We start from the raw sequence: 54,926 nt of genomic DNA on the forward strand, positions 1-54,926 counted from the left end.
CCCTGCTCACCGTCGGCAACCGGCTGAAGAACATCGACATCAGCAAGGTCGCCTTCGTTGCCACCCCCACAGAACCGGCCGTCTCGGACAGCAACCGCCTGCAACTGGCCGAACCCGCGGCGTCCCAGCTCTTCGCCGCACTCCGCAGCGACGTGGACCTGACCGACCCGAAGGCCCCGGCCTCGGCCGCCCCCACCGCGGGGGCCAGCGACGCGGCGTCGTCCGCTCCCGCACCGGCCGCCACGAGCGCAGCCGCCTACAACAAGGCCGCGCAGCCGGTCACGGTCGCCAACGGCAGCTCCAACGCGGCCAACGCCGCGAAGGCGGTGGCCGCCTTGAACGCCGCCGGTTTCACCCAGACCGCTCAGTTCACCGCGCCCGCCGTCGCGTCCACCGCCGTGTACTACGGCGGGAACTTCGCGGACGTCGCCGCGGACGTCGCCGCCCTGCTGGGCGTCCCGTCCTCCAAGGTCCTCCCCGCGGCGAACGTCACCGGCGTCCAGGCCTACCTCGGGGCCGACTACGCGGCCGGCGCGCAACCGTCCACCTCCGCGTCCGCGCAGCTGCCGCCGGACATCGTGAACCAGACGGCCGGCGACACGGTCTGCCAGCAGGTCAACCCCGCCATGATCGTCCGCTGACCGGACGGTCACGGCAGGTACGCAGGAGGCCCGGGCGTCAAAGCCCGGGCCTCCTCGTGTATCGACGTGCCTGTCAGGTCACCAGATGCTGACGCGCTCCGCGGGGGCGAGCCACATGCCGTCCCGTTCCGTGGTCCCGAACGCCTCGTGGAAGGCGTCCAGGTTCCGGGCGATCTCGTTGGTGCGGAACTCGTTGGGGGAGTGCGGGTCGGTCGCGAGCCGCTTGATGGCCTCCTCGCTGCGGATCACCTGGCGCCAGACCGCCGCCCAGGATGCGAAGAACCGCTGTGCCCCGGTCAGGCCGTCCAGCACGGGGGCCTCCTGACCGTTGAGGCTGATCAGGTAGGCCTTATAGGCGATGGTCAGGCCACCGAGGTCGCCGATGTTCTCGCCGAGGGTCAGCTTGCCGTTGACGTGCCGGCCGGAGGCCTCGGCGGGGGAGAGGGCGTCGAACTGGGCCACCAGCTTCGAGGTGAGGGCCTCGAACGCGCCCCGGTCCGCCTCGGTCCACCAGTTGCGCAGCAGGCCGTCGCCGTCGTACTGGGAGCCCTGGTCGTCGAAGCCGTGGCCGATCTCGTGCCCGATCACCGCGCCGATGCCGCCGTAGTTGACGGCGTCGTCCGCGTCTGCGGTAAAGAACGGCGGCTGCAGGATCGCGGCCGGGAAGACGATCTCGTTCAGCAGCGGGTGGTAGTAGGCGTTGACCGTCTGCGGGGTCATCAGCCACTTCTCCCGGTCCACTGGCTTGCCCACCTCGTCCAGGTGCCGGTCGACGTCGGCGTTGTGTGCGCGCTCCACGTTGCCGAGCAGGTCGTCCTTGTCGATCACGACGGCGGAGTAGTCGATCCACTTCTCCGGGTAGCCGATCTTGGGCCGGAAGGCGTCCAGCTTCTTCAGCGCCTCCTGCTTGGTGTCCTCGCCCATCCAGGACAGGCCGGTGATGGATTCGCGGTACGCCTCGATCAGGTTCCCCACGAGGACCCGCATGCGTTCCTTGTGCGACTCCGGGAAGTGCCGGGCCACGTAGATCTGCCCCACGGCCTCACCAAGGGCGGCCTCGACGACGGCGACGCCGCGCTTCCAGCGGTCACGGTTGCGCGGAGTGCCGCTGAGGGTGGTGCCGTAGAACGCGAAGTTGGCGTCCACGAACGCCGACGACAGATACGGGGCTGCGGCGCTGACGACGCGCATCGCCAGCCACTCCTGCCAGGTGCCCAGCGGCACCGTCTCCAGCAGCGACGCCGCGCCGGTGAAGAAGTCGGGGGTGCTGACCACCAGCTCGGCGCGCTTGTCCTCGTCGATGCCGGCGGCGTCGAACCAGTCGTTCATGAGCGGGAAAAGCCCGGCCACCTCGTCGGCGGTCTTGAGGTTGTAGGTCTTCTGCGGATCGCGCAGGGACACCTTGTCCCAGTGGTGGGACGCCAGGGCCGTTTCCAGTTCCACCACGCGCCCCGCGGCGGCCTCCGCGTCGGCGACGCCGGCCAGTTGCAGCATGGTGCGCACGTGCTCCCGGTAGGAGGTGACCGTGGCGGCGAACTGTTCTTCCCGGTAGTACGACTCATCCGGGAGGCCCAGGCCAGCCTGCCCGGTGTAGAGCAGGATCCGGTCCGGGTTCCCGGCATCGGGAGCCGGGTAGATGTAGAACAGTCCGGACACGTCGGCACGGAACAGGCGGCCGGCCAGCCGCAGCAGCTCGGCGACGGACTCGGTGGCGGCGACTTCGGCCAGCCGCTCCCGGATCGGTTCGGCGCCCTTGGCCTCCGCGGCGTCCTCGTCCATGAAGCTGTTGTAGAGGTCGCCGATCTTGCGTTCGATGCCGCTGGCCTCCGTGCCCCGGCCGCCGGCGGCCAGGATGATCTCCTGCACCGCGAGCTCCGCGCCGTCGCGGAGGGCGGTGAAGGCACCGTCCAGCGGCCGGTCATCGGGGATGGTGGCGGACTTCAGCCAGGCGCCGTTGAAGTGGCGGTACAGGTCATCCTGCGGCCGGACGGCGGCGTCGATGGTGGACTGGTCAATCCCGGAAAGCGGCACTGCGGCTCCTTCTGTTCAGGCGCCGCCGCGGGCGTGATGACCGGGCCGGCGTCTGCATGGTGGACGTTGCTGGGGGTATCGCTCCTTCATCTTACGCACCGTGTTATCGTGAAAATGTGCGTGCAGAACTGCTTCTTCTTAGCTGCCGCGGCGGGGCCTCAGACGCGATCTAGCGCAAGGCCAAACCTCGCTGCGGAGTTTGTGTTGCCCGGCCACCCTTTCATCAGGAATCACAGAAAAGGCCCCGATAAGTAATGCGAAACGCACAGCAGCCCTCAGGTATGCCGGTCCACCGCTACGTCCCGTTTCAGGACCTGATCACGGTCGAACTGCCGGACCGGACCTGGCCGGACAAGGTCATCACCACGGCCCCGCGCTGGTGCGCCGTGGATCTCCGCGACGGCAACCAGGCCCTGATCGATCCCATGAGCCCGGCCCGCAAGATGAAGATGTTCGACCTGCTGGTCCGGATGGGCTACAAGGAAATCGAGGTCGGCTTTCCGTCGGCCTCGCAGACGGACTTCGACTTCGTCCGCCAGCTCATCGAGGGCAACCACATCCCGGACGATGTCACCATCCAGGTCCTGACCCAGGCCCGCGAGCACCTGATCGAGCGGACCTACGAATCCCTGGTCGGCGCCAAGCAGGCGATCGTGCACCTGTACAACTCGACGTCGGTCCTGCAGCGCCGCGTCGTGTTCAACCAGGACGAGGACGGCATCCTGGACATCGCCCTGCAGGGTGCCCGGCTGTGCAAAAAGTACGAGGAAACCCTCGCCGACACGCACATCACCTACGAGTACTCGCCCGAATCGTTCACCGGCACCGAGCTGGAATACGCCGTGCGCGTCTGCAACGCCGTCGCCGACGTCTTCGAAGCCTCCGCGGACCGCCAGGTGATCATCAACCTGCCCGCGACCGTCGAGATGGCCACGCCCAACGTCTTCGCCGACTCGATCGAGTGGATGAGCCGCCACCTGCACCCGCGCGAGGGGATCATCCTCTCCCTGCACCCGCACAACGACCGCGGCACCGGCGTCGCCGCCGCCGAACTGGGCTACCTGGCCGGCGCGGACCGGATTGAGGGCTGCCTGTTCGGCAACGGTGAGCGGACCGGCAACGTTGACCTTGTGACCCTGGGCCTGAACATGTTTGTCCAGGGCATCGACCCGATGATCGACTTCTCCGACATCGACGAGGTCCGCCGCACGGTCGAATACTGCAACCAGCTGCCGGTGGCCGAGCGCACCCCGTACGGCGGAGACCTGGTCTTCACCGCCTTCTCCGGTTCCCACCAGGACGCTATTAAGAAGGGCCTGGAGGCCCTGGAGCGCGACGCCGCCGCCGCCGGCAAGGACGTGGCCGACTACGAATGGCAGGTCCCGTACCTGCCGGTCGACCCGAAGGACCTGGGCCGCAGCTACGAGGCCGTGATCCGGGTGAACTCGCAGTCCGGCAAGGGCGGCGTGGCCTACCTGCTGAAGAACGAGCACAACCTGGACCTGCCGCGCCGGGCCCAGATCGAGTTCTCCGGCGTCATCCAGCGCCGCACCGACGCCGTGGGCGGCGAAGTCAGCGGCGCCCAGCTGTGGCAGGTGTTCCAGGATGAGTACCTGCCCTCCTCGGCCGCCGAGGGCCAGTGGGGCCGCTACGCGCTCGGCGCGGTCAGCACCGAATCCGACGAGGACGGCACCATGACCCTCACCGCCGCGCTGAAGGTCGACGGGAAGCCCCTGCGGCGCACCGGCACCGGCAACGGCCCGATCGCCGCGCTGCTGAGCATCCTCCGCGAAGACGGCGTCGACGTCCGCGTCCTGGACTACAGCGAGCACGCCCTGTCCGAGGGCGGCAGCGCCCAAGCCGCCGCGTATGTCGAATGCGCCGTCGGCGAGCGGGTCCTCTGGGGCGTGGGCATCGATGCCAACACCTCGATGGCCTCGCTGAAGGCCGTCATCTCCGCCGTCAACCGCGCCATCCGGGACGCCCGCGGCTAACTGCACCAGCCCGCCAGCCCTGCGGCTGCGCCGTCGGAAACTCTCCGGCGGCGCAGCGCTGTTTCCGCGGGCGGACGGCCCGTGGCGGCGATTACGCGAAGTCAGTGCGAAGATAAAACTGTGGCTCAACCATCCTCCTACGCCGCGCGCGCCTACCGGGACGACGCCGTCGTCCTGCGCACCCATAAGCTCGGCGAGGCCGACCGCATCATCACGCTGCTGACCAAGCACCACGGCCAGGTCCGCGCCGTCGCCAAGGGGGTCCGCCGCACCAGCAGCCGGTTCGGGGCCCGGCTGGAACCCTTCATGGTCGCGGACCTGCAGCTGATCTCGGGCCGCACCCTGGACGTGGTCACCCAGGCCGTCGCGAAGGGCGCCTACGGGACCGGCATCGCGGCCGACTACGGCCGCTATACGGTGGCCGCGGCGATGACGGAAACGGCCGAGAAGCTCACCGACGTCGACGGCGAGGCCGGCACCGCGCAGTACAACCTGCTGGTCGGGGCGCTGGCGTCGCTGAGCCGCGGCGACCACGCCTCGGAACTGATCCTCGATTCCTACCTGCTCCGCGCGCTATCCACCGGCGGCTGGGCCCCCAGCTTCACCGACTGCGCCCGCTGCGGGGCGCCGGGCCCGCACACGGCCTTCTCGGCACCCCTGGGCGGGATGGTCTGCCCGGCCTGCCGCCCGCCCGGATCGCCCGCGCCGGCGCCGGAAACCGTCGTCCTCCTCGGCGCCCTGCTGACCGGAAACTGGACTGCCGCGGACGCGTCCGTGGCCGTCCACCGCCGTGAGGCGGCCGGCCTGGTGGCCAGTTACCTGCAGTGGCACCTGGAGCGTGTCCTCAAATCCCTCAAGCATGTGGAGCGAACCTGACCGTGGCCCTCGGCAAGAAGAAAACCCCCACCCCGCAGCGCACCACCCCCGTGGTGGCCCCTTACCCGCACCCCTCCGGCGCGGTGCCGCCGGCCATTCCGGCCGAGCTGGTGCCGCAGCACGTCGCGATCGTCATGGACGGCAACGGCCGTTGGGCCAACCAGCGCGGACTGCCGCGGATCGAGGGGCACAAGGCGGGGGAGCCGGCGCTGCTGGACGTGGTGGCCGGGGCGATCGAGCTCGGCATCAAGCACCTGAGCGTGTACGCCTTCTCCACCGAGAACTGGCGGCGTTCCCCGGAAGAGGTGCGCTTCCTGATGGGATTTAACAAGGATGTGCTGCGTCGCCAGCGCAACCAGATGAATGAGTGGGGCGTGCGGATCCGCTGGTCCGGCCGGCGGCCGCGCCTGTGGGGCTCGGTCATCAAGGAGCTGGAGGAGGCCGAGGAGTTCACCCGCGGTAACAGCACCTGCACCCTGAACATGTGTGTTAACTACGGCGGCCGCGCGGAGATCGCCGACGCCGTCTCGGCGATCGCCGAGGAGGTGGCCGCCGGCCGGCTGAAGCCCTCGGCTATCTCCGAGAAGACCATCCAGAAGTACCTCGACGAGCCCGACCTGCCGGACGTTGACCTGTTCCTTCGCAGCTCCGGCGAGCAGCGCCTGTCCAACTTCCTGCTCTGGCAGTCCGCCTACGCCGAGTTCGTCTTCCTGGACACGCTCTGGCCGGACGTGGACCGCCGGACCCTGTGGGAGGCCGTGGAGATCTACGCCCGGCGTGACCGTCGCTACGGCGGTGCCGTGGACGCCGCGGCTCAGCCGGCGCCGCCCTCCTCAGGGGCGTAGGCCGTCATCCAGCGGGCCAGCCGGGCGTAGGCGTCCGCCCGGACGCCGGGGGCGGAGAGGAAGACGTCGTGCAGTGCGCCGTCGATCCTCTCCAGCGTGACGGTCCGCCCGAGGCTCAGGGCGCGCAGGGCGATGGTGTTCACGTCCAGCACGGCGTCGGTGCGGCGCATGGATTCCTTCCAGAACATGCCGTTGGCGCTCGCCCCGGAGATCAGGACCAGGATGGGCACGTCGATGTTCAGGCCCCGTGCCACCCGGGTCTGCCCGGACAGGACGGCGCTGAGCCAGCCGGCCCGCACTGGAAAGGCATGCGGCGGCCGGTAGGCGTCGTCGAGCAGCCACTCGCCCTCGGCGGCGCTGCTGATGCTGCGCCAGTAGAACGGCCGCGCCGGCAGCCGGATCACGGACTCGGGCCGGAACCGGGCGAGGGGTTCCACCATGGTTCGGGCCGCGCGGCGGAGGGCGGGGGTGCCGTGCATCTCCAGCCACGGGCTGTCCAACACCAGCTGCGCGGCGTTTCCCGGGTGGCGGCTGGCCCACAGCGCCGCGATCAGGCCGCCGGTGGAGTGGCCCATCAGCGTGACCGGGTACCGGCCGCCCGCCCCCATCGACCGGACGATCGCGATGGCCGTCGTGATCTCGGCGTCGTAGTCGGCCAGGTCCGCCACGTAGCCGCCGTGGGTGCCCGGCCGCAGGCTGCGTCCGTGGTTGTGCATGTCCAGGGCGAAAAAGTCGAAACCGTGCCCGGTCCAGAATTCCGCGAGCTCCTCGTTGAAGAAGTAGTCGCTCCAGCCGTGTAGGAACAGTACCGCCCGGCGCGGCCGCCGGCCTGCGCCCAGGGAGGGGACGTGACGGACCAGCGTGGCTTCGCGTTCGACGCCGTCCGGGCCGGCCGCGGTGAAAGTGCACGCGGCGAAATCCTCGCCCAGGATGTCCTGCTGCCACTGCAGCCCCTCGTCGGCCACCGTCCGTCCTCCCTGCGCTGGATGTCTGCCTAGGCCACGGCCGCCGCGGCGGCGCGCCCGGCGGCCCGCCCGGAGAACAGGCACCCGCCCAGGAACGTCCCCTCCAGGGCGCGGTAGCCGTGAATGCCGCCGCCGCCGAAACCGGCCGCCTCGCCGGCGGCGTACAGCCCGTCCACCGGGGCGCCGGACGCGTCCAGGACCCGGGACTGCAGGTCGGTCCGGATCCCGCCCAGGCTCTTGCGGGTCAGGACCGAGAGCCGGACGGCCAGCAGCGGGCCGTGCCGCGGATCGAGCAACGGGTGCGGCGGTGCCACGCGCATGAGCTTGTCCGTGGCGAAGCGGCGGGCGGCGCGGATGGCGGCCAGCTGCGGGTCCTTGCCCAATCCGCTGGCGAACTGGCGGTCGCGGGCCCGGATGGTGCGCTCGAGTCCATCCGCGTCGATCAGTCCGCCGCCGGCCAGCTCATTCATCCGCCCGGCCAGTTCCCGCGGGGTGCCGGCCTGCAGGAAGTCGACCCCGCGGTCCAGGAACCGCTGCAGGGGGTTGTCCGGGGAGGGCCGCCGCCGGGTGGCCAGCAGGCGCAGGTCCTTGCCGGTGAGGTCAGGGTTTTGTTCCGAGCCGGAGAGGGCGAATTCCTTCAGCGCGATGCTGCGGTTCAGCACGAACCAGGAGTGGGCGTACCCGGTGCCCAGGATGTGCCGGAGCGCGCCCAAGGAGTCGAAACCCGGGAACAGCGGAGCCGGCAGCGTCCGTCCGGTCGCATCAAGCCAGAGCGCGGACGGGCCGGGCAGGATGCGGATGCCGTGCCGGGGCCAGACGGGAGAGTGGTTGTGGATGCCCTCGGGGTAGTGCCACATCCGGTCGCCGTTGACCAGGGTTCCGCCGGCCCGGGACACTGCCCCCAGGAACTCTCCATCCACGGAGGCCGGCACCCCGGAGAGCATCTCCGCCGGGGCGTTTCCGCCCGGCCACTGGGCGCGTACGGCCGAGTGGTTGCCGCCGGTTCCGCCGCTCGTGACGATCACCGCCGCCGCGGAGGCCTCGAAGCTGCCCGCCTCTTCCCGGGAGGACTGTTCGCCGCGGGCGGCGGTGCTCGGTGCGAGCACGGAGCCGTGCACCCCGGTGACCCGGCCCGCCGTCGTCGTCAGCCCGGTGGCACGGTGCCGGAAATGGAAGCTCACCCGCCCGGCGGCCTGGCCCTCCCGGAGCTTGGCCAGGAATGGTGCCACGATTGCGGGGCCGGTACCCCAGGCGACGTGGAAGCGGGGCACCGTGTTGCCGTGGCCGTCAGGTCCGTAGCCGCCGCGTTCGGCCCACTGCACGAGCGGGAACAGTCCGACGCCGAGGGCGGCCAGCCAGGAGCGCTTCTCACCGGCGGCGAAGTCCACGTACGCCTCGGCCCACTGCCGGGCGGAGGCGTCCTCCTCGCGGTCGAAGCCGGCCGACGCTAACCAGTCGGCGAGGGCCAGCTCGGCGCTGTCCCGGACGCCCAGGCGGCGTTGTTCCGGGGTGTTGACCAGGAAAAGCCCGCCGAAGGACCAATGGGCCTGGCCGCCCGCGGAGGCCTCGGGTTCCTGGTCCAGCACCGCCACCCGGCGTCCCGCCGCGTACGCCTGGGACGCGGCGACCAGCCCGGCCAGGCCGGCGCCCACCACCAGCACGTCCGCCTCAATCCGGGCGGGGGAGGGGGAGCCCGGGGAGCGGGCGGGGACTGCTTCATCGCGGGTCATGGCATCATGCTAGCGCCCGGCCCGGGACACCCGCCCGCGCCGGTTGGCTTTGTCGCGCCGGACCCGGAAAACTAGGACCATGCGCCTTTACCCCACCTTCTTCCGGCTTGCCTTCTCCTGGATGGACGCCGAGCGTGCCCACAAGATCGGCTTTCAGGGCATCCGCCTCGCCCACCGCTGCGGTGCGGGCCGGCTGCTGCAGCGGCTCACGGCACCGGCGCCGTCGCTGCGGACCGAGGCGTTCGGCCTGACCTTCCCTTCACCGTTCGGCCTGGCCGCCGGCTTCGACAAGGAGGGCCACGGCATCGAGGCCCTCACGGACCTGGGCTTCGGCCACATCGAGGTGGGCACCATCACCGGCCAGGCCCAGCCCGGGAACCCGTCGCCGCGGCTGTTCCGCCTGATCGAGGACCGCGCCGTGATCAACCGGATGGGCTTCAACAACGACGGCGCCGCCGCCGTCGCTCCCCGTCTCCGTGCCGCACGCGCCGCGCTGCAGCGCCGCTACCGGACCGTGCGGCCGGTGATCGGCATCAACATCGGCAAGAGCAAGGTGGTGGAGCTCGAGGACGCTGTCGCGGACTACCTCATCAGCGCGCGCAGCCTGGCGCCGGCCGCGGACTACCTGGTGGTCAACGTCAGTTCCCCCAACACCCCCGGCCTGCGGCTGCTGCAGGACGTCGGGACCCTGCGCCCGCTGCTGACCGCCGTGGGGGAAGCGGCCGACGCCGCCGCCGGACGGCACGTTCCGCTGCTGGTCAAGATCGCCCCGGACCTCAGCGACGAGGACATCGACGACGTTGCCCGGCTGGCGCTGGACCTGAAGCTCGACGGCATCATCGCCACCAACACCACCATCGGGCGGACGGGGCTGGCCTCCGACCCGGATGCCGTGGAGTCCTGCGGGGCCGGGGGTCTCTCCGGCGCGCCGCTGAAGAAGCGGTCCCTGGAGGTCCTGGCCCGGCTGAAGGCGGCGACCGGCGGCGCGCTGACCCTTGTCTCGGTGGGCGGGGTGGAATCGGGCGAGGACGTGCGCGCCCGGCTCGAGGCCGGCGCCACCCTGGTCCAGGGGTACACCGCGTTCCTCTATGAGGGGCCGTTCTGGGCGGCGCGGATCAACCGGTATCTGGCCAAGCACCCCGTCCGTCGCTAGGCGAAGAGCCCCCGCGGGACACGCGACGCCCACCCGGGCGGCAGCACCCACAGATGCGAAAGACCCCCGGCAGCGAGGCTGCCGGGGGTTTTTAGTGGGCGGGTGGTGGGGTCAGGCCGGGTACTCGCCGCGGCCGACCTGGGGCTTGGGCATGCGCAGGCGGCGGAACTGCAGCGAACGCATCGAGCCGTACCAGACCGTGCCGCGTTCGACGTCGCCGAACTTCTCCGTCAGGCGCTTCTTCAGCTTCCGCGACAGGAAGAAGACGTCGACGAAGACGGCCAGGAACATCACCCAGAAGGCACCCAGGACGTAGATCATCTGCTCGCTGCTGGCGGGCACCAGCAGGGAAATAACCACGAAGACCAGCGCACCGAACATCAGGTATTCGCCCAGGCTGTAGCGGGCGTCCACGTAGTCACGGGCGAAGCGCTTCTGCGGGCCCTTGTCCCGGAGCGGGAGGAACTTCTCGTCGCCGGTATCCATGGCCTGGCGCATCTTCAGCCGCTGCTCGGCCACCGCGGTGCGCTCCGCCGCTCGCGAGGCCTTGCGGTCCTGCGGCACCAGGGGCCGCTTGCGGGCCGCTTCCTGCGCGCTGCGCTTCGGGGTGGGCGCGCCCTTGCCGGCGGTGGGGGTTCGAGCCGCGGCCACCCGCTGGTCAACTACATCCTGCGCCGAGGGCGCTTCCTTTTTCCGTCCAAACACCCCTACAGACTACCCTGCAGGGGTGCCGTTCCCGGCCCGATGACGCGGCGGCGGACGCGGGCACCGGGACGCGTGCCGGCGCCCGCACCGTGCCTACGGTGGGGCCTGTGGTGCTGTTTGAGGTGATCGGGGACACGGGTAGTGTTTTGGCCATGACTTCATCACCCGCGGGCACCCCGCAGCATTCAGCAGGCGGCAACACCCAGACCGTCGATACCGCAGCCCTCCGCCAGGCCGTCACCGAGGCCTTTGACGCCACCGTCGAGCAGCTCAAGGCACTCGTCGCGATCCCCGGCATCGCCTGGCCCAGCTTTGATCCCGCTCCCTTGAATGCCAGCGCCGACGCGGTGGCCGAGCTGGTCCGCGGCAGCGGCTTCGATGATGTGCGCATCCTGCGCTGCGACAAGGAGGACGGCACCCCGGGCGGACCCGCCGTCGTCGCACGCCGTCCCGCCGCGGCCGGCAAGCCAACCATCCTGCTTTATGCCCACCACGACGTCCAGCCCACCGGCGACCTCTCGCTCTGGGAGACCGAACCGTTCACCGCCGTCGAGCGGGACGGCCGGCTCTACGGCCGCGGCGCCGCGGACGACAAGGCCGGCATCCTGGCGCACGTCGCCGCCTATTCCGCGGTCAGCCGGGTGCTGGGGGAGGAGCTGGGCCTCGGCGTCACGTTCTTCTTCGAGGGGGAGGAGGAGGCCGGCTCGCCGACCTTCCGCGCATTCCTGGAAACCCACCAGGAACTGCTGCGCTCCGACGTGATCGTCGTTGCCGACTCCTCTAACTGGAAGGTCGGCATCCCCGCCCTGACCACCAGCCTCCGCGGCCTCGTGGATGGCACCATCGAGGTCAAGGTCCTGGACCACGCGGTGCACTCGGGCATGTTCGGCGGCCCCGTGCTCGACGCCCCCACCCTGCTCTCCCGCCTGATCGCCACCCTGCACGACGACGACGGCAGCGTCGCCATCGAGGGGCTGGTGGGCCGGGATGACGCCGCCGTGGACCTGACAGAGGAGGAATACCGCAAGGACGCGTCCGTGCTCGACGGCGTCAAGCTCGCCGGCACCGGCAGCATCGCCTCGCGCATGTGGACGAAACCCGCGCTGTCCATCATCGGCATCGACGCCCCCGCTGTGAACGTCGCCTCCAACACCCTGCTGCCGCGCGCCAAGGCCAAGTTCAGCCTCCGCCTGGCCCCGGGCCAGAACCCGGACGAGGCCATGGACGCGGTCCGCCGCCACGTGGAGGCCAACGCCCCGTTCGGCGCCCAGGTGGTCTTCACCCCGGGGGAGACCGGCAGCGCCTTCATGACCGACACCTCTTCCCCGGCGGCCCGGCTGGCGATGTGGGCCCTCGGCGAGGCCTGGGGCGTGCCGGCCGTCGAGACCGGCATCGGCGGGTCCATCCCGTTCATCGCGGACCTCACCGAGCTGTATCCGGACGTCCAGATCCTGGTTACCGGCGTCGAGGACCCGGACTCCCGCGCCCACAGCGCCAACGAGTCCCTTCACCTGGAGGACTTCCGGAACGCGATCATCGCCGAGGCGCTGCTCCTGGCCCGGCTGAACGCCGAGGGACTGGCCTGATACCGGCCCTTCGGGGAACATCCGGCGGACGCAGACGGTTATCCCAGGAGTTAGAGCTACAGCACTGATCGACGTAGCATGTAGCTATAGCCCATACCGTTAAAGCAGGGGCTGGCGCCGCCCGGGCGGCGCCGCTCCGACCGTCGTCAGAAGGTAGGCCATGAGCACTACAACCAATGAAACCAGCACCGACACCGCAGTCCAGGAGAGCCAGGAACTGGCCAGCCACGAGGTGCAGCTGACCGACGTCGCTGCCGGCAAGGTCCGCAGCCTGCTGGAACAGGAAGGCCGCACCGACCTGCGCCTCCGCGTCGCCGTGCAGCCGGGCGGCTGCTCCGGCCTGATCTACCAGCTCTACTTCGACGAGCGCCTCCTCGAGGGCGACGCCGTCCGCGACTACGACGGCGTCGAGGTCGTCGTAGACAAGATGAGCGTGCCGTACCTCAGCGGCGCGAGCATCGACTTCGAAGACACCATCTCGAAGCAGGGCTTCACGATCGATAACCCCAACGCCGGCGGCTCCTGCGCCTGCGGAGACTCCTTCCACTAAGGTCAATGGCCGGGCTTTCAGCCCGGCCATTGTTCCGTCCGGGGACCCTAACGCGGAAACCCCGAAAAAGGTGCCGGACCACGGCGCGGACATGTGGGCGAAAACTCCCAGGGAGCGGTAAGCTCTACACCGAGTAGTAAAACTTTTAGTGTGCCCGGATCGTTGTATGCGGCCGGGCGACAGCAACAAGTAGGAAGGGCCGTCTGTGAGTTCGCAGAACCGAACCGGCAGCCGACGCAAACAGATCACTTCGATCACTGGCTTGGCACTAGCCGGCGCGTTGGCTTTGACTGGATGTTCACCAGAGGTACAGAAAGGGTGGCTGCCGACCGAGCGCGGCACCACCAACCACACTGACCGCATCATGGACCTCTGGGTCAACTCATGGATTGCAGCCCTGGTCGTTGGCATCATCACCTGGGGCCTGATGATCTGGTGCATAGTCGCCTACCGGCGCCGCAAGGGCACCGTCGGGTTCCCCCGCCAGAACAGCTTCAACCTCCCGCTCGAGGTCTTCTACCTGACGATCCCGCTCTTCATGGTCCTGGTGTTCTTCTATTTCACCGACAGCGACCAGAAGGCAATCGACGACCGCAGCCAGCCTGCCGACGTCGTCGTCGACGTCCGCGGCAAGCAGTGGGCCTGGGACTTCAACTACAAGAAGGGTGACGTCGTCACCGAGGACGTCCACGAGGCCGGCGTCCAGGCGCACCTGACCGGCACCGACGTCGACAAGGAAAAGCTGCCGACGCTGTACCTGCCCGTCAACAAGTCCGTGGACCTGGAGCTGAACTCCCGCGACGTCATCCACTCCTTCTGGGTTCCCGCCTTCCTGCAGAAGCGCGACATGATCCCCGGCAAGACCAACTACATCCGGTTCACTCCCACCAAAGAGGGAACCTACGACGGCAAGTGTGCCGAGCTCTGTGGTGAGTACCACTCCGAAATGCTGTTCCGCGTGAAGGTCGTCTCCGAGTCGGAGTTCGCCGCCCACATGAACCAGCTCCGCCAGGACGGCAACACCGGCCTGCTCGGCGAAGAGTACGACCGCAACCCGGCCCCGACCGAGAACAAGTAAGGGGAGCGCGAAGTGGCAACAACCTACTCTCAGCCCTCCGGGATCCTTGAGGCTCCCGTAGTACCCAAATCCAAGGGGCGCATCGTCGTCAACTGGATCACCTCCACGGACCACAAGACCATCGGGTACATGTACCTGATCGCGTCCTTCGTGTTCTTCTGCTTCGGCGGCGTCATGGCGCTGCTGATCCGCGCCGAACTGTTCGAACCCGGCATGCAGATCCTGCAGACCAAGGAACAGTACAACCAGCTCTTCACCATGCACGGCACGGTGATGCTCCTGATGTTCGCGACCCCGCTGTTCGCGGGCTTCGCCAACGTCATCATGCCGCTGCAGATCGGTGCCCCCGACGTCGCCTTCCCGCGACTGAACGCGCTGGCCTTCTGGTTCTTCCTCTTCGGTTCCACGATCGCCGTCTCCGGTTTCATCACCCCGCAGGGTGCCGCCTCCTTCGGCTGGTTCGCCTACGCGCCGCTGTCCAACACCACCTTCAGCCCCGGCGTCGGCGGTGACCTCTGGGTCTTCGGCCTGGCCCTCTCCGGCTTCGGTACCATCCTGGGTGCGGTCAACTTCATCACCACGATCATCTGCATGCGCGCCCCGGGCATGACCATGTGGCGCATGCCGATCTTCACCTGGAACACCCTTGTCACCGCCATCCTGGTGCTCATGGCCTTCCCGCCGCTGGCCGCGGCCCTCTTCGCCCTCGGCGCTGACCGCCGCTTCGGTGCGCACATCTTCGACCCGGAGAACGGCGGCGCCGTCCTCTGGCAGCACCTGTTCTGGTTCTTCGGCCACCCCGAGGTCTACATCATCGCTCTGCCGTTCTTCGGCATCGTCTCGGAGATCTTCCCGGTCTTCAGCCGCAAGCCGATCTTCGGCTACAAGGGCCTGGTCTACGCCACCATCTCCATCGCCGCGCTGTCCGTCACCGTGTGGGCCCACCACATGTACGTCACGGGCTCGGTCCTGCTGCCGTTCTTCTCCTTCATGACGATGCTGATCGCGGTTCCCACCGGCGTGAAGTTCTTCAACTGGATCGGCACCATGTGGCGGGGTTCCATCACGTTCGAAACCCCCATGCTGTGGAGCATCGGCTTCCTGGCCACCTTCCTCTTCGGCGGCCTGACCGGCATCATCCTGGCCTCCCCGCCGCTGGACTTCCACGTCTCCGATACGTACTTCGTCGTGGCGCACTTCCACTACGTGGTGTTCGGTACCGTCGTGTTTGCCATGTTCGCCGGCTTCTACTTCTGGTGGCCGAAGTGGACGGGCAAGATGCTCAACGAGCGCCTCGGCAAGATCCACTTCTGGATGCTGTTCCTCGGCTTCCACGGCACCTTCCTCATCCAGCATTGGCTCGGCGTCATGGGCATGCCCCGCCGCTACGCCGACTACATGCCCGAAGACGGCTTCACCTGGATGAACCAGTTCTCCACGTACTCCTCCTTCCTGCTGGGCGCCTCGCTAATCCCGTTCTTCTGGAACGTTTACATCACCTGGCGGAGCAACGAGAAGGTCATGGTCGACGATCCGTGGGGCTTCGGTGCCTCGCTGGAATGGGCAACCTCCTGCCCGCCGCCGCGCCACAACTTCACCTCGCTGCCCCGGATCCGGTCCGAGCGTCCCGCCCTGGACCTGCACCACCCGGAGCTCGCCCAGAGCTACACCATCGACTCCCCGGCGCCGGCTGCTGCGACGCTCGGTAACGCCGACCAGAAGGACGCCTAACTGTGAAAATCGAATCTAGAATTTTTGGACTCGGTGTCTTCTTCTTCATCCCGGTCGCGATCGTCTATGGCTTCATGACGAACTGGAGCGAGTGGGTCGGCATCCTGGGCATCCTGCTGGTCGCCGGCCTGGCCGGCATGATCGGCGCCTACCTGGGCTTCACCGGCAAGCGCGTCGGCCTGCGTCCCGAGGACCGCAGCGACGCCGAGATCCACGAGGGTTCCGGCGAGCAGGGCCACTTCAGCCCCTGGAGCTGGTGGCCGCTGGTCCTGGGCCTCGCCTGCGCAGGAGGCTTCCTGGGCATCGCGGTCGGCTTCTGGATCACCTTCATCGCCGGTGGCCTGGCAATCGTGGCGCTGATCGGCTGGGTCTACGAGTACAGCCGCGGAGACCACGCCCACTAGGCACCGCACGGGCCTTCGCCCGGCACCGCTAACGACGACGGGGACCCCACCATCCGGTGGGGTCCCCGTCGTTTTTGTTTGTTACTGCTCCGCCAGCAGGGTGCCAAGGTCGCTGAGGGCGGCCTCCGCGTCCTCGGCGCTGCGGCCTTCCGGAATCCTGGCGGCGTCGATGGCCAGCTCCACCTCGCAGCCGCGTTCGAAGTCCTCCGTCATGACTTCGAGCAGGGACCGGGCGTCCACGCCGCGCTGGCCGGGCCGGGCGATTGTGACGGGCAGGCCGGTGGCGGTGACGGCGCGGACAAACTCTGCCGCCGGCCGGGCGTGCAATCCGATTTCGGCGTGGATGACGGCCTTGTGTACGGGCAAGGGAGGCTCCTGATGGGGTCAAGCGAAAGATGCAGCCTCCAGCGTAGCCGGGGGAGCGGAGAGCCGGGAAACCGCGAGCCCGGATTGGTCTAGACCTGTGGCGCGGGTGCCCTACGCTTAATTCATGACAGCTTGCACGAGGCCCGGCCGTGGGAAGTAACGCCGCCCGGATGGCCGGCGAGATCGACCGTTCCAGCGGGGTTCCCATCTACGTCCAGCTGCGCGAGATCCTGCGCACCCACATCGCCACCTCCTGCCCGCCGGGCTCGGCCCTGCCGTCGGAGCGGGAGCTCTCAGAGCGGTTCGGGCTGGCCCGCATGACCGTCCGCCAGGCCATCGACGCCCTCGTCGGTGAGGAGGTCATCGAACGGGTCGTGGGGCTAGGGACGTTCGTCAGGAAACCAAAGCTGGACCTCCAGGTGAAGCTGACCTCCTACAGCGAGGAAATGCAGCGCCGCGGCATGGTCCCTGCGGCCAAGGTCCTCAGCTTCGAACAGATTGGCGCCAGCGCGTTCCTGGCCCGCGAACTCCAACTGGAGGAGGGAACGCCCGTGGTCCGCTTCCGGCGGCTCCTGCTGGCCGACAACGAACCCATGAGCGTGGACGAGAACTTCATTCCCGCACACCGGGTGCCGGGCCTGCTCGACGGTGAGCCGCCGACGTCGCTCTACAACGTCCTCAGCGAACGCTACGGCCTGCTGATGGAGTGGGGCGAGGACATGATCGAGGCGACCGCCGCCTCGCCGTCGACCGCCAGGCTGCTCAATGTCGAGGTAGGTTCGCCGCTGCTGAAGATCCAGCGGCACGCCTTCGTGGCCCGCGCCATGGTGGACTACTCGGTCTCCTATTACCGGGCCGACCGGTACAAGCTCTGGGTCCCGTTGCAGCGGCCCGGCGTCCGTCCAACCAGGAACTACGCCAGCGGCTACCGGCCCTAGGCGCCGCAAGTACCAGCCGAGTGCTTCGGACGCCCCGGCAGACACAGAAGAGGCCCGATCCTGATGGACCGGGCCTCTTCTGTGTCTTACAAGGGGAGACTAGTGGCTGAGCGTCTTCTGCTCGGCGTTTGCCTCGACCGCCTCGTGGGCGCCGTGGTGGCTGTGGGCCGCCGCCAGCTCCGTGGGCGTGACCGGTGCAACCCGGTCCTCGAAGAACCAGCGGGAGAGCTTGGCGCGGCGGTTTTCCTTGCGGTCCACCACACCCTTCTCGTTCGGCTGGGCCGGGAGCGGCTTCGGGGACTCGAAGCCGACCAGCTTGTAGCGCTTGTACTCGTCCAGCGGGGCGTGGACCTCGATGAACTCACCGTGCGGCAGGCGCACGATGCGGCCGGTTTCGCGGCCATGCAGGGCGATCTCGCGGTCCTTGCGCTGCAGCGCCAGGGCGACGCGCTTGGTCACGATGAACGCGATGACCGGGCCGATGAAGAACAGCGCCCGCAGCCAGTAGGTCACGTCGTTCAGGGCCACGTGGAAGTGCGTGGCGATGAGGTCGGAACCAGCCGCCGCCCACATCACGCAGTACCACACGAAGCCGGCCATGCCGATGGCGGTACGGGTCGGGGCGTTGCGCGGACGGTCCAGGACGTGGTGCTCGCGGTCATCCTTGGTGATCCAGCGTTCGATCCACGGGTAAGTGAACATCACGGTGAAGAGGATGCCCGCCGGGACCAGGGCCGGCAGCAGGACGTTGAAGGTGAAGACGTGGCCGAAGAAGATCTGCTCCACGTGCCAGTTGCCGAACGTGCCGGGCATCAGGCGGAGGGCGCCGTCGACGAATCCGATGTACCAGTCAGGCTGGGTGCCTGCGGAGACGGGGGAGGGGTCGTAGGGACCGTAGTTCCAGATCGGGTTGATGGTGAAGAAACCGGCCATGAGGGCGATGACACCGAACACGATGAAGAAGAAGCCGCCGGCCTTGGCCGCGTAGACCGGGCCGAGGGGGTAGCCGACGACGTTGCCGTCGTTGCGTCCCGGGCCGGGGTACTGGGTGTGCTTGTGCACGACGACCATGAACAGGTGCGCGGCGATCATCAGGAGGATCAGGGCCGGAACCAGCAGGATGTGCAGCACATACAGGCGGCCGATGATGGCCGTGCCCGGGAACTCGCCGCCGAAGAGGAAGAACGAGATGTAGGTGCCGATCACGGGGATGGATTTGATCACGCCGTCGATGATGCGCAGGCCGTTACCGGAGAGCAGGTCATCGGGGAGGGAGTAACCGGTGAAGCCGGCGGCCATGGCCAGGATCAGCAGGACGGAGCCGATGACCCAGTTCATCTCGCGGGGCTTGCGGAACGCGCCGGTGAAGAACACGCGGAGCATGTGCACGGCCACGGAGGCCACGAACAGCAGTGCCGACCAGTGGTGCACCTGGCGCATGAACAGGCCGCCGCGGACATCGAAGGAGATGTTCAGCGAGGAGTTGTATGCCACGGACATCTCGACGTTCTTCAGCGGCATGTAGGAACCCTGGTAGTGGGTCTCAGCCATGGACGGATCGAAGAAGAAGGTCAGGAAGGTGCCGGAGAGCAGCAGGATGACGAAGGAGTACAGCGCCACCTCGCCGAACATGAAGGACCAGTGGTCGGGGAAGACCTTCCGGCCGAATTCGCGGAGGATGCCCGATCCGCCGACACGCTGGTCGACGAAGTCGGTGATGCGGCCGCCCTTGGTCTTGGCGACGAAGGTGGGGGTGTCAGCTGTTGATGTTGCGCTCATGCTCATCACGCTCCCAGTAGCTAGGTCCAACAGGTTCTTTGAAGTCGCTCGTCGCGTAGAGGTAACCCTCATCGTCAACGGCGATGGGCAGCTGCGGGAGCGGCCGGCTGGCGGGGCCGAAGATGACCTTGCATTCCTGGGTCAGGTCGAAGGTCGACTGGTGGCACGGGCACAGCAGGTGGTGCGTCTGCTGCTCGTAGAGAGCGACAGGGCAACCGACGTGGGTGCAGATCTTGGAGTAGGCAACGATGCCGTTGTAGCCCCAGTCCTCGCGCCCCGGGGAGGGGTTGAGCGATTCCGGGTTCAGGCGCATGAGCAGGACGACCGACTTGGCCTTCTCGTTCAGCTTGCCCGACTCCAGCTCGTTCAGGCCTTCCGGGATGACGTGGAAGGCGGAGCCGATGGTGACGTCCGAGGCCTTGATGGGGGTGCCATCAGGGTCGCGGGTGAGGCGCTTGGTCTTGCCGTTGACCGGTGCCCACATGGTGTGGGCCAGCTTGTCGTCCGGACGGGGACCGAGGTCGCCGAAGACGGCCAGGGCCGGCAGCGGGGCGAGGGCGACGGCACCGAGCAGGGTGTTGCGGATCAGCGGGCGGCGCTTGATGCCGGTTTCCTCGACGATGTCGTCGACGATCCGGACGGCGGCCTGGCGGTCCTCTTCGGTGCGGATGGCGTGACGCTCTTCCGACACTTCGTGGTCCGGCATGAGGGCCTTCGCCCAGTGCACGATGCCCGTGCCGATGCCCAGCATCGCGAACGCGGTGCCGATGCCCAGCAGGGTGTTCTGCAGCCGGATGGTGGCGATCGAGGAGTCGTTTCCAAGATCGATGGCGAAGTACGCCACCAGGAATATCAGGGTACCAACGACGGATACGCCGAACAGGAGGGCCACCTGCCGTTCCGCTCGCTTTGCGGCCTTCGGGTCCGTGTCAGCCAGGCGCAAACGGTGCGGGGGAATTCCAGGATCCTGGAACTTCTCCACCTCGCTCTGACCAGCCGTAGCTACGGTGCCCGAGTGGTTCGGACTGCCGTCACTATGGTTGCCCATAATTCGCCTCATCCTTCTCTCGTCCCGGCTCTCGCCGGGTTAGTTTTCAATTCAACCTGCCGGCGGGCCGGCAGAAATTCTTACGGGGTGCGGAGCCTAGGAGGTCCGCGAGGTCAGCCAGATGGTGAAGGCGATGATGACGCCCAGGCCGGCGATCCAGACAAACAGGCCTTCGGAGACCGGGCCGAGGGCGCCGAGGTCGTTGCCGCCCGGGGAGCCGTTGGATTCAATCTGCTTGAGGAAGGTGATGATGTCGCGCTTGCCCTCGGGGGAGACGTTGGCGTCGGAGAAGACCGGCATGTTCTGCGGGCCGGTGACCATGGCCTCGTAGATGTGCTTGCCGGACACGTCGGCCAGGGCCGGGGCGAACTTGCCCTTGGTCAGCGCGCCACCGGCAGCGGCGGCGTTGTGGCACATGGCGCAGTTGGTGCGGAACAGCTCGCCACCCTTGGCGGCGTCGCCCTTCTCGTCGAGGACTCCGGCTTCCGGGATGGAGGGGCCGGGGCCCAGGGAGGCTACATAGGCAGCCAGCTGGTGGGTCTGCTCCTCGTTGAACTGGGCGGGCTTCTTGTAGGCCTGCGGACCGTTCATCTGCATGGGCATACGGCCGGTTCCCACCTGGAAGTCAACCGCGGCGGCGCCGACGCCGACGAGCGACGGGCCCGCCTGCGATCCGCTGGCACCCATGCCATGGCAGGTGGCGCAGTTGGCGGCGAACAGCTTGCCGCCTTCCTCCGCGTCGCTTGCGCTGAAGCTCGTGGTGTCGGCCTTGGCCTGGTTGACGGTGGTGGCGACGGCGTACAGCCCACCAGTGATGAGGAGGCCCATCAGCAACAGTGCAACTGCTGCCAGTGGGTGACGTCGCTTCTGCGAGAGTGCCTTCACGTGGTGGTTCCTTTTTTCGATGCTGCGTTGGCTCCGGGAGCCGCTTCTTGAAATTCTATCTCTTGTAGAAAGAGAGACAAGGGGTGGCTACTTGAGGACGTAGATGACCAGGAAGAGGCCGATCCACACGACGTCGACGAAGTGCCAGTAGTACGAGGTGACGATCGCGGACGTTGCCTCGAAGTGTCCGAACTTCTTGGCCGCGAAGGAGCGTCCCATGATGAGCAGGAACGCGATGAGGCCGCCGATGACGTGGAGGCCGTGGAAGCCGGTGGTCATGTAGAACGCCGAGCCGTAAGCGTTGGAGGAGAGCGAGACGTGCTCGGAGACGAGCATGGCGTACTCGGTCGACTGGCCGGCCACGAAGAACGCACCCATGATGAATGTGAGCGTGAACCACTCATTCATTCCCCAGCGGGAGAAGCTCAGCGGACCGCCAAGGCGGCGCGGCTGAAGCCGTTCCGCGGCGAAGACGCCCATCTGGCAAGTGAAGGAACTGGCCACGAGGACGATCGTGTTAACGAGCGCAAAGGGGAAGTTGAGCTTGGCCGTCTCTTCAGCCCACATCTGTCCGGACGTCGAACGGAGTGTGAAGTACATGGCAAAGAGACCGGCGAAGAACATCAACTCACTGGAGAGCCAGACAACGGTTCCAACGGAAACCATGTTCGGGCGGTTCAGCGTGGGGTGCGCCGGGGTACTGGGGGCATGGGTCGCAGATGTCACATAGACATTATGTCTGTAAAAGTCCTGTGTGCCCAACGCGAACCGCCTTTTGAGGGCACTTTTTCTACAAAGACGCGAAATCGCGGGGAAAAGTTCCGCGGGCCTTCGCATTGGGCATTGCGGCTCCCGGCTCGATAGCATCGGACCGTGACTTCCCAGGCATCTACACCGGCTGCAAGCAGGACCTGGCCGCGCCTTATCGGCGCCCTGATCAAGGGTGAGGACCTCACCGCCGGCGACACCGCCTGGGCCATGGCCTCGATCATGTCCGGTGAGGCCTCGCCGGCACAGGTGGCCGGGTTCCTTGTATCGCTGCGCGCCAAGGGCGAGACGGTGGCCGAACTCACAGGCCTGGTCGAGTCGATGATCAACTCCGCCAACCCGCTGGAGATCGCCGGGGAGAAGCTGGACATCGTCGGCACCGGCGGGGACCAGCTGAACACCGTGAACATCTCCACCATGGCCGCGCTCATCTCCGCCGGCGCCGGCGCCAAAGTGGTCAAGCACGGCGGTCGGGCGGCGTCGTCGGCGTCCGGCTCCGCCGACGTTCTCGAGGCGCTCGGCGTCCGGTTGGACCTGCCGATCCCGCGGGTGGCCCGCAACGCCGAAGAAGCGGGCATCACCTTCTGCTTCGCCCAGGTCTTCCACCCCTCCATGCGGCATGCCGCCGTCGCCCGGCGCGACCTTGGTGTTCCGACGGCCTTCAACTTCCTGGGGCCAATGACCAACCCGGCGCACGTCCAGGCATCCGCGGTGGGTGTGGCCAACGAGCGGATGGCGCCGCTGGTGGCCGGGGTGCTGGCCCGGCGCGGCAGCCGCGGCCTGGTGTTCCGCGGCGACGACGGCCTCGATGAACTGACCACCACCGGCCCCTCCCGCATCTGGGAGATCCGGAACGGCGACGTCGCCGAGCAGACCTTCGACCCGCGCGAGCTGGGCATCCGTCAGGCGACGGTGGCGGAACTGCGCGGAGGCGACGCCGCGGCGAACGCCGCCGTCGTTCGGTCCGTGCTGGCCGGAGATCCCGGGCCGGCGCTGGACGCGGCCCTGCTTAATGCCGCGGCGGGCCTGGTGGCCTTCGACCTGGATGCCGCCGGGCCGCTGACCGAGCGGATGGCCGCGGCGATGAAGCGGGCCGAGGAAGCTGTGCACTCGGGTGCCGCCGCCGCCGTCCTGGACCGCTGGGTGGCGCTGTCCCGCGACTAAACAGTCGCCGGCCGCGCGTGGCTGTGAGCGCTCGGGTGTCTACTGCCTGAGCCTTTGTTGCGCGAGGCGCTTACTGCTCGAAGCCGAGGGCGAAGGCCGCGTCGAGGTCGTGCTGGGAGTAGGCGCGGAAGGCGATGTGCGTGGTGGTGTGCACCACAGCTGGAACTTTGGAGAGCTTGTCCGCGATGACATCCGCCAGGTCCTCGTGCTTGGCCACCCGGGCGATGGCGATCAGATCCCACTCGCCGGTGACGGAGTAGACCTCGCTGATGCCCGGGATCGACGAAATTTTCTCGGCCGTCTCCGGGATGGCGGAAGCGTCAGTCTTGATCAGGACGAAAGCGGTGATCACGTGGGGACCTTTCGGAGCGGGTGCATCATTGCCGGGGTGCCGCAGCAGGGCCGAAGCCGCCGGTGCGGGCAGGCCCGGATGGTTGCAAGCCTAGTCCATCAGCTCCCGCTGCGGCGGGAGCGCAGCCGCCTCACGCCCGCGGCCAGGAGGCGCCAGCCGAGCAGGAAAACGGCGACGGCAATCAGGGCGACAATCACGAACGGAAGTACCACTACCTGGCCGGTGAGGGCCCGAAGCAGCATGCCCACCGCCACCGTGGCGAGCCAGATGACGACGCCGGTCGGCCACACCGCCAGCGGACGGCGCCAGAGACGGAAGACCAGCCAGCCAGCCGCGGCTCCGGCCAGGAACGGCCACGCGGTGGCCAGCACGCCGGTGACGATTTCGCCGCGCTGGTGGGCGTCGCGCCCGATGGCGGCGAAGAGCAAGATCAGGAGCGCGTCCGCGGCAGCCGCCAGGATCGCGGTGCGCGGCGCGGGGCGGCGCCCGTCTAGGGGCTGGTTCTGGTGCGGTGCTGGGGCGCTAAGGGGCATGCCCCAAGTTTAACCGGGATCGGCAGGACCGGATTCCTGTGCCCGGAAGCTCGACCGATCCCCGGCCGGTTCCCCGGACCGTGGATTTCGTCGCCCCGCGCGGCTAGCATGGGCGCGACTCATTACACCGGCAGAAACAGCACGAAGGGGTGCGCAATGACAACACTCGCCGATCGGCCGACAACGGGCCTGGACGTGATCGACGTCCAGAATGGCGTCGTCGAGGGAGCCTACGAGCGGGACCGGGTGGTCCGGAACATCGGTGGGCTGGTCGAGAGGGCCCGCGAGGCGGGGGTTCCGGTGGTCTGGGTGCAGCACTCTTCCGAGCACCTGGCACGCGGCAGCGAAGAGTGGGGAATCGTGCCCGAGCTCTCCCCGCACGACTCCGAGCCGGTGGTCCACAAGAAGTACGCCGACTCGTTCGAGGACACCGACCTGGAGGAGGTCCTCGCGTCGGCCGGGATCGGCAGGCTGGTGGTGTCGGGCGCCCAGACGGACGAATGCATCCGGTCCACCATCCACGGCGCGTTCGTCCGCGGCTACGACGTGACGCTGGTGGGTGACGCGCACACCACCGAGGACCAGTCCGAGTGGGGTGCCCCCAGCCCGGACCTGGTCATTGCGCACACCAATCTCTACTGGCAGTTCCACACCGCCCCGGGCCGCACCGCGGCGGTGCAGGACGCCGCCGCGGTGGACTTTGCCGGGGACAGTACGGGGGAGGAAGCCTAAAGCTCCCCGGTGAGGAACTGGGCGGTGCCGTTGCCGAAGGACCAGTCGGCGGCGTCGTTCTCGGTGATGGTGACGATCAGGTCCTGGGGGCTGATGCCGCACTTCGCCTCGAGTCCCGTGGCCAGGAGCCGGTAGAGCTTCTGCTTCGCGTCTTCCGCCCGGCGCCGGCTGGTGAAGCGCAGGACGACGAGGTCGTTGCTGCGGGTCATCCCCAGCCCGGTGTCCAGGGCGACCATCTCGTGCGGCTTGTGCTGGGTCAGGATCTGGTATCGGTCGGTGGGCGGCACCTCGAAGGCGTCCACCATGGACTCGTGAACCGTGTCCAGCAACGCCTGCAGCTGGTCCTCGGTGCGTCCTTCGACGACGTCGATGTTGATCAGTGGCATGGTGCCTCCCGGGTCTGTGCAGTGCGGGACTGCGTTGAGTGCTGTCACTTATGGGCAAGTCACCGGAGCGGGCCAAAATTCCGCCAATACCTCTGTGTCATAATATTCGCATGAATGCAGATAAGCCGTGCGGCCTGGACGTCGACGGCGAGTACGTCGAGTTGGCCGTCGAGGTCTTCGCGATGTTGGCGGACGCCACCCGGGTCCGGATCATCCTGGCGTTGCGCGAGGGCGAGCTGTCCGTCAACGAGCTGGCCGAGACCGTGGGGAAGCCCCAGTCCGCGGTCTCCCAGCATCTCGCCAAACTCCGCATGGCGCGGATCGTCTCCACCCGGCACGAGGGCACGCGGGTGTACTACCGGCTCGAGAACGAACACGCCCGCCAGCTCGTGGCGGATGCGATCTACCAAGCCGAACACACCTTGGGCGGCACCCCCCGGCACCACCACGCAGACCAAGAGAGCGGAACGGCATGAAAGACATCACCGACGGCAGCGTGCCGCAGGCCGCCGCCCACCAGCACGACCACGACGACGCGAACGACCACGATCACGACCATGCGCACAGTCACGACCACGACCACTCGCACGACCACGGGCACGGGCACGACCACTCGCACGACCACTCGCACGACCATGGCCACGAACACCCGGGTGGACTTCGTGGGTTCCTGCACGGATTGTTCGTCCCGCACAGCCACGACGCCGCGGACTCCGTCGATGAGGCCATGGAATCCTCGGCCAAGGGCATCCGGGCGCTGAAGATTTCGCTGGTGGTCCTGGCCGTTACGTCGCTCCTGCAGCTGGTGGTCTTCCTCTTCAGCGGCTCGGTGGCGCTTCTGGCAGACACCATCCACAACTTTTCGGACGCCCTGACTGCGGTGCCGCTCTGGATCGCCTTCATCCTCAGCCGCCGCGCCGCCACCAGGACCTACAACTTCGGCTACGGCCGGGCCGAGGACCTCGCCGGCCTGTTCATCGTTGCCATGGTGGCGCTGTCCGCCGTCGTCGCCGCCGTCGAATCGGTCATCCGCATCTTCCAGCCCGAGCCCCTCACCAACCTCGGCTGGGTGCTGGCGGCCGGTCTCATCGGCTTCGCCGGCAACGAGATCGTAGCCGTCTATCGCATCCGGGTCGGCAAGGAAATCGGCTCCGCGGCCCTCGTGGCGGACGGCGTGCATGCCCGCACCGACGGGTTCACCTCCCTGGCCGTGGTGGCAGGCGTCATCGGCGTCTGGCTCGGCTTCCCGCTGGCGGACCCGCTGATCGGCATCCTGATCTCGATCACCATCTTTGTGCTGCTCTGGGGAACGGTGCGGGATATCGGTCGGCGCCTGCTCGACGGCGTCGACCCCGCCCTGGTGGACCGGACCGAGGCGGCCATCGAACCCGTGGCACCCGGATCCACCGTCCGGCTCCGCTGGTCCGGGCACCGGCTCCACGTCGAGGTCACCACCCCGGCGCACGCCCACTGGACCATGGCCGAGCTGTCGGAAGCCACCCGGTCCATTGAGCAGGCGGTGCGGGGCGGAGTCCGCAACGTCGGAACGGTCGTCGTCGTTGCCGGCTAGGCAACGGACCGGCCGGGTATCAGTGCATCCGGAGGAGGGGAGCCCCGCGAGAACCGGGGCGGCCATCCCCGGCCATGGACGCTTTTTCGTCACAGACGCCGCGCTGGAGATGATCGGCGTGTTCGGTGGCACCCTGCACTGCTACCTGGCCGACGGCGGATGCCGGAAGCAGGGCCTCTATTTTTCCAGGACCCTGCCGCGGAAACCGCTGCGGTGCCAGCTGGAACAGGCGGGGGAGGACGCCGTGGAGCTAAGCGTCAGCGCGGACCTTGCTCCCAGGCTGGACGGGGCGGTACTCGACTTCGGGCTCTACAACAAGATGAAGCGGTTCGTCTGGACGTCGCTGCCGGGGACCAAGGGGCCGCAGTGCACCTGCCTGCGCTCCACCGGGGCGCCCGCCGGTAAGCGTTCGCCGTGTCTCGACGATCAGGGCACGGGCCGGACCGATCTCCGCTAAGAGCCAGGACGCAGGCCACAGCGGCCTGGGCATGACTGTGGGGCGGGACCGAATGGTCCCGCCCCACAGTCACTTCAGGGTGTGATCAGGCCCGCGAACGAAGAACCGTGACCGAGCGGTCACGCACGATCAGGGTCTCGACCGGGGCCTGAACCTGCTGCTCCGGGTCGGTGGAGAGCGCCAGCTCCCATTCCTGACCGGGTGCCGACGGGATGGTGAACTCCACCCCGTTTTCGGCCGCATTGAAGAGCACCGCGAACGCGTCGGCGCTCTCGTGCTCGAGCACGAAGGCGATGGCGCGGTGGTCCTCGGTCCAGTTCTCGTCGCCGAAGCCCTCGGCGTCGGCCCGCAGCACCCGGACGGTGTCCGCGCTGCCGGCCTCGGGAGCGTGGCGGTACCAGGTGGGGCGCAGCGCCGGGTTCTCACGCCGCAGCGTGATCAGCTGGGTGGTGAACTCCAGCAGGTCGCCGTCCACCTTGTTCCAGTCGAACCAGGAAATCTCGTCATCCTGGCAGTAGGCGTTGTTGTTGCCGCCCTGGCTGCGCCCCATTTCGTCGCCGCCGAGGATCATCGGGACGCCGGCGGAGAGCAGCAGGGTGGAGAGGAAGTTACGGCGCTGGCGGTCCCGAAGCTCGTTGACCGCCGGATCGTCGGTCTGTCCCTCCACGCCGTGGTTGGCCGAGCGGTTGTCGCTCTCGCCGTCGTTGTTGTCCTCGCCGTTGGCCTCGTTGTGCTTCTCGTCGTAGGCGGTCAGGTCGGCCAGGGTGAACCCGTCGTGCGCGGTGATGAAGTTGACGCTGGAGAGCGGGGCGCGGCGGCTGCCCTCGTAGACGTCCGGGCTGCCGAGGAAGCGCTGGGCGAAGTCGCCCAGGATGTTCTCGCCGCCGTGCCAGAAGTCACGGGCGTCGTCGCGGTATTTGCCGTTCCATTCGGACCAGTCGGCCGGGAAGCCGCCCACCTGGTAGCCGGCGGTGTCCCACGGCTCGGCGATCATCTTCACCGGAGCGAGGACCGGATCCTGCTCGATCAGGGTGAGGAAGGCGCTGTGTAGTTCGGCGCTGCCGTCCTGGCGGGTCAGCGTGGTGGCCAGGTCGAAGCGGAAGCCGTCGACGTGCATCTCCGTTACCCAGTAGCGGAGCGAGTCCATGATCAGGCCCAGGGCGGCGGGGTGGCCGACGTTGAGGCTGTTGCCCGTGCCGGTGGTGTCGAAGTAAGCCGACTCCTCGCCCTCGACGAGGCGGTAGTAGGCCGCGTTGTCGATGCCCTTGAAGGACAGGGTGGGGCCCATGTGGTTGCCCTCGGCCGTGTGGTTGTAGACGACGTCGAGGATGACCTCGAGGCCGGCCGCGTGAAGCGCCTTGACCATGGCCTTGAACTCGGCGACCTGGCCGCCGCCGTCGCCCGCGGAGCTGTAGTCGCCGTGCGGGGCGAAGAAGCCGATGCTGTTGTAGCCCCAGTAGTTCCGGAGGCCCTTCTCCTCGAGGTGGCTGTCTTGGACGAACTGGTTGACGGGGAGCAGTTCGACGGCGGTCACGCCCAGGTCCGTCAGGTGCTTGATCGCCGCCGGGTGCGCCAGGCCGGCGTAGGTGCCGCGGATGTCCTCGGGGACGTCCGGGTGCTGCTGGGTGAAGCCCTTGACATGGACCTCGTAGACCACAGTCTCGGCGAGGGGAGTGCGGGGCGCGATGTCGGGGGAGCCCGCGTCCCAGTCGAAGGACGGGTCGGTCACGACGCAGCGGGGCGTCGAATCGGCGGAATCGGACTCGTCGAAGACGGTCGGATCGTTCAGGTCGTGCGAGAAGACGGCCTGGCCCCAGTCGTAGCCGCCCTCGACGGCGGTGGCGTGCGGGTCCAGCAGCAGCTTGTTCACGTTGTGCCGCAGGCCGGCGTCCGGGTTCCAGGCCCCGTCGACGCGGATCCCGTAGCGGGTGCCCACCTCGACGCCGGGGACCACGGCGTGGAAGACGTGGCCGGTGCGTTCGGCGAGCGCGGTCCGGGTCTCGTTGCCGTCTCCGTCGAAGACGCAGAAGTCGACGGCGTCGGCAGTCTGCGAGTAGATCGCCACGTTGGCGCCGTCTTCACGCAGCGTGACGCCCAGGGGATAGGGGAGGGAACGCGTGGCGGATGCCGAAGTCATGCGATGCTCGTTTCTCTACGGAAGTGTTAGCCCTCAGTATAGTAAGCATGCTGACGAAAGCTTGAACCGCGACGGCGGGATGTCGACGGAATCATGTCACAGTTCGGTTGGGGATCGCTCCGGACTCCGCCGGGGCGGGTCCATGCCGGGCGTTGATGCCTGCGCTGGTCAGTGCGTGGGCTGCTGGAGATAGAGCGGGTGCAGTTGCTGCCAGAGCAGCCGGGCGTCGCAGCGTCCCTTGCCCGCGAGGTGGGACCGCAGGTCCTCGACGTGGATCTGGTCCCCGGCGGCGTAGGCGGCCAGGTTCGTCAGTGGCAGGCCATGGTCCTCGAACACCAGCAGGGTCCCGGTGCCGTGAGGTGCCAGCGTGATCTTCATCAGCCCCTCGGGTTCATCCCCGGACGAGGTGGCGATCCGGATGGCCCTGCCCTTTTCGCACGCCTCGATGCGGCAGGTACCCTCCCAGCCGCTCGCAAAGTAGCGCGCCCGGTACTCGCTCCCCACGGTGGGGGCTGCCGCAAGCTGCTCTCCCGACATCCCTGCCAGCTCGCCGAGCCAGGCGCCCAGCTCGCTTAGCCCGGTCAGCGCCCTCCATACGGTACCGACGGGCGCGTCCAGGTATTCCTCGAGGCGGACGAACCCCGACGTGCCTGCGGTGTGCAGGGTCCCCAGCAGCCGCGGGGCGTCAGTTTCGGCGTCGGTCATGGGGCCGAGCCTAGCCCGCTTCCGGCCTACAGTCGACGAACCAGGCGGAACCGTTCGAGGACCAGCAGGGTGTCGTCGCGGACCGTGAAGCGGGCCTCGTCGAGTGCCTCCCGCATCTGGTCGCTGTGCCAGAAGTTCTCATGTCCGGCGCGCCACTCGGCCACTGTTTCGTAGCCTTCGCCCTCGTCCCGGGCGTGGTCCAGGTCCACCTCGGCCAGCGGCACCCGGCGCACACCCGTGGTCTCGATGACCGCAACGGCACGGCCTGCCGAATCCAGGACCTGCTGCCGCGCCCCGACCATCGGTAATGGCTCGTCGGCGAGCGCGTACTCCACGGCGAGCGACGTCGTCGACGTCTTTCGGCCATCCAGAATGGCACCCACGAGTGCGTCCCTCAAGGTTCCGGGGAAGGCGAACTCGGCGTGTGGCAGGTCCTCATCGGTACTCATAGCTCCCTATCCTCCATGGGCTGGACGCTTCAGGCGAAATGGCGAAGATGGTTGCCTGCGGGAGCTTCCCCCGACGCGCCTGATCGGGTTGACTGTCAGTAGGGTCCGTCCGTGGACCTCTAGGGGGGAGATTGTGGGATCAAAAGGAACGTTGTTCATCGGGTCCGGAGTGGCCCTTCTGGCGGCGGCGCTCATCGTGATGCCACTGCCCCTGTTCGACGCGCTCTCGGGCCGGGGTGCGCCGGGGGTGGCCCTCGCCGCCGGTATCGCGTTCCTGCTCGCGGGGCTGGGGCTCCTCGTGGTGGGACTTCGACGTCGTTCCCGCAACCTGCGTACGGCGCGCACCTACGCGACGAAGGAGCCGACATCGCTCGACGAGGATCGGCCGGTCAACCCCTATGCCCTGCCGAAGTCCTACGGAGCCATTCCGCCTCTGCACTGACGCGTCCGGGCGCGGGCGTGGGATGCCCCTCCGCAGGCACCCCACACCCCGGGCTCACCGGACGGTGACGCTGACAAGCAAGTCCTTGAGGCGGTCATAGTCTTGAGTCTTCATCCACGCCTTGGCAGCCCCTTGGCTGGGAAACGCCGGGTCGGCGAAAATCACCCGCGTAAAAAGCCCGTCCCCGCCGGAACCTACCAGACCGCACCAGGAGGAGACGCCGTCGCCCTCCTGCAGGGAGCGGGGATCCGTGAGGCCCATGGAGTAGGTCTCGCCGCCGGGGGAGACTTCGCTGACAAAGCCGAACGCTGCCTGTCCGCCGTCGGCTGTGGGAATGCCGGGAGCGGCGGCGCGGTCCAAGACCGTGCGGGAGACGGGGCCGCCGGCGCAACCGGCCGTAACACCCCGGGCCAGTAGGACCCGTTCCTTGCCGTTCTGGTCCGTGACCAGGGCCTCCACGCCGGGCAGCCCTGCTGGGGGCGTCGAGGTTTGCACGGTCCAGTCGGCAGGGTAGGCGAAGCTCATTCCGCCGTCCGTAAAGGTGTAGACCTTCGTGTCGCCGGCGTCGCGGCCCTTCGCAGTGTGCGGAGGGACGGAGGCCTTGGTCGTTGCTTTAACGGACGACGTCGACGTCAACTCGGCGGTGTCCCGCACCACCGGAGACCCGGCGGAGCTCATGCCGGCGTTACCCGGGTAGGGTCCGCACGCTGTGAGCGCGAACCCAAGGCCCAGACCGGCGGCCATGACAACGGGCAGCAGCCCTTTTCGGTGATTCAACATCTTCGTCCCCATTTCAGTTGCGTCGGACATTTGTCCGTGTGAAATGAAGGTTTCCGGGGGACGCCGGATGTTTACGGCGTTGGTACATTCGACCGCGCCCGGTTACCAGCCGCCGGTGCCGGGTGCGCCCTTGAACGGGCCCACGATGTTGGCGGTGATCCAGCCGCCGTAGAAGCCGCCCTCCTGCGGGGTGACCCGTTCGCCGTCGATCTCGCAGGCGTCCATCAGGCCGGGATAGAGCGCCACCCGGCCACGCAGGGATTCGAAGCCCTTAGCCGGCTCCGGGTACGTCCAGCCGGCCCGATGTGCCGTCGCTGACCCGGAGACGACGTCGAAGTACCGGGCCTCGCCCTTGAATTCGCAGAAGCTGGAGCCCTCCGCCGGCCGCAGCGCCCCGGCCGGGAAGGCCTCGATAGGCAGGTAGTAGACCGGGGGATGGCTGGTTTCCAGGACGCGGACCGAATCGGTGGTGTCGGCGATGACCTGCCCCCCGAAGCGCACCACCACGCGTTCGCTGCGGTGTTCGACGCGAGGGGGCCGGGGATAGTCCCAGACGGATTCCTGCCCGGGGGCCGGGGGAACGGGACGGGGATGCCGGGAGAAGAGATTCATGGATCGTTGCCGGGGCCGGGGCCGGGGTCAGGCGCAGGCCGCGTTGATGCCGCGACCCGTGCGCGCCTGCATCGCGTGCCCGTAGGCGAGGGAAAGGGCCCAGGCGAGCGGGGCCCCGTCGCTTGGCCGGTACGTTCGTGCCCGATTCCAGACGGAGGCGTAGACGGCCTCCAGGACTGCCTGCGCGGCGCGTGCCTCCGGGACGATCTGCCGGATGAGGCCATAGCATCGGGCCGAGGTAAGGGCGTAAAAGCCCTCCAACGACGGCTTGTCGGCGGCAGCCACCCCGGCGATGAGGCGGATAAGGTCAGCATTGCGAACATCGACCTCGGGCGCCCCAGGCCCGGCAGAGATGGTAGCCGTCACGGTCACTCCAGACTCTCAAACGTCTTTACTAGTTTGTCTAGTATTACGCCTACTTAGCATCTTGTCCATAACGAGGCCGCGCGAATGGCGGGCGGCCTGGTGCCGGGCGGGGAACCGGGGGAGAACCCCATCCGCTATTCATCCTCGCTCGTGTTGTGGCCGGGAAGGCATGCCCGTCGCCTCACCCGATGGGTGTCACTACGATGAAGGCATCTCACCGCCGGAACGAGGAGCGAGGGTGCGAAGAATTTGGAGTCACCTGCGCAGAGCATCGCGCTTCCCTAAGCGGTCCACCGAAACTCTTCGCTCGATGAAAATCAGCACCCATGTCTTAGGAGTCTCCTGGTTGGCGCTTTCACTGCTGTGGGGAGGGGCTTGGCAAATGTATCTGTGGGCAATAGTTGGCCTTGTGGGTCTTGCTGAGTCCGCACTCGTTGAGAAGGAGATCGCCCGCAGGGCACTTGGTGGCGGGAAGTGGGACTGACTCTTAGCATCGAATTCGGCAACTGGCCAAGCCTCTTCGCTCGAGGACCACAGGGTGAACAGGCCCAGGTTGGCCTTGGCTTCGGGTGATCGAACGGCGCGGCTAAACGGTGCGGAGCTTGTAGCGGGTGAGCCGGCGGCCACGCTGACGGGCACTGGCAATTGCCTCCTTGGCGGTGAGAATCTTCCTGGGGCTCATCCAGCCCTGTGATGGTTTGTGAAGAACGTATCCGCCCCCGATCGTCACAGCAGCGTGCTGCACCAATCCGTCCGGCGAGCGCCAGACGAGCACCGTTCCGGCGTCGTCGTCGGAGCCACCCGGGGCGGCGGTCGAAGACAGCCACTCCTCGAAGGGCTCCCGCAGCATCCACCTCCCGGCGGCGTCGGACCGGCCCGCTGCCGCCATGACGGTCCCAAAACAGTTAGGGCCGCTGGCATGGGGAAAGGTGCCCGCGAGTGCCCTAGCCCCGGGAAGAGCCGCACGAGAGTTCTCCCAGATATGTTCGGGAACCTCCAGATGCCTGCTAGGTCTGCGACCGTGGCGAAGATATTCATCGAGGACCGGTATCTCATGTCCTTCCAGCAGCGAGGGCCACCACACGAAGCGATGTCCGTCAGCCTGGGCAGCTGCCTGGGCGCGAACTTCAGCAGGGGCGCTTCGGACGGAGGGGATAACTTGCCTCGCGAACGTGATCTGGTTGTGCAGGAGAACTGCCCGCGCCATTCGTCCGAGATCATTGAACTCTTCTTCGCTCACCAGAACGCAGACCAGGTAATCCGGGACGTTGTAAATCTCGAAGGTATCCCGCAGTTCAGCGTCGAGTTCTCCTCGTGGGGGTTCGATACCGATGCGACTCGAGCCTTCTCTGGGAATGAGGAAAGGCTGATGCGTAGGAGCGAACCACGCGGCTTGGCGGGCCATCAGTTCGGGCCCTAGTTCAATCCCGAGCGAGAACATCGTCTGTCACCTTCCCGCCTTAGTTTCCCGTCAGCTCCCCGTTGCTGCCTGACATTCAGGACATCCTATGGCTTCAGGCGGTCGGGCATCGCCGTTTTACTGCCCTCTGAGAAACCGCTTCGGAGATCAGGGTCTTAGGCCGAACACCGGCAGAGAATCCTCAGCAGGTGGCGATTTGTCGAGACGCCGAACAAAAAGTCTTACAGTTACCGCATGTCGGTCATCCTGGAAGTTATTGCGGCCGTGGTTCAAGGGCTCACTGAAGCCGCTGTGGATCTTTTCTTGCACCGCGGCTCAGCCCATCATGCGGACGACAGCTGATCTGCACCGGTCGACTTCTGCCGCCCGGCGCGTCCGGCCTTCGGTAGAGGCTAATCCGCCCACATGACCGGGTGGCAAACTGTTTGTATTCGGTCTGGTCGACGACAATTTCACGCCATCGTTTGGTCGGGATGGGGGTGCTGCATGGATGATGAAAGGTCTTCTTTCACGGTTGCCTTTCCCGAGGCAAGGAAGGCCCGGGCGGCCTCCACTATGGCTACCGTATTTTTCCTGATCTTTTGGATCCTCTGGGGCATTGACCTGTTCGGGGCACAAGGGGTCCCGGACTTTCCGTGGCTGATATTTGCGATGATCTCATTTCTACTGTTTGCGGCCACGTCCATTTATTCAGGGCGGCTCGACCGAGAGCTGACACTTCTCATCAACCGGCGGGTCGCCGAGGAATTCGCCCTTCACACTCAAGAGGACTATCCGAGAGATGTGGACATCCTGAAGGTCAGGCGGTCTCTAGCGGTCAAGAGAGCTGACGGGACTGTGAGTCTGTGGGGAGTGCAGCGCAAGCGCGACGTTTTCATGCTGTATCCGATTTCCTGAAATCCGTCCGTCCCAAAATCTCGTAGCAACGCGTTGCCGTCGTCGGCGTCATCGATGGTGGATGAGTCGTTTCGTAGGTAGCAATTTTCGGGCTTAGCAAATATCAATCGAGTAGGCTCGGCTGATGGTTTCCCTGCCAGTTCGCGTTCAGGTTGAGGCTTGGTGCTTTCGGGCGCTGGGCCCGGGCACACTTACGTCGTTGCACCCCGATGCAGGCGGTCAGATGTCGCAACTTTTCCGCTTCGACTCTGAGAGTTCGGGACCTCTGGCGTTGAAAGTCCGCCCGGGAGCCGCTGGCAGAATTCGTCGGTGCCAGCAATTGCAGTCTGCCGTAGCAGCCTCAGGGTTTCCTTGTCCCCGCCCGGCCAGCGGCCTCGGTGTGCTCGATTCCGGCTTGGTAGTATCCGCCGAAACCTGGCTACCCGGTGGCGAGATGAATGCCGAGCCGAACGCGGCCTATGCAAGCCGTTCCGCGGCGCTACTGGCAGACCTCATGATGCTTCTCGAGAGGGAGACTTCCATAGGACTTTCACCGCCGCCACCATGGATGCATTGGAATCCACCGACCGGTGACTTGTGGCCGCGGAATCCAGTGGTGGACTCCATGGACCAGAGCCGAGTACCCGAGCAGGTGACCTTCACGGCGCGCGCCGTTGCCAAGCGATTGGCAATCGCCCCGCTGCCAGTCGTGATTGGGCATGGAGACTGGGAAAGCCAGAATCTTCGATGGAAAGCCGACCGCCCGTGGGCAGTCCACGATTGGGACAGCCTCGTTGCTCTCCCGGCCGCCGCCATTGTCGGGGCAGCTTCGGGAGCTTTCGGGAGCACGGCCACCCCGACGCTCGCTTCTGTGGAAGCCTCTCAACAGTTCATCGAAGCCTATGAACATGCAAGGGGTATCGAGTTCAGCATCGAGGAACGTGAAGTTGCCTGGGCCGCTAGCCTTTGGCCGGCACTCCATAACGCCAGGGGCGAAAGCTTATTCGAATCACCGCCAACCGCAGTCCGGGCACTGAGCGAACAGTCACGCCACCGACTCGAGCGCGCCGGCGTCAGGTGAGGAGTCCGCGTTAGGGCCTAACGAGGACTCCACTCGTCAACACAGGAACAACCGGAGGCTACGATGTGGCCATGCCCGCGTCGCCCGACCGTCGCATCATCCGCCTATTTCCCGACTACGGGCACCGGTGGCCGCTCTGGGAAAACGACCGACCCGGGCATCCCAGCAAATACACCATGGTTCCCTCCGACTATGGGCTTTCAAAGGAACTGACCGCCAGACTTCGTGCCTGGTACGACGCCTGGGATGCCGAAAACCTGTACGAGAACGGTTGGAGCTCGCAAGCCAAAGAGCTGGCCTGGAAGTACGACCTTGCGGAGCAACTCCGCGACGAAGTGAAAGCCTTCGCCGACGTCGAATATCACCAGTAGCAGGCGGCCGTGACCCTCTGTCGCCGGGCGCGGAAGTCGCCTATTGCGCCGGCGCGGACGAGCGGACTTCCCCCTCCCGCGTGTGGACGTCCAGTTCCACAGGGAAGTCCATCCAAGACCGAAGAGGGGACAAGACGATTGGGAACGCGGCCGCGACGGCCAACAAGGCCCAAACCCAGAGAGCCGCTGTAACCCCCAGGTACGTGGCAAGGGCGCCTCCCGCAAGGCCGGCTACGGGCATGACGCCCAACGTGACCAGCCGGTACGTCGCCATGACCCTGCCCATGAGGCGGTGTGAAGCGAGCCGCGGAATGATGCCGGCCCCCGCCAGGCCCGACACCACGACAAAGTAAGACCAACCCAATCCCGAGATGCCCACCCAGACGACCGGCGAGAGACCCAGCAGTGGTGCAACCGGCAGGAGAAGGACAAAACAAGCGCTGGCCAGGCTCGCCGTGATTTTCGTTTTACCGATGCCCAGCGCACCGGTGATACGCGTGGCCGACAGCGAGGCGGCCAAACCTCCCAGGGCCGAGACGCTGCCGATACCGACGAGCTGATCGATGGGGATGTCCAGGACCTCCAATGCATAGACGACTTTGGCCGCGGCGCCGGCCATTCCCGCGGCATTGACCAAAGCGACGGAGATCATCAGGGGGCGGATAAGAGGGTGGCACCACGTGAAGCCGAGGCCGGCACGGGCCTCGACCCAAAACTTTCCGGGCCTTGCCGGGTGCGAAGACACGGCCAGGGGAAGACGGCTGGTCACGAACGCCGATGCGAGGTAGGCCGTGGCAGCGACTACCAGTACGGCAGGTGCTGCCACTGCCCTGGCTACGAGCCCGACGACCCCCGGCGTGGCGATGGCGATGCCGCTCTGCATCGACTGAATCTTTGCGTAGCCGCGGCTCAACTCATCTCCCTTGAGTAACAGGGGGATCGCTGCGGACTGCGCCGTTGTGAAGAAGACATCGGAGACGCTGACGACGGCGGCGACCAGGAGTAGGTGCCATAGGGTCAGCCCGCCGAGGAAACATGCGATCGGCACGGACAAGGCGGCGCAAGCCCGGACAATATTGGAAAGCACCAGGACCGATTTTCTGGGCCACCTGTCGACGAGGACACCGGCCGGCACACCCAACAGCAGGAAAGCGGCCGTACCCAGGGCGTTCACGACACTTGTCTGGAAAGCGCTGGCGCCGGTGGCTGCTACGGCGATGAGCGGCAACATCGAGCGCAGGACGTCGTCGCCAATCCCATCGCCGATGCTCGCGACGAAGATCCGCCGAAAGTATCCCGTACGCCTAGTACGCTGAGAGATGTGTAAGGGCATACCTGACTTTAGTCAGGCTAAGCCTGACATTGAAGGTCGGCTCGCCACTCTTTGGGAGGATTTATGCCGGTTAAGTCGCACCCGGAATTTTGTGCTTTCTGCGGGACCACACCAGGGGGCCGGCGCCTCGTTGCCGGGCCGGGTGTAGCCATTTGCGAAACCTGTGTCGCTACGGCGGCGGACATTCTGCAGAATGCCGGCGGGGGAGTAGGCCCCGGTGCCTTCGGACCCGCCTGGGACCACATGTCGGACGAGGAGGTTCTGTCGCACTTACCGGAGGTCTCCCGGGTGGTTCTCAGCGTCGAAGATCAGCTCCGCACCTGGGTCGGCGTTGCCCGGGAGCGGAAAATCTCCTGGGCCGCGATAGGTGCGGCCCTCGGCATTACCCGGCAGTCCGCGTGGGAGCGTTTCAAGGAACACCTCTGACAGAGGCACCTGCTTGACGGCATGGTGAGACTCAGCGGGCGCGCGCGATGAACACCATGAAGGGTGCGTCGGTGGTGAAGGGAGCGCGGGCCCAATCGCCGTAGACCGCATCCACCTCGAGGCCCGCGGTGGCCAGCTGCCGCCCGAGCGTGTCATGGTCCCGGAACGCGAAGCGCACTGTCTCCACTACGCTATCGCCGGTGCTCGGGAATAAGTTGTGGAAGGTGGCCGTGACGACCCCTTCCTTAGGCACGGACACTTCCGCCCATTCGACGAGCGGCCCGAGCGGCGTGTTGCGGGACAAAGGCTCCTGGGATGCCCAGGTCTCCCACGCTCGGGCCTGTGGGTTTCTGCTGTCGAAGGCCAGAACTCCGCCTTCCCCCAGTTGCCGATGAAGGTCCCGTAGGGTGCGTTGCCACTCCGGGTCGAGGATGTGCTGTGATACGTTGCCTGTCAGCACCGCCAGATCGAACTGTCCCGGAGGAAGGGCTCTGGTATCACCGTGGATCCATTCGATTCGTTGGCCTCCGGGCCGGCGCCGGGCGAAATCCAGCATCGTCTCCGACGGGTCCAGTCCTACGACGTGCCGGCCCGCTCGAGCGAAAGTCGTCGTCAGAAGGCCGGTCCCGCATCCCACGTCGAGGACAGACCGCGCCCCATGCTCGTCGGCGAGGGACCGGTAGAAGTCGTGATCCGGTCCGTCCGGGTTGTCCAGGTCGTAGAGGCCAACCAGCCTGGTGTCATAGTCGCTCACCGGACCGCGTCAGCTCCCGGCAGGACGACGGCGAGCCGCTGTTCGGGAGGCCACCTATAGGTGTCATCGCAGCGGTAACCCCTGAGCCACGCCCGCCCGTCCACGACCCGGAGATAGAAGCCCTTGGGATAGGCAACGTCGTCGAGCAGCGGCTCGGAGACCACATGGATGGCGCCGCTGGGCGCGTGGCCGGCTGAGAGGACCGAATCCGGCGCGTTCGCCTGATCCGTCGTCGCTAACCGGAGAAAGGGTCCGGTTACCGCGGGGCAGGCCTCGAGGCCGCGTTCGCTCAAAGCCGCGAATACCTGCGCGTGGGTGGCGCCCAGCTCGAAGCCAAGATCGGCGACGGTGCATTCCACGATGCGGAGAATCCGGGCCTCCGGAGCGTCGAATGCGGGATGGGCCAGGAGGGTTTCTGCGTGAGCGTTCAGCAGGACCCCGGCGCCGGTCAGCATGCGTTTGATCTCGGACCGCGTGCGGCCGCCCACTCGAACCAGGATCCCGTCACCGGACAATCTGTTGGGCATTCGTTGCACCTCCTCGGTCTGTCGGCGGCCGGACGATGTCGTCGCGGGTCGCGGCGTAAAGGACCATGTCACACCGTTTCCCGGCAATTTCCTGGTGACTGCGGAGTAGTCCCTCGCGGCGGTAGCCGCATCGTTCTGCGGTTCGCATGGACCCCACATTCCAAGGCTCGATAAACAGCTCGACCGGTGCAGCTGTTCGATGGACCAGGCGAAAGCGGTGAGGGCTCCGAGGGCTGCCGCCGCGATCCCGGCGCCCCTGGCGCTGGGGACGACCGCGTAGCCTGCTTGCGCGCGTCCTTGGCCCAGATCCCTGGTCCAGAGCCCGATGTTCCCCACGGCCCGGTCACTCGTCAGCTCGGCGATCGAAAAGGAGAACCCCGAGCCATTGGTGAAACGCTGCCGCTGCCGCGCGATCCACGCAAGAGCCTCCTCCAGGGTGGCGTTCGCGGGGAGGCTTCCCACCGTCCGGACGTACGGATCCCGCGATAGGGCCATGGCCATGGCCGCGTCCGCATCCGTGAACCTGCGCAGACGGATGGGGCCCTGTTCCGGGTGGGTCGCTGGCCAGGGTGGCACGTCGCCGCGGGTGTTCATTGCGCCAGTCTGCCATCGCCCGGGTTGGCGATCGGGGACGCCCCCTCGACGTCAACGGCGGTGTCGGCTCCCTCCGCGGATGGTGCCTCGCCGGGGGATGATAGGAATGCGGGCAAATGTAGGGGAGCGGCGTCGACGTCGGCGCAGACAGGTGAGGAGTGCAGGTGTCCGGAGCATCCAGTGAGAATGGTCCCTTCTTCCACGGCACGGTCGCGGACCTGCGGGTGGGGGACCGGCTGACTGCGGGCCGACAGTCGAATTACCGTCCCGAGGTCGTGATGAACCACATCTACTTCACGGCCCTTGTCGATGGCGCCGGGTTGGCGGCGGAAATCGCTGCAGAGTTGTCCGACGGCGCGTTGCGCCCCCGTGTTTACGTCGTCGAACCCATCGGGGCGTTTGAGGACGACCCGAACGTGACGGACAAGAAGTTTCCGGGCAACCCCACCCGGTCGTATCGGAGCGCTGAGCCGCTGCTGATCACCGGGGAGATCTTTGAGTGGACCCGGCTTACGCCCGAGCAGCTGCAGATGTGGCGCGAACGGCTTTCGGTCCTGTTATCCGACGGCCACGGCGAGATCATCAACTAGCAGCTCTTTCTTGTGAGGAACCTGTCCCACGCCGAGCAGCGCAACCGCCGGCAGCACGACTTTTCCGTTCGTGGTGATGCGGGAGACCAGCCTCAGGTACTCCAGGTGCATGGCGGCCTGAAGGGACGGGGCCTGGCTCCGAACGATCTTGCCGATTCCCCCGACGCCACCGACCGGACCGGCCCACAGGTCTTCGGCATCGATCATGAAGTCCCAGGAGAGGGTTCTCGTCTGCACGGTTTCCAGGCCCGCGCGTTGGAGCAGCTCCCGCAGGCCCGGCTCGGTCCGATCAAAATCCTTGTCCACCGGAAGTCTCTCCTGGCCGGCTGCCGTTACCCCGCTGGCATTCACCACGTCCGCCCACAGGGTGTTGATGGCCGAAAGCTCGGACGGCCAGATGGTGACGCCGACCGCGCCCTGCGGGCGGCATATCCGGATGAGTTCGGCGACGGCGGCGCGGGGATCCCCGACATGGTTGACGACGAAATTGGCGAGGACGGCGTCGAACTCGGACGAGGGGAGTGGCAGGTCAGGCAGACCGCCCGGAAGCAGGTCGGCCTGAGGTGCCGCGGCGCGGGCCATGGAGAGCATCCCGGCATCCGGGTCTACGCCGGTGACGTCGGCGCCCAGTTCGATCGCCACGGCGGCGAGGTTCCCATTTCCGCACCCGACGTCGGCCAGCCTGCGACCGGACAACGGGCCAATGATCCCGGCTGTTGCCTCAAGCAGCGGCGCGATGGTGCCCGCGCACAGGTGGGCGAAACTCTGCGCGTACGAAGGCCCGACGCCGGACCAGGCATCTGCGCTATTTTGATCGGTTCCTGCTGCTGCCACGATTTCCCCCTGGTCGATGATGTCTTCCCGGCATCCAGTGTGGTCCACGTGCGGGGAGAAACGGCGACGACGCGGTACGCGGAGCCCGGGAAGGCGCGTGGGCGGAGAGGGGTAATTCAGCTTTACTTTACATAATGTTGATTATCGGCGTTACGGCCAGGAACCCGGGAGGGGCTTAGCGCAGTGCCGCTGTCAGTTCGATTTCCACGCGCGCGTTGAGCGGAAGTTCAGCGACAGCCACCGTGGTGCGCGCCGGGAACGGCTCATTGAAGATGTCACGGTACACCGAGTTCATCGCCGCAAAGTCAGCCATCGACGTCAGGTACACGTTGACCTTGACGACGTCGTCCCAGCCCAGGCCGACTTCGGTCAGAACCTGCTCCAGATTGTGAAAAACCCGCCGGGTCTGTGCTTCAGCGTCGCCGTCCACCAGTTCGCCGGTGGACGCATCGATGGGCGTCTGACCGGACAGGAACAGCACACCCAGTCCGGGTGCCGTGGCGGCCTGTGAATACGGTCCAATGAGCTTCGGTGCCGTCGATGCGAGAACACTCTGGCGGGTCATGGACACCAATTCCTTTCCTACGGTTGAACTTTCAAGGGTTTAGTTGTCAGCGGTCTAGTGGCCCACATAGGTGGCCAGATGTTGGCCCGTCAGCGTGGACCGTGCGGCTACCAGCTCAGCCGGTGTGCCCTCGAAAACGATTCTGCCGCCGTCGTGCCCGGCACCCGGACCCAGGTCGACGATCCAGTCCGCGTGCGCCATGACCGCCTGATGGTGCTCGATGACGATCACCGACTTGCCCGAGTCCACCAGCCGGTCCAGCAGCGCCAGAAGGTTCGCGACGTCGGCCAGGTGCAGTCCGGTGGTCGGCTCGTCGAGGATGTAAATGTCGCCCTTTTCGGCCATTTGGGCCGCCAGTTTGAGCCGCTGACGCTCGCCGCCGGACAGGGTCGTCAGCGGCTGGCCCAGGCTCAGGTAACCCAATCCCACGTCGGCGAGCCGGTCCAGGACCTTATGGGCGGCCGGGGTGGCTGCCTCTCCCCCGCCGAAAAAGTCCTTCGCCTCGGCCACGGACATCGCCAGCACCTCGGCGATATTCCGGCCGCCCAGCGTGTACTCCAGGACGGAGGCCTGGAAGCGTTTGCCGTCGCACTCCTCGCACGTCGATTCCACCGTGGCCATGACACCCAGGTCCGTGTAGATCACGCCCGCGCCGTTGCAGGCCGGGCAGGCGCCCTCCGAATTGGAGCTGAAAAGCGCCGGCTTGACGCCGTTGGCCTTGGCGAACGCCTTCCGGATGGGCTCCAGCAGCCCGCTGTAGGTCGCCGGGTTGCTGCGCCGCGAACCCTTGATGGCGGCCTGGTCGATCACCACCACGCCGTCGCGCCCGGCCACCGATCCGTTAACCAGCGAACTCTTCCCGGAGCCGGCGACACCGGTCAACACGCACAGAACGCCCAACGGCAGGTCGACGTCGACGTCCTTGAGGTTGTGCGTGGACGCGCCGCGGACCTCCAATACCCCCACCGGTGTCCGCACCGGGTCCTTGACCGCGGCCCGGTCATCCAGGTGCCGGCCGGTAACGGTGCCGCTCCCCCGCAGCCCCGCCACGGTGCCCTGGTAGACCACCTCACCGCCGCCCGCTCCGGCGCCGGGCCCCAGGTCGATGACGTGGTCCGCGATGCCGATGGTCTCGGGTTTGTGCTCTACCACCAGCACCGTGTTGCCCTTGTCCCGCAGCTGCAGCAGGAGCCCGTTCATTCGTTCGATGTCGTGCGGGTGCAGGCCGATCGAGGGCTCATCGAAGACGTAGGTGATGTCCGTCAGCGAGGATCCCAGGTGGCGGATCATCTTGGTCCGCTGCGCCTCTCCCCCGGACAGCGTCCCGGCCGGCCGGTCCAGGGACAAGTACCCCAGGCCGATCTCAGCGAAGGAATCCAGCAGGTGCTGCAGGCCGCCCAGCAGCGGCGCCACGGACGGTTCCCGGAGCTCCCGGATCCAGCCGGCCAGGTCGGTGATCTGCATGGCGCAGAGTTCGGCGATGTTCTTGCCGTTGATCCGCGCGGACCGGGCCTCCTTGCTGAGCCGGGTCCCGTCGCACTCCGGGCAGGACTGGAATGTGACCGCCCGCTCCACGAAGGCGCGGATGTGCGGCTGCATCGCCTCCGGATCCTTGGACAGCATGGACTTCTGCATCCTGGGGATCAGGCCCTCGTAGGTGAGGTTGATACCCTCGACCTTGATCTTGGTCGGTTCGCGGTACAGCAGGTCATCCAGCTGCTTCTTGGTGAACTTGTTGATCGGCTTGTCCATGTCGAAGAACCCGGAGCCGCTGAAGATCCGGCCGTACCAGCCGTCCATGCTGTAGCCGGGAATGGTCAGCGCCCCGCCGGCCAGCGACTTGGTCTCGTCATACAGGGCGGTCAGGTCGATGTCGGACACGGACCCCATGCCCTCGCACCGAGGGCACATGCCGCCCAGGTAGACGACGTTCTGCACCACATTCTTCTCCACCCGGCCGGACTTCTCGGTGCTCATGACACCGCTGGCCTTGCGGGTGGGGACGTTGAAGGAGAATGCCGTGGGCGGCCCGACGTGAGGGGTGCCGATCCGGCTGAAGAGGATCCGGAGCATCGCGTTCGCGTCCGTGGCGGTGCCCACCGTGGACCGGGGGTTGGCGCCCATCCGCTCCTGGTCCACGATGATCGCCGTCGTCAGCCCCTCGAGGAGGTCGACGTCGGGGCGCGCCAGGGTGGGCATGAACCCCTGCACGAAGGCGCTGTAGGTCTCGTTGATCATCCGCTGGGACTCGGCCGCGATGGTGGCGAACACCAGCGAGCTCTTGCCGGAGCCGGAGACGCCAGTGAACGCGGTCAGGCGGCGCTTGGGGATCTCAACGCTGACGTCCTTGAGGTTGTTCTCCCGTGCTCCCTGCACCCGGATCAGGTCATGGGTGTCCGCGACGTGGACCGCCGCCAGGGCCGGCTCCCCTGCTGGTGTCATGCTGCCGCGTCTCCTTCCATTGGGCGTGCAGGGCCAGCTTAGAACAGTCGGTGGCGTTAGCGGGCGGGAACGACGACGACGGGCGCCGGCCGCGACCCGGACGCCATTGTCTAATCCGCCGGGCTCCCACAGAATGAACCATGACGGTCTACCTGAGGTCCCTGGAAACTGCTGTCCCGCCCACTGTCCTGATCCAGTCTGAAGCCCGCGACGTTTTCGCCGCCCAGCCGGGCCTCAGCAGGCTCGGCTCCCGCCTGGTGGCCACGTGCTTCGACGGCGCCGCGATCGACACGCGCTACACCGCCGTCGACGAACTGACCACGCGCAGCGCAGCCCCAGACCCGCAGTTCTTCGACGCCGCGACCGGGCTGCTGCTGAGCCCGGGCACCAAGGCCCGTAACGACATCTTCGCCGTCGAGGCCAGCAAACTCTTCATCGAGGCCGCGGAGAAGGCCGTCGACGCCTGCCCCGGCATCGCCCGGGAGGACATCACCCACTTGGTCACCGTCTCCTGCACCGGATTCTTCAACCCCGGACCCGACTACAAGATCGTCCGTGGCCTGGGCCTCAACCCCTCCGTCCGGCGGTACCACCTCGGGTTCATGGGGTGTTACGCCGCGTTCCCGGCGCTCCGGGCCGCCGCGTCCTTCTGCGAGGCGGACCCGGACGCCGTGGTGATGGTGGTCTGCGCCGAGCTTTGTTCGCTGCACGTGCGCACCTCGAACGACCCGGACACCATCATGGGCTCTGCCCTCTTCGCCGACGGGGCGGCCGCCGCCGTCATTACGGCCCGGGACGTCCCGGACGCGCCGGCACTGATGACCCTGGACCACTTCGAAACCGTGCTCACCCCCGTGGGCGAAGAAGCCATGGCCTGGAACATCGGCGACGCCGGCTTCGAGATGGTGCTGGGCACCTACGTCCCGCACATCATCGACGAACACATCGTCGGCGCCCTGGAACCCCTCCTGGCCCGCGACCCCTCCCTGGCCGGGGCCACGTACGGTGACATCCGGCACTGGGCCATCCACCCGGGCGGCCGCAGCATCCTGGACAAGGTCGAAACCCGGCTGGGCCTCAGCGAGGAGCAGCTGCGGCCGGCCCGGGAAACGCTGCGCAACTACGGGAACATGAGCAGCGCCACGGTGCTCTTCGTCCTCAGGCACATCCTGGACCTCCCCGTCGATCCGGGAGCGGACGACGGCGACGGGCGCGGCGAGCAGATCTGCTCCATGGCGTTCGGCCCCGGACTGACCGTAGAGACCGCGCTGTTCACCAAGGTCATCGGGGCAAGGGAGGATTCGCCACGCGGATCGGAGCCGGCCGCCGCCGCAGTCCCAGCCTCCGCCCTGGCCTGAGAGCTTCCGTGCTGCTCAGAGACCGGGCGGCCGATGCCGTCGAGGAAATGGACCGGGATGACTGCGACCCCGACAGGCTGGAGCGCACCTACGCGCAGTTTGACCTGGTAAACCGCGCCGTCTCGGGCTGGCGGGGGATCTACCGGCAGCACCTCAGGCCGCTGCTGGCGGCAGGGGCCCCGGTGTCCCTGCTGGACGTCGGCTGTGGCGGCGGAGACGTCGCCGTCCGGCTGGCCCGCTGGGCCGCCCGAGACCGGCTTCCGCTGCGGGTCACGGCCGTGGACCCGGACCCGCGGGCCGCCGCCTTCGCCGAGGCCCGGGCTGCCGCGGGGAAGGCTCCAGGAGTCAGCTTCCGGAGGCAGGACACCACCGGGCTCCTGGCCGCCGGGGAGCGGTTCGACGTCGTGGTCTCCAACCACCTCCTTCACCACCTCCCGGACGACCATCTGCCCGGGTTCCTGGCCGAGTCGGCGGCGCTGGCCGGCCGGCTGGTCCTGCACAACGACCTGCGGCGCAGCGCACTGGCCTACGGGCTGTTCTCCGGCGCCGCCCTGCCATTCCGGGGATCCTTCATCCGGGCCGACGGGCTGACGTCCATCCGCCGCAGCTACACGCCCGCCGAACTGCGCGCCGCCGCTCCCCCGGGCTGGACGGTGCGGCCCGGCTTCCCGTTCCGCAACCTCCTGCTGCTGGAGCGCCCCGCCAGTGAGGTCCCTCCCGGCACCGGTGACCGTCAGGGCGCGTCCGACGATTCCGCGACGCCGGGCCGTCGCCCGTGAGCGACGTCGCTATTGTCGGCTGCGGGCCCGTCGGCCTGTTCCTGGCCACGCTGCTTCTGCAGCGCGGGATATCCGTCACCGTCCTGGAACGCCGGACCGCCGGGACCGGCGGGCACTCCCGCGCCATCGGCATCCACCCGCCGGCCCTGAACGCACTGTCCCGCGCCGGCGTGGACCAGGAGCTGATCCGCCGGGGCGTCCCGATCCGGCGCGGCGTGGCGGTCAACGCGGGCCGCACCCTGGCGGAGATGAGTTTCAATGCAGTGCCCGGGCCCTACCCGTTCGTGTTGTCCCTACCGCAAAACACCACGGAAGAGGTCCTGGCGGCCAGGCTGCGCGGCTTGGACCCCGGGGCGGTCCGCTGCGGGGTACGGGTGACGGGGCTTGCGGGTAGGGGTCGGGAGGGCGGCCCGGTGCGGGTGCGCACCGACAGCGCCGGGCTCGTGGACTACCTGGAGGCGTCGTTGGTGATCGGCGCCGACGGCGTCCGTTCCACGGTGCGCTCCGCCGCGGGCCTCGGGACACACGGCCGGGACTACCCGGACCGGTACCTGATGGGCGACTTCGACGACGGCACCCACCTCGGCCCGGACGCGGCACTCTTCCTCGCCGCCGGAGGGATCGTGGAGTCCTTCCCGTTGCCGGGCCCGCAGCGGCGCTGGGTAGTGCGCCTCAACGGCGGCACGCCCGCGGGCGACGGGGCTCACGGGCTGGCCGGGGAGATACGACGGCGCACCGGCGTCAGTATCGACGCCGGCAGCAACACCATGCTGAGCACCTTCGGCGTGCGCTCGCGGCTGGTCCGGCGAATGGCCGCGGGGCGCTGCGTCCTTATCGGGGACGCCGCCCACGAGATCAGCCCGATCGGCGGCCAGGGAATGAACCTCGGCTGGCTGGACGCCGTCGAGTTGGCCGGCCTCATCCCCTCGTTACTGGCCACCGGGCGGTCCACTGACCTGTCCACGGTGCCCGGGGTGCGGGCGTTCGAGCACCGCAGGCTCAGGGCCGCGGCCCGGGCCGTGCGGCAATCCGAGATCAATATGGCGTTGGGACGGCCGTTGCCGGCGGGTGTCCTCGCGGCCCGGAACGGGGCAATCGCGGCGGCTGCGTCAATTTCGGCGCTGAACCGGTGGACGGCCCGCCGCTTCACCATGCACTGAGCCTCTTCACTGGGCGCTGACGTGCGGGCGGCGCCTACTCGGGGGTGTAGTAGCAGTCGTAGCTGTGCTGGCTGATGATCAGGCCGTCGCGGAGTTCGAAGACCGAGGCGGTCCGGGCGCGGATGGTCTCACCCCTGTCCCACAGTGGCAGGTCCAGCTGCAGGACGGCCGACCATTCCGCCTCCACCACCACGCGGTTCTCCTGGCAGGTGGTCCGGCGGACGTCGAAGTGCTGCCCGGTCACGACCTCTCCGCTGCGTTCCGCGGCGGCGAGCACCTGCTCCCGGGTCCGGGTGCTCCCGGCGGGGTCCAACAGGTGGGGCGCTTCCGTCAGGACATAGTCCTCGGCGAGAAATGGCTCCAATGCGGCGGACCCGGCACCGGACTCGATGGCACGGAGCAGGCCCAGCACACGGTCCAGGGGCGCTGCGTCAGTCATGCCTTGAGACTAACCGATCCGGACCTCGCACCTCCCCGTGCAGGCAACTGGAGGTGCCGGCGCCTGCCCTGGTGCGGCACCCGCGCCTACACTGGCCGCATGGGCAGCCCTCCGACCCGCCGCAGGCCACCGCCGGAAAGGCGGACGGCGCAGATCCCGCCACGTCGGGCCCGCGCCGCGCTGACGATCGTGCCGCTGCTGGTGTCCGTGTTGCTGGCCGTGGCCTGCACCGTCCCCGCCGGCCCCGCCGCCACGGGGACATCGCCGCCGGCCGCACCAACGCCCGGGTCCTCCGTCCCCGCCACCGCGTCTGCCCCGACCGGCAACCCGTCCGCTGCACCCGTGACCGTGGCGATGAACCAGTTCCGGGACAACTACAGCAAGCAGATCGTGGAGATCCAGCTGACCAACACCACCTCCGCCGTCCTCACCGTCGAGGCGGCCGACGTGACCACCGGCCTGTTCGCCGGCGCCATCGGCTGGGCGGCCCCGGGCGGCGGGACCGAGCTGCCGCCGGGCCAGGCCAAGAGCCTCCCGGCCCCGCTTCCAGCCGCAGCGTGCCCGGCGGCCGGCGAAGCGTCCGGCGCTGTCGGCACCAACTCCGCGGGGCCGACATCCGGCGGCGAAGCGGCGGCCGGCGGGGCAACCCTGCGGCTCCGCGACGCCACAGGGGCGGTCAGCCAGGTCACTGTTCCCGTCACCGACCCTTTCGGGGTGCTGACCCGGAACCACGACGAACAGTGCGTGGCGCAGGCGGCGAATGCCATCGTGGGTTTCCGGTTCGCCCCGGATCTGCGGCCCACCGCGGACGGCCGCGCCGCCGTCGTCGACCTCGTCATCACCCCGCGACACGCTGGAGATTCGACGTCGAAGCAAGCGCTCACCATCGATGGCGTCGGCGGCACCACGCTGCTGGCCGAAGACGCCGCGGCGCCGTGGCCGCACGCGCTGGAGATCACCGCCGACCAGCCCGAACGCGTGGTCCCGTTGGGCCTGCGGCCGGCGCGGTGCGACCCGCACGCCGTGGCCGAGGACAAGGTGGGCACGCTGATACCGCTGCACGTCACCGTGGCAGGCCGGGCAGGCACACTCAAGATCGACGCCGGGCCGGCGCTGCGCGGCAGGATCTACGATTTCGTCACCGCCGCGTGCGGTCGCCAGTAGTCTGGTGCCATGCCAGCAGACGCCAGCGACCTCAGCCCAGACACCGATCCCACCAGCGCGGACACCGATTCCGCGGGCACTCATTCCCTCGACGACAAGATCCGGGAAACCGTCCACCGGATCCTTGAGGCCGGGGTGCTGCCGCCGATCGTGCAGGCCGGCCACCCGGTGCTCCGGCAGAGCGCGGCCCCGTTTACCGGGCAGCTGGACGCCCCCACCCTGTCCGCCCTGATTGACATGATGCGCCGGGCAATGCACAAGGCGCCGGGGGTGGGTTTGGCCGCCCCGCAGCTGGGCATCCCGCTGCGGCTGGCCGTGCTGGAGGACACGTTCGACGTCGACCCGGAGGTCGCTGCCGTCCGGGGTCGGCAACCGCTGGAGTTCTTCGCCATGCTCAACCCCAGCTACGAACCCCTCGGCACAGAGCGAAAGGCTTTCTACGAGGGGTGCCTGTCCGTCAACGGACTGCAGGCCGCCGTACTGCGCCCCGAATCGGTGCGCCTGACCTTTACCCGCCCGGACGGCGAGGTGACAACGCGGGAGTTCACCGGCTGGCAGGCCCGGATCGTCCAGCACGAGACGGACCACGTCAACGGCGTGCTGTACCTGGACAAGGCAGAACTGCGGTCCCTGACCACCAACACCGAATACGCCGCCCGCTGGGCCCAGCCGGACATCACAAAGGCCCGGCAGGAACTGGGATTCCTGCCGGGCCTTGGGTGACTCGCGGGCCTAGGGCCCGGGGCTTAGGACACTGCGTTAGTGGCCGTCGGCAGATACCGGCCCCACCACTGCAGGATCTGCTCGAACCGCTGCCGGCGGTGGTGCGGCGTGCCCGAGCGGGACAGCTCGTGGTTCTCGCCCGGGAAGACCAGGAAGGCCGTCTCCACGCCCTGCTGCTTCAGCGCCGTGAAGTAGCGCTGGCCCTGTTCCACCGGGCAGCGCAGGTCCTCCTCGCTGTGGATCACCAGGGTGGGAGTGCGCACCTCGCCGATCCGGGCCATAGGGCTCTGGGCTTCCATCTGCTCCGCCGAGCGGCCGGTGTACTCGCCGCCGAAGAACCAGCCGATGTCGGCCGAGCCGGTGAAGCTGACCGGGTCCAGGAAGCCGCGTTCGACGATTGCGCCCTTGAAGCGGTGGTCGTGGCTGATGGTCCAGGCCGTCAGGTAGCCGCCGTAGGAGCCACCCATGATGCCCAGCGCGCCGCCGTCGAGCTCCGCGAACTTCTCCAACGCACCGTCCAGGAAGGCCAGGACGTCCTGCATGTCCACAGTGCCCATCCGCTCCTTGATGCTGCGCCCGTGCTCCTGGCCGTAGCCGGCAGAGCCGCGCGGGTTGCACATCAGCACCGCGTACCCGGCACCGGCGTAGACCTGCGCCTCGTCGAAGAGCGCCCCGGTGAACTGCGCGAAGGGGCCGCCGTGGATGTTCAGCAGCACCGGGTGCGGGCCGCTGCCCTCGGGCATGACCAGCCAGCCGTGCACCGGGTAGCCGTCCGGTGAGGCAAAGGTGAGCTCCTGCGGCACCAGCACGCCGGCCTCCTCCCGCAGCGGAGCCGAGAAGTCGGTGAGCGTCCGGGCCTCGCCCTCGCCGAGCACGGCGACGTCACCGCAGGTCCCGGCGTCGGTGAAACTGATCCAGACGGTTCCGGCTGCTTCCGCGGCGCCGGTGACCACGCGCGGCCCGGCGGTCAGAGCGGTGCTGCTGCCGTCGGGGCCAAAGCGGAGCAGCTCAACGGCACCGCGCGCATTGTTCATCACCAGCACGCTGTCCGTCCCGGCCGGTTCCAGCGGGCCCGCGATGTCCTGGGTTTCCGGGTCGCTGAGCCGGACCGCGTCCCCGCCTGCCGGGGGCATCACGTAGAGGGCGGTGTTGCGGGCCACGAAGTCCAGTCCCTCCGGACCGAGGTCCTGGGCCAGGAAGTAAAGGTGGCGGCCGTCGCGGCTCTCCCGGACGGCACCGATGGACAGGGTGCCAGTGCCGGCCGCAGCGGGCCGGACCTCTTCCGGGGCGGGGGCCTCGTCGGCGTTAGCAGCGGCGCCGACCGGGACACGGTAGATGCCGGTGACCAGGTCCCGATCGTGTCCCTCGTGCAGGGCGGCGGTGAAGTAGACGTGGCTGCCGTCGGCGCTGAAGACTGCGCCGTCGTGGTCGGTTGCCGCGTGGGTCAGCTGGTGCGCTTCCGGCAGTTTGCCTGACGGCTTCGTGTCCTCGGCGTCCTTGGACGCGTGCTTGCCGGCGTCCTTGAGGGCCCGGCCGGCCGGTGCCACCCAGGGTTCGTCGGTGAGCGCCGGGACATCCAGCAGGAAGAGCTGCTGGGGCTTGTCGGCCGTGTAGCCCACGCCGTTCATCCGGTACTGGTAGTCGGTGATCAGGCGGGCGTCCTCGCCGCCTGCGGAGACGCCGTCAACCGTGCCGTAGCGGCCGTCCTCCGGGGTGCGGGCGGCGAAAACGATGCTGCGGGAATCCGGGGACCAGGCGAAGGCGCCCACTCCGAGCGGCGCGTCGGTGACGGCAACGGGTTCGCCGCCGCCGGCCTCCACGATGTGCAGTTGCGGCTTCCCGCCCGCCGCGGCGCGGATGAAGGCCAGGACCTGCCCGTCCGGGGAGATGGCGGGCGCGGTGTCGCGGAAGCCGCGGGTCAGCCGGCGCGGTGCCCGGTCCGCGTCCGCGGAGACGGACCACAGCTGGCCCACGTAGGAATCGGCGTCGAAATCGGGGCGCACCACGGACACGACGGCGTGGGTTCCGTCGGGGTGGACGGCGGGCGCGGAGACAGACTTGAGCAGGGTCACATGTTGGGGTTTCACGAGTGCGAGCCTAGCCCCGTCCCGGCGGCAGGTGAAATACCTCACAGTCCGGCGTTGCGGCGGCATCGCCCAGCTGCGGCGGGAGGCGAGGGAGTTCTCCGGGAGGTCCGCGGGCTCCTCGGGCCGGAGGCGGCCGGCCCTACGATGGAGACTATGCTTTCCGCCTCCCGTGCCCTCCTCGCCTGCCCGCTGTGCCGGGGAGGCTTCCTTCCCGGGGCGGCCGACGGCGGCGGCCTGGTCTGCGACGCCGGGCATTCATTCGACGCCGCCAAACAGGGCTACATCAACCTCCTGACCGGCAAGGGCACCGTGTTCGAATCGGACTCGGCTGACATGGTGGCGGCCCGGCACGACTTCCTGTCCGCCGGCCACTACCGGCCGCTGGCCGACGCCCTCGCGGAGTTCGCCGCGGCGGCGCTGACGGGCGCCGGAGGCGGGGCGGCGGGGGAAGCCAGCACCGCTGAAGACGCCTCGGAAGCCGGACCGGCCATCCTGGACGCCGGCACCGGCACCGGTCACTACCTCCGCGCCGTCCTGGACCGGGTTCCCGCCGCCGCCGTCGGGCTGGATATCTCGAAGTTCGCCCTGCGCCGCGCGGCCCGGCTGAATCCTGGCGCGGCGAACCTCGTCGCCGATATCTGGCAGCCGCTGCCCGTCCGGGATGCCGCCGTCGACGTGGTCATGGTGGTCTTCGCGCCGCGCAACGCCGCCGAATTCGCCCGCGTCCTGCGCCCCGGCGGGAGGCTGATCGTGGTGACCCCGCGCCCAGGACACCTAACGGAGGTCGCAGGCACCACGGGCATGCTGGGCATCGAACCGGCCAAGGAGGAACGGCTGGCGGCGGGTCTGGCCGGGCATTTCACGGCGTTGCCCGGACGCGAGGTGGACATCGCCCTGGACCTCACGCCCGACGACGTCGTGAAGCTCGCCCTGATGGGCCCCGCCGGGCATCACCTGGACCGGGCATCCCTCGAGGAGACCCGGGCCCGCCTGGCCTCCCGCACCGCGGTGACGGCCCGGTTCCGGATCAGCGTCTTCACGCCGCTGTAGAGAGAGCGGCGGCCAGAACCGCGCCCCGCCGGCGGGTAACGACTTCACTACGTTCCCGGCTACTGCCGGACCGGAACCCCACCTGGCACCGCATCCCGCCTAGGATGGAAAGACTTTACGGGGCCGCGTCTGCGGCACCGTACCAAGAAAACATCCAGGGGGAAACGATGTTTGAATGGCTGGCCGACAACTGGTGGGCGCTGTGGCTCACGGTGTTCCTGGTGTTCGCCGTGGTGGAAATGCTGACGCTCGACCTGTTCTTCATCATGCTCGGCGGCGGCGCACTCGCGGGCCTGGCGGCCTCCCTCGGCGGAGCGGACCTCTGGCTGCAGATCGTCATCTTCAGCGTCGTGTCCCTCCTGATGGTCGGCTTTGTCCGCCCCATCGCCCTGAAGCACCTGCGCAGCAGTCCCGCGGACCAGCGCAGCAACATCGAACGCCTGATCGGCGAGCCGGCCGTCGTCCTGGAGCAGGTCAGCTCAGCCGGCGGCCTGGTCAAGATCGGCGGCGACGTCTGGACCGCCCGGCTGGACTCCGGCGTCCTCGAACCGGGCCAGACCGCCACCGTCAGCGCCATCGACGGCGCCACCGCCGTCGTCGTCCCGCGTGGAGGCGCTGAAGTCCTGGACCGGACACTGGACCCGGGCGCCCCCGACTCCGGCGCCTAGGCCCGCAAGCACACAACGTGAGATCCCGCGGCGGACCCGCCGCACAGCAAAACCACATATTTGGGGAAAAGGTGATGTATGGATATCGCAGTCGCAGTAGTACTGCTGGTACTCGTGGCGTTCGTGATAATCGTGTTGGTCAGGTCGGTGCGGATCATCCCGCAGGCCCGGGCCGGCGTGGTGGAACGGCTCGGTAAGTACCAGCGGACGCTGAACCCCGGGCTGACCATCCTGATCCCCTTCGTTGACCGGCTCCTGCCGCTGCTGGACCTACGCGAACAGGTGGTCTCCTTCCCGCCGCAGCCGGTGATTACCGAGGACAACCTGGTGGTCTCCATCGACACCGTGGTCTACTTCCAGGTCACCGACGCCCGCGCCGCCACCTACGAGATTGCCAACTACATCCAGGCCGTGGAACAGCTCACCACCACCACGCTGCGCAACGTGGTGGGTGGCCTGAACCTGGAGGAGGCACTGACCTCCCGCGACCAGATCAACGGCCAGCTCCGCGGCGTGCTGGACGAGGCCACCGGCCGGTGGGGAATCCGGGTGTCCCGGGTGGAGCTCAAGGCCATCGATCCGCCCCACTCCATCCAGGACTCGATGGAGAAGCAGATGCGCGCCGAGCGTGACCGCCGCGCCGCGATCCTGACCGCCGAGGGCACGAAGCAATCCGCGATCCTCACCGCCGAGGGCCAGCGGCAGTCCTCCATCCTCAAGGCCGAGGGCGACGCCCAGGCGGCGATCCTGCGGGCCGACGGCGAGGCCCAGGCCATCCAGAAGGTCTTTGAGGCGATCCACCAGGGCAACCCGGACCAGAAGCTGCTGGCCTACCAGTACCTGCAGACGCTGCCCAAGCTGGCCGAGGGCAGCTCGAACAAGCTCTGGATCATCCCCAGCGAGGTGGGCGAGGCCCTCAAGGGCATC

The 54,926-nt window shown here is 67.8% G+C and carries 57 protein-coding genes and 1 pseudogene (2 of these 58 cut by a window edge); 31 read left to right on the top strand and 27 right to left on the bottom strand.

The genetic code is table 11. The features are described 5' to 3' along the window. Positions 1-641 carry the final stretch of an LCP family protein gene (locus AB0O44_RS06360; RefSeq protein WP_364135599.1) on the top strand. 946 nt of this gene lie to the left of the window's left edge, so only the last 641 of its 1,587 coding nucleotides appear in the window; its start codon lies beyond the left edge, outside the window; it ends in the stop codon at positions 639-641. A 78-nt stretch (positions 642-719) separates the two neighbouring features. On the opposite strand, the gene AB0O44_RS06365 is transcribed toward AB0O44_RS06360, so the two are convergent. Beyond that, positions 720-2,672, bottom strand: a complete 1,953-nt coding sequence (locus tag AB0O44_RS06365) for a M13-type metalloendopeptidase (protein WP_364135602.1) — start codon at positions 2,670-2,672, stop codon at positions 720-722. Positions 2,673-2,926: 254 nt separating this feature from the next. Between AB0O44_RS06365 and leuA the strand changes: the two genes are divergently transcribed. The 3 genes from leuA to AB0O44_RS06380 all read left to right on the top strand — a co-directional run bounded on the left by leuA (position 2,927) and on the right by AB0O44_RS06380 (position 6,387). Next, entirely contained in the window at positions 2,927-4,666 is a 1,740-nt protein-coding gene (gene leuA, locus AB0O44_RS06370; protein ID WP_364135605.1) for a 2-isopropylmalate synthase, read from the top strand. Positions 4,667-4,786: 120 nt separating this feature from the next. Beyond that, on the top strand, positions 4,787-5,542 hold the full coding sequence (gene recO, locus AB0O44_RS06375; RefSeq protein WP_364135608.1) for a DNA repair protein RecO: 756 nt from the start codon (positions 4,787-4,789) through the stop codon (positions 5,540-5,542). 2 nt (positions 5,543-5,544) lie between these two features. Then, on the top strand, positions 5,545-6,387 hold the full coding sequence (locus AB0O44_RS06380; protein WP_364135611.1) for an isoprenyl transferase: 843 nt from the start codon (positions 5,545-5,547) through the stop codon (positions 6,385-6,387). Here the strand turns inward: AB0O44_RS06380 and AB0O44_RS06385 are convergent. Together AB0O44_RS06385 and AB0O44_RS06390 are read right to left on the bottom strand one after the other, a co-directional pair. Beyond that, entirely contained in the window at positions 6,357-7,337 is a 981-nt protein-coding gene (locus AB0O44_RS06385) for an alpha/beta hydrolase (RefSeq protein WP_364135822.1), read from the bottom strand. The two genes, AB0O44_RS06380 and AB0O44_RS06385, sit on opposite strands and share 31 nt — an antisense overlap. Positions 7,338-7,381: 44 nt before the next feature. After that, a complete protein-coding gene (locus AB0O44_RS06390) occupies positions 7,382-9,082 on the bottom strand; it encodes an FAD-binding dehydrogenase (RefSeq protein WP_364135614.1) in 1,701 nt (566 codons plus the stop codon). Positions 9,083-9,161: 79 nt separating this feature from the next. Between AB0O44_RS06390 and AB0O44_RS06395 the strand changes: the two genes are divergently transcribed. Then, positions 9,162-10,235, top strand: coding sequence for a quinone-dependent dihydroorotate dehydrogenase (locus tag AB0O44_RS06395; RefSeq protein ID WP_364135617.1), 1,074 nt, complete (start codon positions 9,162-9,164; stop codon positions 10,233-10,235). 111 nt (positions 10,236-10,346) lie between these two features. Here AB0O44_RS06395 and AB0O44_RS06400 read toward each other — a convergent pair whose 3' ends face one another. After that, positions 10,347-10,940 carry a DUF3043 domain-containing protein gene (locus AB0O44_RS06400; protein ID WP_364135620.1) on the bottom strand — a complete coding sequence of 198 codons (594 nt, stop codon included), beginning with the start codon at positions 10,938-10,940 and terminating at the stop codon, positions 10,347-10,349. Positions 10,941-11,092: 152 nt separating this feature from the next. Here AB0O44_RS06400 and AB0O44_RS06405 point away from each other — a divergent pair, with 152 nt between their 5' ends. From AB0O44_RS06405 to AB0O44_RS06425, 5 genes are all read left to right on the top strand, one after another. Beyond that, complete coding sequence (locus AB0O44_RS06405) at positions 11,093-12,526, top strand: dipeptidase (RefSeq protein ID WP_364135622.1); 1,434 nt, start codon at positions 11,093-11,095, stop codon at positions 12,524-12,526. A 160-nt stretch (positions 12,527-12,686) separates the two neighbouring features. Beyond that, positions 12,687-13,076, top strand: coding sequence for an iron-sulfur cluster assembly accessory protein (locus AB0O44_RS06410; protein WP_290257796.1), 390 nt, complete (start codon positions 12,687-12,689; stop codon positions 13,074-13,076). Between the two features lie 205 nt (positions 13,077-13,281). Beyond that, a complete protein-coding gene (gene coxB, locus AB0O44_RS06415) occupies positions 13,282-14,154 on the top strand; it encodes a cytochrome c oxidase subunit II (protein ID WP_364135625.1) in 873 nt (290 codons plus the stop codon). Between the two features lie 12 nt (positions 14,155-14,166). Next, the gene (gene ctaD, locus AB0O44_RS06420) at positions 14,167-15,885 is read left to right on the top strand and encodes a cytochrome c oxidase subunit I (protein ID WP_290257798.1); all 1,719 of its coding nucleotides are present in this window, start codon (positions 14,167-14,169) and stop codon (positions 15,883-15,885) included. Positions 15,886-15,887: 2 nt separating this feature from the next. Next, a complete protein-coding gene (locus tag AB0O44_RS06425; protein WP_290257799.1) occupies positions 15,888-16,289 on the top strand; it encodes a cytochrome c oxidase subunit 4 in 402 nt (133 codons plus the stop codon). A gap of 81 nt (positions 16,290-16,370) precedes the next feature. On the opposite strand, the gene AB0O44_RS06430 is transcribed toward AB0O44_RS06425, so the two are convergent. Beyond that, positions 16,371-16,655 carry an HPr family phosphocarrier protein gene (locus tag AB0O44_RS06430; protein ID WP_290257800.1) on the bottom strand — a complete coding sequence of 95 codons (285 nt, stop codon included), beginning with the start codon at positions 16,653-16,655 and terminating at the stop codon, positions 16,371-16,373. A gap of 170 nt (positions 16,656-16,825) precedes the next feature. Between AB0O44_RS06430 and AB0O44_RS06435 the strand changes: the two genes are divergently transcribed. Then, the gene (locus AB0O44_RS06435) at positions 16,826-17,593 is read left to right on the top strand and encodes a GntR family transcriptional regulator (protein ID WP_364135824.1); all 768 of its coding nucleotides are present in this window, start codon (positions 16,826-16,828) and stop codon (positions 17,591-17,593) included. 99 nt (positions 17,594-17,692) lie between these two features. Here AB0O44_RS06435 and AB0O44_RS06440 read toward each other — a convergent pair whose 3' ends face one another. The 4 genes from AB0O44_RS06440 to AB0O44_RS06455 all read right to left on the bottom strand — a co-directional run bounded on the left by AB0O44_RS06440 (position 17,693) and on the right by AB0O44_RS06455 (position 22,067). Then, positions 17,693-19,372 (bottom strand): ubiquinol-cytochrome c reductase cytochrome b subunit, encoded by a 1,680-nt coding sequence (locus tag AB0O44_RS06440; RefSeq protein ID WP_290257801.1) that lies wholly within the window; start codon positions 19,370-19,372, stop codon positions 17,693-17,695. Further along, positions 19,350-20,420: a Rieske 2Fe-2S domain-containing protein gene (locus AB0O44_RS06445; protein WP_290257802.1), complete on the bottom strand. Its 1,071-nt coding sequence runs from the start codon at positions 20,418-20,420 to the stop codon at positions 19,350-19,352. The genes AB0O44_RS06440 and AB0O44_RS06445 overlap by 23 nt, the downstream gene beginning before the upstream one ends. Positions 20,421-20,516: 96 nt before the next feature. Beyond that, positions 20,517-21,305, bottom strand: a complete 789-nt coding sequence (locus AB0O44_RS06450; RefSeq protein WP_290257803.1) for a cytochrome c — start codon at positions 21,303-21,305, stop codon at positions 20,517-20,519. Between the two features lie 87 nt (positions 21,306-21,392). Then, complete coding sequence (locus tag AB0O44_RS06455; protein ID WP_290257804.1) at positions 21,393-22,067, bottom strand: heme-copper oxidase subunit III; 675 nt, start codon at positions 22,065-22,067, stop codon at positions 21,393-21,395. A 111-nt stretch (positions 22,068-22,178) separates the two neighbouring features. Between AB0O44_RS06455 and trpD the strand changes: the two genes are divergently transcribed. Then, complete coding sequence (gene trpD, locus AB0O44_RS06460) at positions 22,179-23,237, top strand: anthranilate phosphoribosyltransferase (protein ID WP_364135632.1); 1,059 nt, start codon at positions 22,179-22,181, stop codon at positions 23,235-23,237. A gap of 70 nt (positions 23,238-23,307) precedes the next feature. Here trpD and AB0O44_RS06465 read toward each other — a convergent pair whose 3' ends face one another. After that, the gene (locus tag AB0O44_RS06465; RefSeq protein ID WP_290257806.1) at positions 23,308-23,589 is read right to left on the bottom strand and encodes an Lrp/AsnC ligand binding domain-containing protein; all 282 of its coding nucleotides are present in this window, start codon (positions 23,587-23,589) and stop codon (positions 23,308-23,310) included. Between the two features lie 98 nt (positions 23,590-23,687). Beyond that, positions 23,688-24,122: a DUF3054 domain-containing protein gene (locus AB0O44_RS06470; protein WP_290257807.1), complete on the bottom strand. Its 435-nt coding sequence runs from the start codon at positions 24,120-24,122 to the stop codon at positions 23,688-23,690. Positions 24,123-24,278: 156 nt separating this feature from the next. Here AB0O44_RS06470 and AB0O44_RS06475 point away from each other — a divergent pair, with 156 nt between their 5' ends. Continuing rightward, complete coding sequence (locus AB0O44_RS06475) at positions 24,279-24,854, top strand: cysteine hydrolase family protein (RefSeq protein ID WP_364135636.1); 576 nt, start codon at positions 24,279-24,281, stop codon at positions 24,852-24,854. Here AB0O44_RS06475 and AB0O44_RS06480 read toward each other — a convergent pair. Further along, positions 24,851-25,240 carry a tautomerase family protein gene (locus tag AB0O44_RS06480; RefSeq protein ID WP_364135639.1) on the bottom strand — a complete coding sequence of 130 codons (390 nt, stop codon included), beginning with the start codon at positions 25,238-25,240 and terminating at the stop codon, positions 24,851-24,853. The two genes, AB0O44_RS06475 and AB0O44_RS06480, sit on opposite strands and share 4 nt — an antisense overlap. Before the next feature lie 110 nt (positions 25,241-25,350). Here AB0O44_RS06480 and AB0O44_RS06485 point away from each other — a divergent pair, with 110 nt between their 5' ends. The 3 genes from AB0O44_RS06485 to AB0O44_RS06495 all read left to right on the top strand — a co-directional run bounded on the left by AB0O44_RS06485 (position 25,351) and on the right by AB0O44_RS06495 (position 27,267). Next, a complete protein-coding gene (locus AB0O44_RS06485; RefSeq protein ID WP_364135642.1) occupies positions 25,351-25,716 on the top strand; it encodes a metalloregulator ArsR/SmtB family transcription factor in 366 nt (121 codons plus the stop codon). Then, positions 25,713-26,810, top strand: coding sequence for a cation diffusion facilitator family transporter (locus AB0O44_RS06490; protein ID WP_364135645.1), 1,098 nt, complete (start codon positions 25,713-25,715; stop codon positions 26,808-26,810). The genes AB0O44_RS06485 and AB0O44_RS06490 overlap by 4 nt, the downstream gene beginning before the upstream one ends. Positions 26,811-26,919: 109 nt before the next feature. Further along, a complete protein-coding gene (locus tag AB0O44_RS06495; RefSeq protein WP_364135826.1) occupies positions 26,920-27,267 on the top strand; it encodes a peptidase in 348 nt (115 codons plus the stop codon). 85 nt (positions 27,268-27,352) lie between these two features. Here the strand turns inward: AB0O44_RS06495 and glgX are convergent, their stop codons facing one another. The 3 genes from glgX to AB0O44_RS06510 all read right to left on the bottom strand — a co-directional run bounded on the left by glgX (position 27,353) and on the right by AB0O44_RS06510 (position 30,558). Continuing rightward, the gene (gene glgX / locus AB0O44_RS06500) at positions 27,353-29,404 is read right to left on the bottom strand and encodes a glycogen debranching protein GlgX (RefSeq protein WP_364135648.1); all 2,052 of its coding nucleotides are present in this window, start codon (positions 29,402-29,404) and stop codon (positions 27,353-27,355) included. A gap of 168 nt (positions 29,405-29,572) precedes the next feature. Then, positions 29,573-30,109: an SRPBCC domain-containing protein gene (locus AB0O44_RS06505; protein ID WP_364135651.1), complete on the bottom strand. Its 537-nt coding sequence runs from the start codon at positions 30,107-30,109 to the stop codon at positions 29,573-29,575. A 26-nt stretch (positions 30,110-30,135) separates the two neighbouring features. Continuing rightward, on the bottom strand, positions 30,136-30,558 hold the full coding sequence (locus AB0O44_RS06510; RefSeq protein WP_364135654.1) for an ASCH domain-containing protein: 423 nt from the start codon (positions 30,556-30,558) through the stop codon (positions 30,136-30,138). Positions 30,559-30,709: 151 nt separating this feature from the next. Here AB0O44_RS06510 and AB0O44_RS06515 point away from each other — a divergent pair, with 151 nt between their 5' ends. After that, positions 30,710-31,000: a hypothetical protein gene (locus AB0O44_RS06515; RefSeq protein ID WP_364135657.1), complete on the top strand. Its 291-nt coding sequence runs from the start codon at positions 30,710-30,712 to the stop codon at positions 30,998-31,000. A 54-nt stretch (positions 31,001-31,054) separates the two neighbouring features. Here AB0O44_RS06515 and AB0O44_RS06520 read toward each other — a convergent pair whose 3' ends face one another. From AB0O44_RS06520 to AB0O44_RS06535, 4 genes are all read right to left on the bottom strand, one after another. After that, entirely contained in the window at positions 31,055-31,780 is a 726-nt protein-coding gene (locus tag AB0O44_RS06520; RefSeq protein WP_364135660.1) for a hypothetical protein, read from the bottom strand. A 102-nt stretch (positions 31,781-31,882) separates the two neighbouring features. Next, the gene (locus tag AB0O44_RS06525; RefSeq protein WP_364135663.1) at positions 31,883-32,392 is read right to left on the bottom strand and encodes a DUF427 domain-containing protein; all 510 of its coding nucleotides are present in this window, start codon (positions 32,390-32,392) and stop codon (positions 31,883-31,885) included. Between the two features lie 27 nt (positions 32,393-32,419). Further along, complete coding sequence (locus tag AB0O44_RS06530; RefSeq protein WP_364135666.1) at positions 32,420-32,758, bottom strand: hypothetical protein; 339 nt, start codon at positions 32,756-32,758, stop codon at positions 32,420-32,422. A gap of 586 nt (positions 32,759-33,344) precedes the next feature. Beyond that, on the bottom strand, positions 33,345-34,199 hold the full coding sequence (locus AB0O44_RS06535) for a hypothetical protein (protein ID WP_364135669.1): 855 nt from the start codon (positions 34,197-34,199) through the stop codon (positions 33,345-33,347). Between the two features lie 465 nt (positions 34,200-34,664). Between AB0O44_RS06535 and AB0O44_RS06540 the strand changes: the two genes are divergently transcribed. From AB0O44_RS06540 to AB0O44_RS06550, 3 genes are all read left to right on the top strand, one after another. Continuing rightward, positions 34,665-35,075: a hypothetical protein gene (locus AB0O44_RS06540; RefSeq protein ID WP_364135672.1), complete on the top strand. Its 411-nt coding sequence runs from the start codon at positions 34,665-34,667 to the stop codon at positions 35,073-35,075. A gap of 124 nt (positions 35,076-35,199) precedes the next feature. Beyond that, positions 35,200-36,135 (top strand): phosphotransferase, encoded by a 936-nt coding sequence (locus AB0O44_RS06545; protein WP_364135675.1) that lies wholly within the window; start codon positions 35,200-35,202, stop codon positions 36,133-36,135. Between the two features lie 71 nt (positions 36,136-36,206). Beyond that, positions 36,207-36,506 carry a hypothetical protein gene (locus tag AB0O44_RS06550; protein ID WP_364135678.1) on the top strand — a complete coding sequence of 100 codons (300 nt, stop codon included), beginning with the start codon at positions 36,207-36,209 and terminating at the stop codon, positions 36,504-36,506. Between the two features lie 40 nt (positions 36,507-36,546). Here AB0O44_RS06550 and AB0O44_RS06555 read toward each other — a convergent pair whose 3' ends face one another. After that, entirely contained in the window at positions 36,547-37,839 is a 1,293-nt protein-coding gene (locus AB0O44_RS06555; RefSeq protein WP_364135681.1) for an MFS transporter, read from the bottom strand. A gap of 63 nt (positions 37,840-37,902) precedes the next feature. On the opposite strand from AB0O44_RS06555, the pseudogene AB0O44_RS06560 reads away from it, so the two are divergent. Both AB0O44_RS06560 and AB0O44_RS06565 read left to right on the top strand, forming a co-directional pair. Next, positions 37,903-38,019: pseudogene (locus AB0O44_RS06560) on the top strand (ClpX C4-type zinc finger protein); the annotation flags it as partial. A 63-nt stretch (positions 38,020-38,082) separates the two neighbouring features. Continuing rightward, entirely contained in the window at positions 38,083-38,265 is a 183-nt protein-coding gene (locus AB0O44_RS06565; protein ID WP_364135833.1) for a hypothetical protein, read from the top strand. Between the two features lie 31 nt (positions 38,266-38,296). Here the strand turns inward: AB0O44_RS06565 and AB0O44_RS06570 are convergent, their stop codons facing one another. Together AB0O44_RS06570 and AB0O44_RS06575 are read right to left on the bottom strand one after the other, a co-directional pair. Next, complete coding sequence (locus tag AB0O44_RS06570; RefSeq protein ID WP_364135684.1) at positions 38,297-39,019, bottom strand: class I SAM-dependent methyltransferase; 723 nt, start codon at positions 39,017-39,019, stop codon at positions 38,297-38,299. Beyond that, entirely contained in the window at positions 39,016-40,140 is a 1,125-nt protein-coding gene (locus AB0O44_RS06575) for a GNAT family N-acetyltransferase (protein ID WP_364135687.1), read from the bottom strand. The genes AB0O44_RS06570 and AB0O44_RS06575 overlap by 4 nt, the downstream gene beginning before the upstream one ends. Positions 40,141-40,304: 164 nt before the next feature. Here AB0O44_RS06575 and arr point away from each other — a divergent pair, with 164 nt between their 5' ends. Continuing rightward, positions 40,305-40,730, top strand: coding sequence for an NAD(+)--rifampin ADP-ribosyltransferase (arr, locus tag AB0O44_RS06580; protein WP_364135690.1), 426 nt, complete (start codon positions 40,305-40,307; stop codon positions 40,728-40,730). Here arr and AB0O44_RS06585 read toward each other — a convergent pair. The 3 genes from AB0O44_RS06585 to AB0O44_RS06595 form a co-directional block, all read right to left on the bottom strand. Continuing rightward, positions 40,698-41,564, bottom strand: coding sequence for a methyltransferase domain-containing protein (locus AB0O44_RS06585; RefSeq protein WP_364135693.1), 867 nt, complete (start codon positions 41,562-41,564; stop codon positions 40,698-40,700). The genes arr and AB0O44_RS06585 overlap by 33 nt on opposite strands. 175 nt (positions 41,565-41,739) lie before the next feature. Next, positions 41,740-42,129 (bottom strand): Rid family detoxifying hydrolase, encoded by a 390-nt coding sequence (locus AB0O44_RS06590; RefSeq protein ID WP_364135696.1) that lies wholly within the window; start codon positions 42,127-42,129, stop codon positions 41,740-41,742. A 54-nt stretch (positions 42,130-42,183) separates the two neighbouring features. Then, positions 42,184-44,571, bottom strand: coding sequence for an excinuclease ABC subunit UvrA (locus AB0O44_RS06595; protein ID WP_364135699.1), 2,388 nt, complete (start codon positions 44,569-44,571; stop codon positions 42,184-42,186). Positions 44,572-44,711: 140 nt separating this feature from the next. On the opposite strand from AB0O44_RS06595, the gene AB0O44_RS06600 reads away from it, so the two are divergent. Genes AB0O44_RS06600 through AB0O44_RS06610 form a run of 3 tightly spaced genes read left to right on the top strand, consistent with a single transcriptional unit; the run spans position 44,712 to position 47,868 of the window. Next, positions 44,712-45,929 carry a type III polyketide synthase gene (locus AB0O44_RS06600; RefSeq protein ID WP_364135702.1) on the top strand — a complete coding sequence of 406 codons (1,218 nt, stop codon included), beginning with the start codon at positions 44,712-44,714 and terminating at the stop codon, positions 45,927-45,929. Positions 45,930-45,937: 8 nt separating this feature from the next. Beyond that, positions 45,938-46,708, top strand: coding sequence for a class I SAM-dependent methyltransferase (locus tag AB0O44_RS06605; protein ID WP_364135705.1), 771 nt, complete (start codon positions 45,938-45,940; stop codon positions 46,706-46,708). Next, positions 46,705-47,868: an NAD(P)/FAD-dependent oxidoreductase gene (locus AB0O44_RS06610; RefSeq protein ID WP_364135708.1), complete on the top strand. Its 1,164-nt coding sequence runs from the start codon at positions 46,705-46,707 to the stop codon at positions 47,866-47,868. Before AB0O44_RS06605 ends, AB0O44_RS06610 begins: the two co-directional genes overlap by 4 nt. Positions 47,869-47,902: 34 nt before the next feature. On the opposite strand, the gene AB0O44_RS06615 is transcribed toward AB0O44_RS06610, so the two are convergent. Continuing rightward, a complete protein-coding gene (locus tag AB0O44_RS06615; protein ID WP_364135711.1) occupies positions 47,903-48,307 on the bottom strand; it encodes a nuclear transport factor 2 family protein in 405 nt (134 codons plus the stop codon). Positions 48,308-48,406: 99 nt separating this feature from the next. Here AB0O44_RS06615 and AB0O44_RS06620 point away from each other — a divergent pair, with 99 nt between their 5' ends. Then, on the top strand, positions 48,407-49,471 hold the full coding sequence (locus AB0O44_RS06620) for a hypothetical protein (protein ID WP_364135714.1): 1,065 nt from the start codon (positions 48,407-48,409) through the stop codon (positions 49,469-49,471). A gap of 9 nt (positions 49,472-49,480) precedes the next feature. Beyond that, positions 49,481-50,194 carry a peptide deformylase gene (locus AB0O44_RS06625; protein ID WP_364135716.1) on the top strand — a complete coding sequence of 238 codons (714 nt, stop codon included), beginning with the start codon at positions 49,481-49,483 and terminating at the stop codon, positions 50,192-50,194. 23 nt (positions 50,195-50,217) lie between these two features. Here the strand turns inward: AB0O44_RS06625 and AB0O44_RS06630 are convergent, their stop codons facing one another. Continuing rightward, positions 50,218-52,281, bottom strand: a complete 2,064-nt coding sequence (locus AB0O44_RS06630; protein WP_364135719.1) for a S9 family peptidase — start codon at positions 52,279-52,281, stop codon at positions 50,218-50,220. A 153-nt stretch (positions 52,282-52,434) separates the two neighbouring features. On the opposite strand from AB0O44_RS06630, the gene AB0O44_RS06635 reads away from it, so the two are divergent. From AB0O44_RS06635 to AB0O44_RS06645, 3 genes are all read left to right on the top strand, one after another. After that, on the top strand, positions 52,435-53,331 hold the full coding sequence (locus AB0O44_RS06635) for a methyltransferase domain-containing protein (protein WP_364135722.1): 897 nt from the start codon (positions 52,435-52,437) through the stop codon (positions 53,329-53,331). A gap of 167 nt (positions 53,332-53,498) precedes the next feature. Beyond that, positions 53,499-53,999, top strand: coding sequence for an NfeD family protein (locus tag AB0O44_RS06640; protein WP_364135724.1), 501 nt, complete (start codon positions 53,499-53,501; stop codon positions 53,997-53,999). 78 nt (positions 54,000-54,077) lie between these two features. Further along, positions 54,078-54,926, top strand: partial view of an SPFH domain-containing protein gene (locus AB0O44_RS06645; RefSeq protein ID WP_290257830.1) — the 5' portion only. It continues 132 nt past the right edge of the window; the window shows 849 of its 981 coding nt (coding positions 1-849); the start codon lies at positions 54,078-54,080; the stop codon falls past the right edge of the window.

This window comes from Arthrobacter sp. NPDC080082 (assembly GCF_040686595.1).
Lineage (GTDB): Bacteria > Actinomycetota > Actinomycetes > Actinomycetales > Micrococcaceae > Arthrobacter.

Excerpts from the sequence above, each read along its gene's own strand:
- leuA (WP_364135605.1), top strand. The coding sequence starts at position 2,927 with ATGCGAAACGCACAGCAGCCCTCAGGTATGCCGGTCCACCGCTACGTC.
- AB0O44_RS06390 (WP_364135614.1), bottom strand. The coding sequence starts at position 9,082 with ATGACCCGCGATGAAGCAGTCCCCGCCCGCTCCCCGGGCTCCCCCTCC.
- AB0O44_RS06395 (WP_364135617.1), top strand. The coding sequence starts at position 9,162 with ATGCGCCTTTACCCCACCTTCTTCCGGCTTGCCTTCTCCTGGATGGAC.
- AB0O44_RS06405 (WP_364135622.1), top strand. The coding sequence starts at position 11,093 with ATGACTTCATCACCCGCGGGCACCCCGCAGCATTCAGCAGGCGGCAAC.
- AB0O44_RS06410 (WP_290257796.1), top strand. The coding sequence starts at position 12,687 with ATGAGCACTACAACCAATGAAACCAGCACCGACACCGCAGTCCAGGAG.
- AB0O44_RS06435 (WP_364135824.1), top strand. The coding sequence starts at position 16,826 with ATGGCCGGCGAGATCGACCGTTCCAGCGGGGTTCCCATCTACGTCCAG.
- AB0O44_RS06440 (WP_290257801.1), bottom strand. The coding sequence starts at position 19,372 with ATGAGCGCAACATCAACAGCTGACACCCCCACCTTCGTCGCCAAGACC.
- AB0O44_RS06445 (WP_290257802.1), bottom strand. The coding sequence starts at position 20,420 with ATGGGCAACCATAGTGACGGCAGTCCGAACCACTCGGGCACCGTAGCT.
- AB0O44_RS06470 (WP_290257807.1), bottom strand. The coding sequence starts at position 24,122 with ATGCCCCTTAGCGCCCCAGCACCGCACCAGAACCAGCCCCTAGACGGG.
- AB0O44_RS06475 (WP_364135636.1), top strand. The coding sequence starts at position 24,279 with ATGACAACACTCGCCGATCGGCCGACAACGGGCCTGGACGTGATCGAC.
- AB0O44_RS06480 (WP_364135639.1), bottom strand. The coding sequence starts at position 25,240 with ATGCCACTGATCAACATCGACGTCGTCGAAGGACGCACCGAGGACCAG.
- AB0O44_RS06485 (WP_364135642.1), top strand. The coding sequence starts at position 25,351 with ATGAATGCAGATAAGCCGTGCGGCCTGGACGTCGACGGCGAGTACGTC.
- AB0O44_RS06490 (WP_364135645.1), top strand. The coding sequence starts at position 25,713 with ATGAAAGACATCACCGACGGCAGCGTGCCGCAGGCCGCCGCCCACCAG.
- AB0O44_RS06495 (WP_364135826.1), top strand. The coding sequence starts at position 26,920 with ATGATCGGCGTGTTCGGTGGCACCCTGCACTGCTACCTGGCCGACGGC.
- glgX (WP_364135648.1), bottom strand. The coding sequence starts at position 29,404 with ATGACTTCGGCATCCGCCACGCGTTCCCTCCCCTATCCCCTGGGCGTC.
- AB0O44_RS06505 (WP_364135651.1), bottom strand. The coding sequence starts at position 30,109 with ATGACCGACGCCGAAACTGACGCCCCGCGGCTGCTGGGGACCCTGCAC.
- AB0O44_RS06510 (WP_364135654.1), bottom strand. The coding sequence starts at position 30,558 with ATGAGTACCGATGAGGACCTGCCACACGCCGAGTTCGCCTTCCCCGGA.
- AB0O44_RS06520 (WP_364135660.1), bottom strand. The coding sequence starts at position 31,780 with ATGTTGAATCACCGAAAAGGGCTGCTGCCCGTTGTCATGGCCGCCGGT.
- AB0O44_RS06525 (WP_364135663.1), bottom strand. The coding sequence starts at position 32,392 with ATGAATCTCTTCTCCCGGCATCCCCGTCCCGTTCCCCCGGCCCCCGGG.
- AB0O44_RS06535 (WP_364135669.1), bottom strand. The coding sequence starts at position 34,199 with ATGTTCTCGCTCGGGATTGAACTAGGGCCCGAACTGATGGCCCGCCAA.
- AB0O44_RS06540 (WP_364135672.1), top strand. The coding sequence starts at position 34,665 with ATGGATGATGAAAGGTCTTCTTTCACGGTTGCCTTTCCCGAGGCAAGG.
- AB0O44_RS06545 (WP_364135675.1), top strand. The coding sequence starts at position 35,200 with ATGGTTTCCCTGCCAGTTCGCGTTCAGGTTGAGGCTTGGTGCTTTCGG.
- AB0O44_RS06550 (WP_364135678.1), top strand. The coding sequence starts at position 36,207 with ATGCCCGCGTCGCCCGACCGTCGCATCATCCGCCTATTTCCCGACTAC.
- AB0O44_RS06555 (WP_364135681.1), bottom strand. The coding sequence starts at position 37,839 with ATGCCCTTACACATCTCTCAGCGTACTAGGCGTACGGGATACTTTCGG.
- AB0O44_RS06565 (WP_364135833.1), top strand. The coding sequence starts at position 38,083 with ATGTCGGACGAGGAGGTTCTGTCGCACTTACCGGAGGTCTCCCGGGTG.
- AB0O44_RS06575 (WP_364135687.1), bottom strand. The coding sequence starts at position 40,140 with ATGAACACCCGCGGCGACGTGCCACCCTGGCCAGCGACCCACCCGGAA.
- AB0O44_RS06590 (WP_364135696.1), bottom strand. The coding sequence starts at position 42,129 with ATGACCCGCCAGAGTGTTCTCGCATCGACGGCACCGAAGCTCATTGGA.
- AB0O44_RS06595 (WP_364135699.1), bottom strand. The coding sequence starts at position 44,571 with ATGACACCAGCAGGGGAGCCGGCCCTGGCGGCGGTCCACGTCGCGGAC.
- AB0O44_RS06600 (WP_364135702.1), top strand. The coding sequence starts at position 44,712 with ATGACGGTCTACCTGAGGTCCCTGGAAACTGCTGTCCCGCCCACTGTC.
- AB0O44_RS06615 (WP_364135711.1), bottom strand. The coding sequence starts at position 48,307 with ATGACTGACGCAGCGCCCCTGGACCGTGTGCTGGGCCTGCTCCGTGCC.
- AB0O44_RS06620 (WP_364135714.1), top strand. The coding sequence starts at position 48,407 with ATGGGCAGCCCTCCGACCCGCCGCAGGCCACCGCCGGAAAGGCGGACG.
- AB0O44_RS06625 (WP_364135716.1), top strand. The coding sequence starts at position 49,481 with ATGCCAGCAGACGCCAGCGACCTCAGCCCAGACACCGATCCCACCAGC.
- AB0O44_RS06635 (WP_364135722.1), top strand. The coding sequence starts at position 52,435 with ATGCTTTCCGCCTCCCGTGCCCTCCTCGCCTGCCCGCTGTGCCGGGGA.
- AB0O44_RS06640 (WP_364135724.1), top strand. The coding sequence starts at position 53,499 with ATGTTTGAATGGCTGGCCGACAACTGGTGGGCGCTGTGGCTCACGGTG.